The sequence below is a fragment of the Halorubellus litoreus genome (assembly GCF_037081675.1).
Classification (GTDB): domain Archaea; phylum Halobacteriota; class Halobacteria; order Halobacteriales; family Natrialbaceae; genus Halorubellus; species Halorubellus litoreus.
This window is the reverse complement of record NZ_JAZAQL010000003.1, coordinates 339,176-395,070: the sequence shown is the minus strand read 5'-3', so window position 1 is coordinate 395,070 and position 55,895 is coordinate 339,176. Positions and strand designations below refer to the sequence as shown.

At 71.2% G+C, this 55,895-nt stretch carries 55 protein-coding genes (2 of these 55 running past the window's edge); 21 read left to right on the top strand and 34 right to left on the bottom strand.

Features of this window, described 5'->3' with window-relative positions:
• Positions 1-809: the 3' portion of a hypothetical protein gene (locus VYJ16_RS16775; RefSeq protein ID WP_336351465.1), read on the top strand. It extends 400 nt beyond the left edge of the window; the window shows 809 of its 1,209 coding nt (coding positions 401-1,209); the start codon falls outside the window, past its left edge; its stop codon occupies positions 807-809.
• A gap of 86 nt (positions 810-895) precedes the next feature.
• Here the strand turns inward: VYJ16_RS16775 and VYJ16_RS16770 are convergent, their stop codons facing one another.
• From VYJ16_RS16770 to VYJ16_RS16745, 6 genes are all read right to left on the bottom strand, one after another.
• Positions 896-2,605 (bottom strand): hypothetical protein, encoded by a 1,710-nt coding sequence (locus VYJ16_RS16770; RefSeq protein WP_336351464.1) that lies wholly within the window; start codon positions 2,603-2,605, stop codon positions 896-898.
• Positions 2,602-3,405 carry an ABC transporter ATP-binding protein gene (locus tag VYJ16_RS16765; protein WP_336351463.1) on the bottom strand — a complete coding sequence of 268 codons (804 nt, stop codon included), beginning with the start codon at positions 3,403-3,405 and terminating at the stop codon, positions 2,602-2,604. The genes VYJ16_RS16770 and VYJ16_RS16765 overlap by 4 nt, the downstream gene beginning before the upstream one ends.
• A gap of 90 nt (positions 3,406-3,495) precedes the next feature.
• Positions 3,496-4,338 carry a DUF726 domain-containing protein gene (locus VYJ16_RS16760; protein ID WP_336351462.1) on the bottom strand — a complete coding sequence of 281 codons (843 nt, stop codon included), beginning with the start codon at positions 4,336-4,338 and terminating at the stop codon, positions 3,496-3,498.
• Between the two features lie 300 nt (positions 4,339-4,638).
• Positions 4,639-5,175, bottom strand: coding sequence for a P-loop nucleotide/nucleoside kinase family protein (locus tag VYJ16_RS16755; protein ID WP_336351663.1), 537 nt, complete (start codon positions 5,173-5,175; stop codon positions 4,639-4,641).
• 189 nt (positions 5,176-5,364) lie between these two features.
• The gene (locus VYJ16_RS16750; protein WP_336351461.1) at positions 5,365-6,012 is read right to left on the bottom strand and encodes a class I SAM-dependent methyltransferase; all 648 of its coding nucleotides are present in this window, start codon (positions 6,010-6,012) and stop codon (positions 5,365-5,367) included.
• Between the two features lie 122 nt (positions 6,013-6,134).
• Complete coding sequence (locus VYJ16_RS16745) at positions 6,135-6,428, bottom strand: PadR family transcriptional regulator (protein WP_336351460.1); 294 nt, start codon at positions 6,426-6,428, stop codon at positions 6,135-6,137.
• A gap of 317 nt (positions 6,429-6,745) precedes the next feature.
• Between VYJ16_RS16745 and VYJ16_RS16740 the strand changes: the two genes are divergently transcribed.
• From VYJ16_RS16740 to VYJ16_RS16705, 8 genes are all read left to right on the top strand, one after another.
• The gene (locus VYJ16_RS16740) at positions 6,746-10,297 is read left to right on the top strand and encodes a transglutaminase TgpA family protein (RefSeq protein WP_336351459.1); all 3,552 of its coding nucleotides are present in this window, start codon (positions 6,746-6,748) and stop codon (positions 10,295-10,297) included.
• Entirely contained in the window at positions 10,294-11,103 is an 810-nt protein-coding gene (locus VYJ16_RS16735) for a DUF7269 family protein (protein WP_336351458.1), read from the top strand. The genes VYJ16_RS16740 and VYJ16_RS16735 overlap by 4 nt, the downstream gene beginning before the upstream one ends.
• Entirely contained in the window at positions 11,100-12,509 is a 1,410-nt protein-coding gene (locus VYJ16_RS16730) for a DUF58 domain-containing protein (RefSeq protein ID WP_336351457.1), read from the top strand. The genes VYJ16_RS16735 and VYJ16_RS16730 overlap by 4 nt, the downstream gene beginning before the upstream one ends.
• Positions 12,510-14,078 carry a hypothetical protein gene (locus tag VYJ16_RS16725; RefSeq protein WP_336351456.1) on the top strand — a complete coding sequence of 523 codons (1,569 nt, stop codon included), beginning with the start codon at positions 12,510-12,512 and terminating at the stop codon, positions 14,076-14,078.
• Positions 14,079-14,246: 168 nt separating this feature from the next.
• On the top strand, positions 14,247-14,888 hold the full coding sequence (locus tag VYJ16_RS16720; protein ID WP_336351455.1) for a DUF7344 domain-containing protein: 642 nt from the start codon (positions 14,247-14,249) through the stop codon (positions 14,886-14,888).
• 97 nt (positions 14,889-14,985) lie between these two features.
• The gene (locus tag VYJ16_RS16715; protein WP_336351454.1) at positions 14,986-15,732 is read left to right on the top strand and encodes an ABC transporter ATP-binding protein; all 747 of its coding nucleotides are present in this window, start codon (positions 14,986-14,988) and stop codon (positions 15,730-15,732) included.
• Positions 15,729-17,162 carry a hypothetical protein gene (locus tag VYJ16_RS16710; protein WP_336351453.1) on the top strand — a complete coding sequence of 478 codons (1,434 nt, stop codon included), beginning with the start codon at positions 15,729-15,731 and terminating at the stop codon, positions 17,160-17,162. Before VYJ16_RS16715 ends, VYJ16_RS16710 begins: the two co-directional genes overlap by 4 nt.
• A 93-nt stretch (positions 17,163-17,255) precedes the next feature.
• Positions 17,256-18,494 carry an outer membrane protein assembly factor BamB family protein gene (locus VYJ16_RS16705; protein WP_336351452.1) on the top strand — a complete coding sequence of 413 codons (1,239 nt, stop codon included), beginning with the start codon at positions 17,256-17,258 and terminating at the stop codon, positions 18,492-18,494.
• Positions 18,495-18,528: 34 nt separating this feature from the next.
• On the opposite strand, the gene VYJ16_RS16700 is transcribed toward VYJ16_RS16705, so the two are convergent.
• Positions 18,529-18,753 carry a hypothetical protein gene (locus tag VYJ16_RS16700; protein WP_336351451.1) on the bottom strand — a complete coding sequence of 75 codons (225 nt, stop codon included), beginning with the start codon at positions 18,751-18,753 and terminating at the stop codon, positions 18,529-18,531.
• 172 nt (positions 18,754-18,925) lie between these two features.
• A complete protein-coding gene (locus VYJ16_RS16695) occupies positions 18,926-20,473 on the bottom strand; it encodes an MBL fold metallo-hydrolase (RefSeq protein ID WP_336351450.1) in 1,548 nt (515 codons plus the stop codon).
• 370 nt (positions 20,474-20,843) lie between these two features.
• On the opposite strand from VYJ16_RS16695, the gene VYJ16_RS16690 reads away from it, so the two are divergent.
• Positions 20,844-21,296, top strand: a complete 453-nt coding sequence (locus VYJ16_RS16690) for an Hsp20/alpha crystallin family protein (protein ID WP_336351449.1) — start codon at positions 20,844-20,846, stop codon at positions 21,294-21,296.
• 62 nt (positions 21,297-21,358) lie between these two features.
• On the top strand, positions 21,359-22,234 hold the full coding sequence (locus VYJ16_RS16685) for a universal stress protein (RefSeq protein WP_336351448.1): 876 nt from the start codon (positions 21,359-21,361) through the stop codon (positions 22,232-22,234).
• An 80-nt stretch (positions 22,235-22,314) separates the two neighbouring features.
• Here VYJ16_RS16685 and VYJ16_RS16680 read toward each other — a convergent pair whose 3' ends face one another.
• Positions 22,315-22,491 carry a DUF7501 family protein gene (locus VYJ16_RS16680; RefSeq protein ID WP_227133000.1) on the bottom strand — a complete coding sequence of 59 codons (177 nt, stop codon included), beginning with the start codon at positions 22,489-22,491 and terminating at the stop codon, positions 22,315-22,317.
• A gap of 249 nt (positions 22,492-22,740) precedes the next feature.
• Here VYJ16_RS16680 and VYJ16_RS16675 point away from each other — a divergent pair, with 249 nt between their 5' ends.
• Positions 22,741-23,763 (top strand): BGTF surface domain-containing protein, encoded by a 1,023-nt coding sequence (locus tag VYJ16_RS16675; protein ID WP_336351447.1) that lies wholly within the window; start codon positions 22,741-22,743, stop codon positions 23,761-23,763.
• Positions 23,764-23,802: 39 nt separating this feature from the next.
• On the opposite strand, the gene VYJ16_RS16670 is transcribed toward VYJ16_RS16675, so the two are convergent.
• Positions 23,803-24,462 carry a DsbA family oxidoreductase gene (locus VYJ16_RS16670; RefSeq protein WP_336351446.1) on the bottom strand — a complete coding sequence of 220 codons (660 nt, stop codon included), beginning with the start codon at positions 24,460-24,462 and terminating at the stop codon, positions 23,803-23,805.
• Positions 24,463-24,612: 150 nt separating this feature from the next.
• Here VYJ16_RS16670 and VYJ16_RS16665 point away from each other — a divergent pair, with 150 nt between their 5' ends.
• On the top strand, positions 24,613-26,844 hold the full coding sequence (locus VYJ16_RS16665; RefSeq protein WP_336351445.1) for a hybrid sensor histidine kinase/response regulator: 2,232 nt from the start codon (positions 24,613-24,615) through the stop codon (positions 26,842-26,844).
• 62 nt (positions 26,845-26,906) lie between these two features.
• Here VYJ16_RS16665 and VYJ16_RS16660 read toward each other — a convergent pair whose 3' ends face one another.
• On the bottom strand, positions 26,907-27,515 hold the full coding sequence (locus VYJ16_RS16660; RefSeq protein WP_336351444.1) for an ArsR/SmtB family transcription factor: 609 nt from the start codon (positions 27,513-27,515) through the stop codon (positions 26,907-26,909).
• Between the two features lie 46 nt (positions 27,516-27,561).
• Positions 27,562-29,007, bottom strand: a complete 1,446-nt coding sequence (locus VYJ16_RS16655) for a S8 family serine peptidase (RefSeq protein ID WP_336351443.1) — start codon at positions 29,005-29,007, stop codon at positions 27,562-27,564.
• Positions 29,008-29,201: 194 nt separating this feature from the next.
• Here VYJ16_RS16655 and VYJ16_RS16650 point away from each other — a divergent pair, with 194 nt between their 5' ends.
• The 4 genes from VYJ16_RS16650 to VYJ16_RS16635 all read left to right on the top strand — a co-directional run bounded on the left by VYJ16_RS16650 (position 29,202) and on the right by VYJ16_RS16635 (position 31,025).
• Positions 29,202-29,600: a universal stress protein gene (locus VYJ16_RS16650; RefSeq protein WP_336351442.1), complete on the top strand. Its 399-nt coding sequence runs from the start codon at positions 29,202-29,204 to the stop codon at positions 29,598-29,600.
• A gap of 104 nt (positions 29,601-29,704) precedes the next feature.
• Entirely contained in the window at positions 29,705-30,298 is a 594-nt protein-coding gene (locus tag VYJ16_RS16645; RefSeq protein ID WP_336351441.1) for a hypothetical protein, read from the top strand.
• Positions 30,299-30,480: 182 nt separating this feature from the next.
• Positions 30,481-30,714 (top strand): DUF2249 domain-containing protein, encoded by a 234-nt coding sequence (locus VYJ16_RS16640; RefSeq protein ID WP_336351440.1) that lies wholly within the window; start codon positions 30,481-30,483, stop codon positions 30,712-30,714.
• A 17-nt stretch (positions 30,715-30,731) separates the two neighbouring features.
• Entirely contained in the window at positions 30,732-31,025 is a 294-nt protein-coding gene (locus VYJ16_RS16635; protein WP_336351439.1) for a hypothetical protein, read from the top strand.
• A gap of 39 nt (positions 31,026-31,064) precedes the next feature.
• Here VYJ16_RS16635 and VYJ16_RS16630 read toward each other — a convergent pair whose 3' ends face one another.
• A complete protein-coding gene (locus VYJ16_RS16630; RefSeq protein WP_336351438.1) occupies positions 31,065-31,679 on the bottom strand; it encodes a GNAT family N-acetyltransferase in 615 nt (204 codons plus the stop codon).
• 132 nt (positions 31,680-31,811) lie between these two features.
• Positions 31,812-32,312 (bottom strand): hypothetical protein, encoded by a 501-nt coding sequence (locus VYJ16_RS16625; RefSeq protein ID WP_336351437.1) that lies wholly within the window; start codon positions 32,310-32,312, stop codon positions 31,812-31,814.
• Positions 32,313-32,528: 216 nt separating this feature from the next.
• On the opposite strand from VYJ16_RS16625, the gene mobA reads away from it, so the two are divergent.
• On the top strand, positions 32,529-33,224 hold the full coding sequence (mobA, locus tag VYJ16_RS16620; protein WP_336351436.1) for a molybdenum cofactor guanylyltransferase: 696 nt from the start codon (positions 32,529-32,531) through the stop codon (positions 33,222-33,224).
• Between the two features lie 5 nt (positions 33,225-33,229).
• On the opposite strand, the gene VYJ16_RS16615 is transcribed toward mobA, so the two are convergent.
• From VYJ16_RS16615 to VYJ16_RS16600, 4 genes are read right to left on the bottom strand one after another with little or no spacing between them, the layout of a single operon-like run.
• On the bottom strand, positions 33,230-33,418 hold the full coding sequence (locus tag VYJ16_RS16615) for a hypothetical protein (RefSeq protein WP_336351435.1): 189 nt from the start codon (positions 33,416-33,418) through the stop codon (positions 33,230-33,232).
• A 54-nt stretch (positions 33,419-33,472) separates the two neighbouring features.
• Positions 33,473-34,270: a GNAT family N-acetyltransferase gene (locus tag VYJ16_RS16610; RefSeq protein WP_336351434.1), complete on the bottom strand. Its 798-nt coding sequence runs from the start codon at positions 34,268-34,270 to the stop codon at positions 33,473-33,475.
• A 48-nt stretch (positions 34,271-34,318) separates the two neighbouring features.
• Positions 34,319-35,131 (bottom strand): ABC transporter permease, encoded by an 813-nt coding sequence (locus VYJ16_RS16605; protein ID WP_336351433.1) that lies wholly within the window; start codon positions 35,129-35,131, stop codon positions 34,319-34,321.
• On the bottom strand, positions 35,128-36,045 hold the full coding sequence (locus VYJ16_RS16600; protein WP_336351432.1) for an extracellular solute-binding protein: 918 nt from the start codon (positions 36,043-36,045) through the stop codon (positions 35,128-35,130). Before VYJ16_RS16600 ends, VYJ16_RS16605 begins: the two co-directional genes overlap by 4 nt.
• 51 nt (positions 36,046-36,096) lie before the next feature.
• On the opposite strand from VYJ16_RS16600, the gene VYJ16_RS16595 reads away from it, so the two are divergent.
• Positions 36,097-36,780 (top strand): TOBE domain-containing protein, encoded by a 684-nt coding sequence (locus VYJ16_RS16595; RefSeq protein ID WP_336351431.1) that lies wholly within the window; start codon positions 36,097-36,099, stop codon positions 36,778-36,780.
• Positions 36,781-36,795: 15 nt separating this feature from the next.
• Here the strand turns inward: VYJ16_RS16595 and VYJ16_RS16590 are convergent, their stop codons facing one another.
• A complete protein-coding gene (locus VYJ16_RS16590; RefSeq protein ID WP_336351430.1) occupies positions 36,796-38,118 on the bottom strand; it encodes a hypothetical protein in 1,323 nt (440 codons plus the stop codon).
• Positions 38,115-38,774, bottom strand: a complete 660-nt coding sequence (locus VYJ16_RS16585) for a hypothetical protein (protein ID WP_336351429.1) — start codon at positions 38,772-38,774, stop codon at positions 38,115-38,117. Before VYJ16_RS16585 ends, VYJ16_RS16590 begins: the two co-directional genes overlap by 4 nt.
• A 186-nt stretch (positions 38,775-38,960) precedes the next feature.
• Between VYJ16_RS16585 and moaA the strand changes: the two genes are divergently transcribed.
• On the top strand, positions 38,961-39,938 hold the full coding sequence (gene moaA / locus VYJ16_RS16580; protein WP_336351428.1) for a GTP 3',8-cyclase MoaA: 978 nt from the start codon (positions 38,961-38,963) through the stop codon (positions 39,936-39,938).
• Positions 39,939-40,008: 70 nt separating this feature from the next.
• Here moaA and VYJ16_RS16575 read toward each other — a convergent pair whose 3' ends face one another.
• Positions 40,009-40,935, bottom strand: coding sequence for an arylamine N-acetyltransferase family protein (locus tag VYJ16_RS16575; protein ID WP_336351427.1), 927 nt, complete (start codon positions 40,933-40,935; stop codon positions 40,009-40,011).
• Between the two features lie 137 nt (positions 40,936-41,072).
• On the opposite strand from VYJ16_RS16575, the gene VYJ16_RS16570 reads away from it, so the two are divergent.
• On the top strand, positions 41,073-41,603 hold the full coding sequence (locus VYJ16_RS16570; protein WP_336351426.1) for a 2'-5' RNA ligase family protein: 531 nt from the start codon (positions 41,073-41,075) through the stop codon (positions 41,601-41,603).
• 33 nt (positions 41,604-41,636) lie between these two features.
• On the opposite strand, the gene VYJ16_RS16565 is transcribed toward VYJ16_RS16570, so the two are convergent.
• The 13 genes from VYJ16_RS16565 to VYJ16_RS16505 all read right to left on the bottom strand — a co-directional run.
• Positions 41,637-42,467, bottom strand: a complete 831-nt coding sequence (locus VYJ16_RS16565; protein WP_336351425.1) for a molybdopterin synthase — start codon at positions 42,465-42,467, stop codon at positions 41,637-41,639.
• Between the two features lie 72 nt (positions 42,468-42,539).
• Entirely contained in the window at positions 42,540-43,223 is a 684-nt protein-coding gene (locus tag VYJ16_RS16560; RefSeq protein ID WP_336351424.1) for a helix-turn-helix domain-containing protein, read from the bottom strand.
• 126 nt (positions 43,224-43,349) lie between these two features.
• Positions 43,350-45,266, bottom strand: coding sequence for a molybdopterin biosynthesis protein (locus VYJ16_RS16555; protein WP_336351423.1), 1,917 nt, complete (start codon positions 45,264-45,266; stop codon positions 43,350-43,352).
• Positions 45,263-46,561, bottom strand: a complete 1,299-nt coding sequence (locus tag VYJ16_RS16550) for a molybdopterin molybdotransferase MoeA (protein WP_336351422.1) — start codon at positions 46,559-46,561, stop codon at positions 45,263-45,265. Before VYJ16_RS16550 ends, VYJ16_RS16555 begins: the two co-directional genes overlap by 4 nt.
• 81 nt (positions 46,562-46,642) lie before the next feature.
• On the bottom strand, positions 46,643-47,986 hold the full coding sequence (locus VYJ16_RS16545) for a P-loop NTPase (RefSeq protein WP_336351421.1): 1,344 nt from the start codon (positions 47,984-47,986) through the stop codon (positions 46,643-46,645).
• Position 47,987: 1 nt separating this feature from the next.
• Positions 47,988-48,827, bottom strand: a complete 840-nt coding sequence (locus VYJ16_RS16540) for a HEAT repeat domain-containing protein (RefSeq protein ID WP_336351420.1) — start codon at positions 48,825-48,827, stop codon at positions 47,988-47,990.
• Positions 48,824-49,762: a DUF8068 family protein gene (locus VYJ16_RS16535; RefSeq protein WP_336351419.1), complete on the bottom strand. Its 939-nt coding sequence runs from the start codon at positions 49,760-49,762 to the stop codon at positions 48,824-48,826. The genes VYJ16_RS16540 and VYJ16_RS16535 overlap by 4 nt, the downstream gene beginning before the upstream one ends.
• Positions 49,759-50,520, bottom strand: a complete 762-nt coding sequence (locus tag VYJ16_RS16530) for a molecular chaperone TorD family protein (protein WP_336351418.1) — start codon at positions 50,518-50,520, stop codon at positions 49,759-49,761. Before VYJ16_RS16530 ends, VYJ16_RS16535 begins: the two co-directional genes overlap by 4 nt.
• A gap of 2 nt (positions 50,521-50,522) precedes the next feature.
• Positions 50,523-51,362, bottom strand: coding sequence for an ethylbenzene dehydrogenase-related protein (locus VYJ16_RS16525; protein WP_336351417.1), 840 nt, complete (start codon positions 51,360-51,362; stop codon positions 50,523-50,525).
• Positions 51,352-52,407, bottom strand: a complete 1,056-nt coding sequence (gene narH, locus VYJ16_RS16520; protein WP_336351416.1) for a nitrate reductase subunit beta — start codon at positions 52,405-52,407, stop codon at positions 51,352-51,354. The genes VYJ16_RS16525 and narH overlap by 11 nt, the downstream gene beginning before the upstream one ends.
• Positions 52,407-55,571 carry a nitrate reductase subunit alpha gene (gene narG / locus VYJ16_RS16515; protein WP_336351415.1) on the bottom strand — a complete coding sequence of 1,055 codons (3,165 nt, stop codon included), beginning with the start codon at positions 55,569-55,571 and terminating at the stop codon, positions 52,407-52,409. Before narG ends, narH begins: the two co-directional genes overlap by 1 nt.
• Positions 55,568-55,765 carry a DUF8120 family protein gene (locus VYJ16_RS16510; RefSeq protein WP_336351414.1) on the bottom strand — a complete coding sequence of 66 codons (198 nt, stop codon included), beginning with the start codon at positions 55,763-55,765 and terminating at the stop codon, positions 55,568-55,570. Before VYJ16_RS16510 ends, narG begins: the two co-directional genes overlap by 4 nt.
• Positions 55,758-55,895, bottom strand: the final stretch of a protein-coding gene (locus VYJ16_RS16505) for a cytochrome b (RefSeq protein ID WP_336351413.1). 1,311 nt of this gene lie beyond the right edge of the window; 138 of the gene's 1,449 nt are visible here — the last part of the coding sequence; its start codon lies off the right edge, out of view; the stop codon is at positions 55,758-55,760. Before VYJ16_RS16505 ends, VYJ16_RS16510 begins: the two co-directional genes overlap by 8 nt.

Here is a 55,895-nt window from a genome sequence, read left to right as displayed (position 1 = left end):
GCGACGGGAAAGCCCACCTCGCGGGCCTCGACCGCGCGGCGAACGCGTTCGTGCCGGTCGCGGTCCTGTACCTGCTCGCGGGCTCGTACGCCACCGCGGTCGCGTGGGACGCCGCACCGACCATCGGCCTGCTCGCGAGCGTCGCACCGGTGTTCGACGGGTATCCGCCGCGTGCGACGCACCTCCTCGGTGCGGGGACCGCGACCCTCCTGGTGCTCGCGCTCGGCGCGCGCCTCTGGCCGCGGTTCCTCGTCGTCGACCCACCCAGGGACGCGTTCGTGCTCGCGCTCGCGACGGGCGCGCTCGGCCCGGTCGTGCTCGCGGCGACCGTCCCCGCTGGCGAGTTCCTCGTCGCGGGCGCGCTCCTCGAAGCGACCGCGATAGTCGCGTACGCGGTCGCCTACGGCTGGTGCTTCCGGCGGTCGGCACGTCGACGGATAGCGTTCTGGAGCGTGCTCCTCGGCGCGGTCGCGGGCGTCGTCGCGGTTGCGCTCGGGGCGTGGTTCGCGGTCGTCGACCTCGACGGCGCGCTCGTCGTCGCGCACCGCCGCGTCACGCTCCTCGGGTTCCTCGGCCTCACCGTGGTCGGCGCCACGTTCCAGTTCTATCCGCCGACCGTCGGCCGGTGGCGGTACTGCACCGAGCGCACCGCGAGCGTCGCCGTCGGTGCACTGGCAGTGGGTGTCGCGCTCCAGGCGGTCGGTGCTGGCTCGAGCCTCGGCGGTCTGGCGGCGCTGGGAGCAGTCGTCGGACTCGCGGGCGCACTCGGGTACGGGTACCTGCTCGCCGCGGCGTTCGCGACGCGCTGAACGACGTCGATGCGAGGAACGAGAGCGGACGCGAGGAGAAGACGGCTGCGGTGAGAAGGCGACTGCGGTTGCAGGGCGGGTGCGAGTCAGTCGAGCGTGACTCTGTCGAACCGGCGGATGGCGTACCACGCCGACGCGAACGGTGCAATGGCGAGCGGGACGAGGGCGGCGCGCGCGGCGAGTCCGACGGTGTCGGCGGTCACGGACCACCCGAACGGGAGCAGCCAGCTGGCGATGGCGGCGACGAACGGTTCGACCGCGGGCTCGTAGACGATGCCGGCGGCGGCGACGACGAGCACGAGGAACAGCGAGTACGCGAGGAACGCGAGGAGGCTCGGGACGACGGCTTTCGTCGAGCGCGTGATGTTCACGGCCTCGTAGCGCGGGAACAGCATCCCGATGCCGACGGCGAACAGGCTGCCGACGAGGACGCTCGCGGGCGTTCCGAGGGCGACGGCGGCGAGCACGTCGGCCTCCAGTGGGACGGCGAGTGCGAGTGCGACGACGAGCGCGGTCCCGACCGGGATGGTGACGATGGCGCCGGCGAGGACGTGCGCACCGATGAACTGGCGGCCGCCGACCCGGGAGAGGACGGTCGCGGGGAGCGCGGACCCCTGGTCGCCGAGTGGGTTGAGGGTGAAGACGACCGCGCCGGCCCACGCGACGAACAGGAGCGCGCCCGCTGGCGCGAACGCGGGGACCTCGCCGGTCTGGACGATGTCGGCGAGGAACCCGATCGCGAACAGGAGCGGGTACGCGACGTACAGCAACTTGAGGGGGGCGCGTGCGGCGCGCTTCCACGCGAGGACGGTGACGGCGGCGGTACCGCGGCCGACGACGCCGCCGAGTGCGTCCTCGACGCGGAGGAGGAGGCCGTCGTCGTGCCGGTCGGTGTTCGGGTCGACGTCGACGTCGTCGTCCTCGGTGCCGGCGAGGACGGGGTCGGCGAACCAGTGGCGGTCGGCGACGCGCGTCGTGACGAGGACGCTCGCGGCGGCGAACGCGGGGACGAGTGCGAGCGCGAGCGCGGCGCGGAGCGGGCTCGCGGCGACGGGACTGCCGAGGAGGAGGAGGTCGGCGAACCACGCGGTCGGCGCCTGCTGCATCGGCTCGAAGATGGTGACGACGACGTTCCCGAGGACGTCCGAGAGGATGAGCGCCATGTACGCGACGAACACGAGCACGATGAGCGGGCCCTTGTGGCGTGCGACGAACGGGATGCGCGTGACGACGTGCCTGATAGCGAGCCCGAGCGGGTACGCGAACGAGACGGCCGTTGCGCTCGCGGCGACGGCGGCCAGCGGTGCGGTCGCGAGCAGCGTGTACGTGCCGGCGCCGACGCTGTACCCGACGGCGAGCACGGAGAACAGGGGGAGGGCGTACGCGAGTGCGAGCACGAACTCGGAGACGAGGACGCCGAGAACGGCCTCCCGGGTGGGGACGACCGAGAGCACGCCGACGTCGTTCTCGAGGGTGCCTCGCGTCCCGACGGTTCGGACGACGATGATAACGGCGAAGAACAGCCACATGATGGCGAACGCGCCGCGGCCGACCTCGAGCATCGAGTACTCGAAGGGGAGGGCGCCGCCGAGGCCGACCTCGCGACCGAAGAAGTACGCGCCGTAGCCGCCCGCGCCGCCGAACACGACCAGGAGGACGGCGTACGCGAGTATCTGAGACGTCCGGTCGATGGACTTGCGGACGACCCGGCGGAGGTCGACGCGGCCGAGGGTGAGGCCGTGCCGGAGGGTGCGCATCCCGCTGTTTGAGCCCGTGGACTCGGTGGGCGTGCTCACGCCATCACCTCGTCCTCCGGTTCGACGGGTTCGTCGTCGTGGTCGTCGGTGATGCGGAGGAACGCGTCCTCGAGCGTGCTCTCGACGGTGGATTCGGCGCGGTGCTTGAGTTCGTCCGGGGAGCCTTCGGCGACGAGTTCGCCGTCGTGGAGGACGGCGACGCGGTCGGCGAGTTCGTCGACGACGCTGAGGATGTGCGTGGAGAGGAAGATGGTGACGTCGCGGTCGGCGAGTTCAGCGATGAGGTCCTTGACGGTGCGTGCGGCGCGCGGGTCGAGGCCGCTCGTGGGTTCGTCGAGGAAGATGACGTCGGGATCGTGGATGATGGCCTGGACGAGCCCGAGTTTCTGACGCATCCCCTTCGAGTAGCCTTCGACGCGCCGGTCGGCGGCGTCGGCGAGCCCGAACCGCTCCAGGTACTCGTCGATCTCGGCGTCGGCCTGCGAGCGCGGGATGTCGTGGAGAGAGGCGACGTACCGGAGGTTCTCGCGCGCGGTGAGTTCCTCGAAGACGGGCGGGCTCTCGGGGAGGTACCCGATGTGGTCGATGACGGCGTCGCGGTCGGTGATGGGTGACCCGGCGACGAACGCCTCGCCGGAGGTGGGTCGCGTGAGCGTCGTGAGCATCCGCATCGTCGTCGTCTTCCCGGACCCGTTCGGGCCGAGGAACCCGTAGACGACGCCGGCGGGGATGGCGAGGTCGAGGTCGGTGACGGCGTCGACGTCGCCGAATCGTTTCGTGAGGCCGCGCGTCTCGATGGCGAGCGAGCGGTCGGGGGCGTCGTGGGGACCTGGTGACATGCCCCGGACTACGACGGCGAGGTTCTTAAAAGATGACGAACAGTTTCCGGGCTGGAAGCTACTGCGTCCTGCCGCCGCCGGGTGGTTTCGTCACCAGTTCTGGACGACGACGTCCATGCAGCCGCCGTCTTCCTTCAGTTCGGGGTACGAGTAGTGGTCGGGGACGACGTCGGTGACGTCGAGTTCGGTCATGTTCGCGGGCGGGGTGCCGTCGACGCCGGATTCGCCGACGGCGGTGTTGAGTTCGCCGAGCGAGTACGCCCATTCGAGGACGCTGTCGTCGGTCTTGTAGCAGTTGAGGACGGATTCGGCGGCGTACTCGAGGCCGGGGCCGTACTCGCCGTCGACCGCGCAGGCTTCGTTGTCGGCGGCGCCGCCGACGAGGACGAGGTCGTCGACGACGTCGGGGTAGCCCCACGCGCGGAGGTTCTTCATCGCGGAGGCGACGACCTGCGCGCCGAGGGAGTGCGCGACGAGCTTGACGGGGCGGCCGTCGTTGGCCTGCCAGTCGAGCAGGAAGTTCGCGAGTTTCGGGCCGTTCTGGGCGGCGATCTCCTGGGCTTCGTACCAGCCCTGGTCGACGCCACCGCCTTTGTCGGCGTCCCACGTGTAGACGGCGGTTGTCTCTTCGGCGCTCTGTTCGGCGAGCGCTCGACCCATGGTGTAGCCGCCGTCGATGTCGTCGTCGTCGCTGTCGTCGCTGTTCCAGCCGTGGACGAACAGGTGGAGTTCGTCGCCGTCGTCGTACTTCGCCCAGTCGCCGCGGTAGTCGTAGCTGTACGTGCCTTCGACGAGTTCGACGCTGCCGTACCACGTGATGTCGAAGTGGTCGCGGGTCGAGACGCCCGGGAAGTCCTGTGGGGCGTCGAGCGTGTCGTTGCCGTCGCCGCCGGCGCTGGCGACGCCGGTGCCGGCGACTGCGAGTGCTCCCATCGATGCGGTGCGCGTTAACATGGTGCGTCGGCGCATACCAAGACCATCGGTAATGGCTATCGGATAAGTGGTTTGGAACCGCGGTGAACGCGCCTACCGTTCATCGCGCGCCGGAGGACAGGCCCGACCACCGGAGTACTCGGCGGACAGAGGACGAGAAGGAGGACGAGAGCCCCGCAATCGCGCGAGCGTGACGGTGCGGAACGGAAGGACGAGGCGGGCTACTGGATGGTCGAGTCGAATGGTATCACGGTGACGTCACCACCGCTCGGGTGACCCGGGGGAGACCGAACGGTACCCTCACGTGATGGTCGGGTCGGTCGCCTGCGCGCGGTCGATCGCGCGACGAACCTGCTCGCACGTCTCGTCGAGGCTCCCGGAGTTGTCGACCACGACGTGGTCGGTCTGGATGGGGTCGAACTTGTCGCGGTAGTGCTCGTAGATGGAGACGTCGGCGTCGCTCGCGTCCCCCTCGCGTTGGCGGATGCGTCGCTTGACGACGGCGTCGTCGGCTTCGACCTTCAGGACGACCGTTTCGACGCCGTGCTCGCGGGCGACGGCGTACGCGGGCGTCCGGAAGTCGCGTTCGCGGAACGTGCCGTCGAGGACGACGTGCTGGTCGTCGTCGAGAACGGCGTCAGCGCGCTCGACGACGGTTCGGTAGACGGTGTCGGTCTCCGCGTCGCTGTACTGGGGGTCCTCGAAGAGGTCCTTCCGGACGACGTCGGTACGGATGCGGACGGCGCCGAGGCGGTCGACGACCTCGCCGGCGACCGTGGTCTTCCCGGCCCCGGGGAGGCCACAGACTAGAACGAACATGGTGTCGGTGTCGGGGATGTTCGCGCTCGTGCGTCGGTCTGACCGGTCTGCGAGTGTGCCCGTGGCGCCCGTTCCGGAGTCATCTGACAGCGGACAGTCGCCGCTTGGTCACAATAAAGGTGTAGAATCGTTCGCGCTCGACGGCCAGTTTAGGACACGTTCGTGTATATTCGAGTCGAGTGGTCGGGTCCAGTGACGTCGTTCGCGTCAGTCGGTGGCAACGGCGACGCCGCGGACGAGCGGCGCGACCGGGGGGACGCCGTCGTGTCGTTCGACGGTGACGACGTCGAGACCGGGATGTGCGCGATAGGCGCCTTCCAGGTCGCGGTCGAGGTGGCAGCCCGCGGCGAGTCGCGTCCACACGGGGTCTATCGTGGTCTGGATGCGGCCCTGGAGGCCGTCGGCGGCGACGTGCTCGAAGAACCGGAACTGGCCGCCGGGCCGGAGGACGCGCGCGACCTCGTCCAGGGCGGCGTCGAGGTCCGGGATGGTGCAGCCGACGAGCGCGGACAGGACGACGTCGAAGCTGTCGTCGGGGTACGGGAGGGATTCGCCGACGGCGCAGGCGACGGTCGCGTCGAGTCCGTGCTCGTCGGCGGACTTGCGAGCGCGCGAGAGCATGTTCTTGTCTGGGTCGAGGAGGTGGACGTCGAGGGTGTCGCCGTTCCGGCGGGCGGCGTCGCGGGCGGCGACGAGGAACGGGACGGTCGCGCCGGTGCCGGCGCCGAGGTCGAGGACGCGGCCGGTGAGCCCGTTCGTGAGGTACCGCCGGTGTGGGGCGAGCACGGTCGCCTCCGCCAGTGCGGTCGCCGGGTCGTATATCGCGGCGAAGAAGGGGTTGTCGTGGGCCGCCATGAGTCCAGGTTCGTGCCATGGCGACATGAACGCGGTGCTTCTGCGAGCGCTGGTGCTGTCGTACTGGTGTTCGAAAAGTCAATCAAGTGCGGAGGGGACCGGGCTGGGACCGTTGGGCGGCGTCAGGCGGAGGCCGATTCGGTCTGTTCGACGTACTGGTCCTCCCAGTCGCGGCGGTCCTCGAGTTCGCGGCGGCCGCGTCGGGTGAGCGTGTAGTAGTTCGTGCGGCGGTCGAGTTCGCCCTTCTCGACGAGGCCCTTGTCGACGAGGGTGTCGAGGTTCGGGTAGAGCCGACCGTGGTGGATCTCCGATTCGTAGTACTTCTCGAGTTCTTCCTTGATCGCGAGGCCGTGTGGTTCGTCGAGGCCGGCGATGGTGTACAGCAGGTCCCTCTGGAATCCGGTCAGGTCGTGCATGTGGTAGTTTCTGGGGTCCAGTTGGTTTGAGTGTTTTGACCTGTCGCCGCCAGTTGGCCATGGTAATCAGCAATCTTTACCGGGTATACCCTTCTTATCAAAGGCCTGTTACGGTTGCGTTCGGGTTGTCCGTGGAACGCACCGACTCCGCGTTCTTGTTATCTGGATGTCACCACGGTTTCAGTGAACGACGGCCCGGACCGCAACGGGCGGGATGCGACGCGACGAGTCCGACACCACCGGCCCAGCCCAAGGGCTTATGCGCGCCCGTCCGATACGTCACACAAGTACTACGTCGGGCGATTGGGGAACCCACAATGACAGGGACGAGCGCGGACGCTGACGGCGCTGGACGACGAGTCGGACAGGTCGTCGTGGTCGTCGGGTGCGCACTGGCGCTCGTCCTCGCCGGCGCCATCGCGCCGTCCGTCGGGTCCCCGTTCGAGGACGGTCCGGCGGTGAACGCGTCGACCTTCGCGAACGGCGACGTTGCGAAGGCGCTTCAGAACGGGAGCGGAGGCTCGACGCCGGAGAACGCGAGCGATGCGGCCAGCGATGCGGCGAGTCAGGGGGCGTCGTCGCCGCCGAACGTCGTCGGCTCCCCGAAGAACTACCAGGTCGGTGGCGCGCAGTCGCTCGCGAACTTCAGTCGCCAGTCCGGCGGCATCCAGTTCGTCGTGCAGGCGCCGTCGAACTCGTACTATCGCGTCGGCGCGTACCAGTCGTTCGACGGGTTCGGGTGGTCGCGCGACGACGCGCGCACGTCGTTCTCGGGGGCGGTCCCGGGCACGACCCCGCCGGGAGACCGCATCACTGCGCGAGTGACGCTGAACACGTCGGCGTACGCGGTGCCGGTGCCGTGGAAGCCGACGAGCGTCGAGGGGCCGACGCCGCTATCGGTCCGCGACACCGGCGGTATCGTGCCGCGAGAGTCGCTGTCCGCGAACCAGTCGTTCACGGTGACGGCGGTGCGGCCGACGCGCGACGCGTCGGTGCTCTCGGACTCCGGCTACGATTATCCGTCCGCTATCGAACGCACGTACCTGGACGTGGACGACAACGTCTCGGACCGCGTCGTCGACCTCGCGGACGAGGTGACGGCGGACGCGACGAATCCGTACGCGGAGGCGAAGGCCATCGAGGCGTGGTTGGAGGCGAACAAGGACTACTCGTTGAACGCGACGACGGACCCGAGTCGGCCGGTGACGCGCCAGTTCCTCTTCGAGATGGACGCGGGGTACTGTCAGTACTTCGCGTCGAGCATGGCGGTGATGCTCCGGTCGCAGGGCATCCCGGCGCGGTACGTCGTCGGGTACGCGCCGGGGACCGAGATCGGCGAGGAGACGTACGCCGTGACGGGGTCGAAGGCGCACGCGTGGGTGGAGGCGTACTTCGAGGGCGTCGGGTGGGTTCGGTTCGATCCGACGCCGGCGGCGGGACGCGAGGCGGCGGATTCCGCGGTCGCGAACGAGTCCGCGGTCCGGGAGTCGTTCGCCGAGTCGGAGCTGAGCGAGTCGGTGAACGCGTCCTCGTTCGAGCCGTCGGGGAACGGATCGACTGCAGGCGGATCGGGCGGGAACGGAACGGACGGTGGGTCGACGAACGGCACCGATGGCTCGGATGGTGACGGGAGCGGTGGTGACGGTGACGGGTCGGGCGACGGGTCGCCCTCGGAGACGGATGGCCCGCGGTCGGTGAACGTCTCGCTGAATCGGTCCGCTGCGCCGGGTATCGACGTGACGGTGACGGTGACCCGGGACGGTGAGCCGGTGTCGTTCGCGACGGTGTTCTTCAACGGCGAGTACGTCGGGACGACGGATTACGACGGCGAGGTCGTCGGGACGGTGCCGTACGCGCGGAACCTGACGGTGCGCGTCGAGAACGTGAACGAATCGGTGCGCGCGGCGAGTGGCGGGGCGGCGACAGGAGCGAGGGACTCGGTCCCGGGACCGCCCAGCGGCGGGCGGGCGCAGTCGGTGCGGTTCGACGTGGATGCGGTTTCAGCGAGCGCGTTCGCGAGCGGTGTCGCCGGGAGCGACGTGGCGAGTTCGGCGAGGAGACCGGGTGACGACCCCGGGACGCCGGACAACGATACGGCGACGCGCGAGTTCTCGCTGTCGGCGGACATGACGTTCGCGTTGGCGGACGAACCGACGCTGGGGGCGACGGTGTGGATGCAGGTGAGTATCGAGGGACGGCCGGTGGCGGACGCGACGGTGCGTCGCGACGGCGAGCGCGTCGGGGTGACCAACGAGTCGGGGTGGGTGCGGCTCTCGTTGCCGGCGGACGCGAGCGAGGTGACGGTGGCGGCCGAGCGCGGCGCGGTGTCGGATTCGGCGGTCGTGGAGCTGGTGACGACGGCGTCGGTGACCGCTGCCGGCAGTGCGGTTCCGGGCGGTGACCTGCGCGTGACGGCGATCTACGACGGCGCGGCGCTGGGGAACGCGACGGTCCGCCTGGACGGCGAGCGCGTCGCGCGGACGGACGCGGCGGGGATGGCGACCGTGGCGGTGCCGACGGACGCGTCCGGGACGGTGACGGTCCGCGTGGAGCGCGGCGTCGTCTCGGGGGCGGCGACGAAGGACGTGGTGACGAACGCGACGCTGTCGTTCGAGGACCCGCTGTCGCCGGGCGAGGACGTCGTTGCGGCGGTGCGGGCGGCCGAGGAGTCGGTCGCGGGGGCGACGGTGCGCGTCGACGGGCGCGCGATGGGGGAGACGGACCGGTCGGGGCTCGTCGAACTGTCGGTGCCGGCGAACGCGACGGGGAACGTGACGGTGTCGGCGACCCTGGGGTCGCTGTCGACGACCGAGGACGTGGACCTGTTCGAGCCGAACGTGTCGACGACGCCCGCGTACCTGGTGGCGCTCCCGGGGACGCCGATGTCTGTGAACGTGACGGACGCTGGGGCGCCGGTGGCGGACGCGACGGTTCGCGTGGTCCGTGGCGCGAACGCGACGCTCGCGGACGCCGAGGGCGCGAACGCGACGACGACCGGCGCGGACGGGCGGGCGGAGGTGCGGCTCCCGATGGGGAACGCGGCGACGGTGCTGGCGTCGACGATGGGTGCGTCGGGAGCGGCGCGCCTCGACTGGTTGTTCCTGAACGCGTTCGGCGTGCTCGCGGTTGGCGTGCTCGCGGTCGTGGTCGTCGTCGGGTCGGTCTTCGAGCGGAGTCGCGCGGCGCGGGCGGTGCGTGCACTACGGCGGTACGCGAGCGCGGCGGTGGCTGCGGCGATGAACGCGCTGTTCGCGATAGCGGACCGCGTGGACGCGTTCGTCGCGTGGTTGCCGTCGCTCCCGGCGGTCGTTCGGGACGCAGTGGAGCGGCTGGTGGCGTCGCCGGCGCGGGCGCTCGCTGCGGCGTGGCGTCGCGTCGTCGCGTGGGTGACGGGCGTGCTCGCAGCGGTCGTCGCGGCGCTCCGCGGGTTGCGCGGTGACGCGACGCGGGATTCGGTCGGGTCGCCGGGTGCGGGCGGGGTGTCGAGAACTGGAGGAGCCGACGGGTCGACGCCGCGGTCGCTCGTCGAGGCGTGGCTGGTGCTGGTGTCGCTCGTGTCGCCGTCGCGGCTCAGCAAGCGAACGCCAGCGGAGATCGGTCGGTTGGCGCTGGAGCGTGGGCTGCCCGACGAGCCGGTGCGGACGTTGACGGACGCGTACGAGCGAGCGGTGTACGGGCCGTCGGGCGCGAGCGACGAGGACGTCGAGCGGGCGCGGTCGGCGGCCGAATCGCTCGAGTCGACGGCTGGCGTGGACGGCGGTGCTGTCGGCGACGCTGCTGTCGACGGCGACGGGACCGCCGGCGGGGATGGCACTGGTGGGGAGGATGCGGCCGATGACGGGTTCGGCGACGAGGGGGTGGGGGCGTGAGCCTCCGCAGTCCGTCGGTCCGCGAGGTCGTCGGCGCGGTCGGCGCGGTCGCGTTCGCGGTTGCGCTGGTGGCGGCGTTCGCGCCCGACCTCCTCCCGGCGTCGGTGACGGCTGCCGCGAACGAGGTCGAGTCGGCGGTCGAACCGTGGGTCGTCGTCCTCGTGTTGTCGCTCGTGGTGTTCGCGTACGCCGTCTATCGGTTCTGGCGGTCGGACGACGGGACCGTCGAGCGGCTGGTTCGCGACGACGACGATGCGACGGCCGACCTGGACGCGGTGACGGTGGACTTCGACCCGGAGCGGCCCGGGCGGGCGTTCGACTACGCGGTGGCGCGAACGGTCGCGCAACTGGAGGCGGACCCGAACGCGGACGCGTGGGAGGCCGACCGGGTCCGCGAGGACCTGGAGACCGCGGCGGTCGCGGTACGCGCTGCTCGTGGCGTCGCGCCGAACGCGGCGCGCGCCGAGGTGGAGTCGGGGACGTGGACCGACGACCGCGTCGCGGCGTCGTTCCTCGGTGGCCCGGAGGCGCCGGGGGTGTCGCTGTGGCGGCGGGTGTACGCGTGGCTGTATCCGGCGCGTGCGTTCCGCCGGCGCGTCGAGCGCGTCGTCGACGTCATCGAGCGGCAGGCGGAGGGTTCGGCGGTCGACGAGGCCGACCGGACGGACGAGGGCTCGGACCGTGGCGAGTCGCGGGCGGCGAGTGACGGCGACAACGAAGGGGGACGCGACGGAAGCAACGAGCGCGACGGCGACCGGGGTCGCGACGGCGCTCGTTCGACGGACGGGTCGGAGGTGGCGTCGTGAGCGAGAGTCGCCACGAGCCGCGGTGGCGGACGGCGGTGGCGCCGGCGGCGCTCCTGGTCGCGGTGGCGTTGTGGACGGGCGACCGCGTGCTGTTCGTCGCGGCGGCGCTCCCGCTCGGGTACCTGGCGTACGGGGCGCTGTCGTCGGTCCCGGACGTCTCGCGGGCGGTACGCGTCGAGCGGTCGCTGTCGTCGGACACGCCGTTCCCCGGCGAGCACGTGACGGTGACGGTCGCGGTGACGAACGAGAGCGACCGCGCGCTCCCGGACCTGAGGCTCGTGGACGACGTCCCCGGTGGCGTCGAGGCGGTGTCCGGGAGTCCGGAAGCGGTGTTCGGGTTGCGTCCGGGGGAGACCCACGAGGTGACGTACGAGCTGGTCGCGCAGCGGGGCGCGCACGAGTTCGGCGACGTGTCGCTTCGAGCCCGGAGCCTGAGCGCCGCGGCGGTGTCGAGCGCGGACGTGACGCCGTCTGGTGATTCGGGGATGTTCTGTCGCGTGCACGTCGAGGACGCGCCGGTTCGGGACCAGACGATGCAGTTCGTCGGGTCCATCCCGACGCAGACGGGTGGGGCGGGTATCGAGTTCCATTCGACGCGGAACTACCGGCGCGGCGACCCGATGAACCGCATCGACTGGCGGCGGCTCGCGAAGACCGGCGAGCTGACGACCATCGACTACCGCGTGCAGGAGGCCGCCAGGGTGATGGTCGTGGTGGACGCCCGCGAGTCGGTCGCGGTGTCCTGCGGGCCGGAGTACCCGAGTTCGCGCGAACTGTCGTCGTACGCGGCGGAGCTCCTCACTGGCGTGTTGCTCGACGAGGGCCACGAGGTCGGTATCGGCGTGTTCGGGCTCTCGTTGCCTGGGACGCGCGGCGCCGGGTCGCCGTCGGTCCTGGAGCCGTCGGGCGGGGATTCGTTCCGCGCGCACGTGTCGGCGGTGTGTTCGGCGGTCGCGGAGGGCGACCCGTCGGTCGCTGCGGCCGCGGCGTCGACTCGCGGGGGCGGGAGCGACCGACGGTCGTCGCCGAGCGAGTCGCCGGCTGCGGACGACGGGCGGGCGTCGGTGGCGGCGTCGGCGTCCCCGGACGGCGGGGTCGACGACGCGGACGCGGCGACGCGACGGCTGCGCGCGTACCTCGACCGCCACACGCAGGTGCTGTTCGTGACGCCGGCGCTCGACGAGTTCCCGGTGACGGTGGCGGAGACGCTCGCGGGGCACGGGCACGCGGTGACCGTGGTGTCGCCGGACGTGACGGACGGGGAGACGCTCGGTGGACGCGTGACGCGGGTGACGCGGACGGAGCGCGTGCGTCGCCTCCGGGAGACCGGCGCGCACGTCGTGGACTGGTCGCTCTCGGATCCGCTGCCGTTGGCGCTCGCACCGGCGTTCAGGGAGGTGCGGTAGATGGCGGGCGACGACCGCATGCCGAGTTCGGTCGCCGGGGCGGCGGGGTCGGGGCGTCGGCTGGTGACGGAGGCGGTGGCGGCGACGGCGGTGAGCGGCGCGGTCGTGCTCGGGACGACGGCGAGCGTCGTGCTGGCGGTCGGGTGGGCGCTCGGCGTCCTCGAGCTGGCGGTCGTCGGGCTGGCTGCGGGGGCGTCGCTCGCGGTGGCGTCGACGCTCTGTAACAGGGATTCGCCGCTGTGGATGGCGGCGGGGAGCGTCGGCGTCGCGGTCGGCGTCGTCGCGACGGCGTACGCGCTCTCGCGCCCGCTATCGGACCCGAGCGTGCCGTTGACCGTGGGGCCCGCCGTCTTCGCGGTCGGCGCGCTCGTCGCTGGTCTGGGGGCGACCGCGGCGATACCGGGGTCGCTCGGTGACGGGCAGTGGGCGCGGACGGTCGCGCAGGCCGCGGCGGCGACGGGCCTCCCGGGCGTGGTCGTCGTCGTCGCGGCCGTCGGCGCGGTCGGTGGTGGCGGCGAAGCGGTGGACGCGGTCGGGTCGGCGCTCGGGGAGGGCACGACGGCGCTCCTCGCGCCGCAGGGGCCGAACGCGAACGTCGGCGGGTTCCTCGCGCTCGCGGGCTCGGCGGCGCTCTCGGTCGCGGTGGCGCTCCGGACGCTCCCGGTCGTGAACCTCGTCGGGAGAGCGCAACGGGGTGCGGTCGCGCGGCGCGTCGGTCGTGCGCGCTCGTGGCTCGTTCGCGGTGGCGTCACCGCGCTGTTCCTCGCGGTGGTACTGACGGCGTGGCCGGCGGACGCGCTCCACGACGTGCTCGCGGACGTTGGCGTCGAGGGCGTGCTCGCCGCGGTCGTCGACGTCCCGTTCCTGCGTCGGGCGCTCGCGGTCCTGGCGCTGGGTGCGCTCTCGGCGTCGGCGGTCGCGGTCGGTGTGCGTCGCGTCGCGAACGTCGACGGCCGGGGCGTCCTCCGGCTCCTGGCGACGACGACGCCCGGCGGTGCCGTCCTGCTCGCGGTCGGCGTCCTCCGACCGGAGCTGGTGCTGTCCCGGCTTCGAATCGGGCCGATATCGGGGATGGTCGACGCCGGCGTCGAGATGCTGGGCGTGGAGGCGCTGGCGCTCGCGGTCCTCATCGCGCTCGTGCTGGGGACGACGACGGCGTTGAGTGCGTTGACGACGGCGGCCGGGTTCGGGTTCATCCCGAATCGGACGGCCGCGCCGAGCGTCGCCGCCGGTGGCGTGCTCCTCGTCGCGATCGCGGCGGGCGTCTGGGACGGCGAGTACGCGCTCGCGACGTTCGCGGCGGTCGTCGCCTCGATGGTCGTGTGGGACGTCGGGAACTACGGCGTCGACGTGACGGCGGAGTTGGACGGGACGACGTCGCGCGTCGTGGAGGTCCTGCACGCCGCGGGGAGTGCGACCGTCGGCGCTCTCCTGGTAGGCGGGGCGTTCGTCGCGCTGTGGGCGTCGAGCCGGCTCGCCGCCGGTGGCGGTATCGACGGCCCTGGCCTCCTGGGATTGGCGTTACTGGTGGTCGCGACGCTCGGGCTGATGAGCACGCTCCGCGGGTGACCGCCAGCACCGACGAGAAGGAATCCATTTACTAACGTTTTATTACCTATTGATACGTTCGACGTACGTTCAGAATATACCTGTATCAGCCACGTAATAAACACCCGTACTGCTAAACGCGAACAGTTGTGGTAGTAGTAGCCTAGCATGGTGTAGAGGAAGGTAACCGTGGCAACACAGCTGGAAGCGTCGACGAGGGGAACAGAGCCGGAGCCGGCACCACGCCTGAGTCCGAACGACATCCACAACGTCCTCCGGAACGAACGTCGCACGCTCGCGCTGGAGGAGCTACGGAGCGGCAACGCGCCCGTAACGTTGCGTTCGCTGAGCGAGACGATCGCGGAAGCCGAGACCGGCGAGTCGCCGCCGCCACGAGGCGCGCGAGACAGCGTGTACGCGTCGCTCCACCAGACGCACCTCCCGATGCTCGAACGACACGACATCGTCGAGTACGAGCGACAGGGCAAGGAGATACGGCTCGCAGAGCGCGCTCGCGACCTCGACCCGTACCTGAACGTGACGACCGCACGCGGCGGATCCTGGCAGTTCCGGTACATGGTCATCGGCGTCGTCGGCATCGCGACCGTCGGCCTCGCCGCCGCGAACGCGCCGTTACTGTCGGTCGTCGCCGGACCGATCTGGGCGACGGCGTTCCTCGCGCTCTTCGCCGCCGAGATCGTGCTCCAGTACGGCCAGCAGGAGCTCGGTCGACGCTCGAAGCAACGCGTCGTCCCGAACTGGCTCCCATCGTTCGCCAACCGGACGTCGGGTCGCGACGACCGCGAGAACGCCGCGCCGGCCGACGACTGAGGGGCCGCCCGAACGCTTTCCTCTTCTCCAGTCCGCACCGTCCCGGGTCCCTGCCCAACAACGATAAGAGCGCACCGCCCCACCTTCCGGCCAGTAGATGGTCGCCATCAGTACGTCGAACCTCAGGAAGACCTACGGTGACGTCACCGCGCTCGCGGACCTCTCGCTGTCGATCGACGAAGGCGAACTGTTCGGCGCGCTCGGCCCGAACGGCGCCGGGAAGACGACGACGATAAAGATACTCACCGGGCAGCTCCAGCCCGATAGCGGGACGGCGTCCGTCCTCGGCCACGACCCCGTCGCCGACCCCGTGGAGACGCGCCGCCACATCGGCATCCTCCCCGAGCAGGAGTCCCCGCCCTCGTTCCTCACGCCACGCGAGTACTTCGACTTCGTCGGGACGGTGCGGGCGATTCCGGACGACGTCGTCGACGAGCGCGTCGACGCGTGGACCGAGCGGTTGTCGTTCGCGGAGAAGCTCGACACGGTCTCGACGGACCTGTCTCGCGGCCAACAGCAGAAGGTGATGATCACGCAGGCGTTCCTCCACGAGCCCGAGGTGGTGTTCATCGACGAGCCGCTCGCGAACCTCGACCCGATCGTCCAGGAGCGCGTGAAGGACTTCCTCGTCGCGTACCGGGACGCGGGGAACACGATATTCATCTCGACGCATCACATCGAGGTCGCCGAGGAGGTGTGTAGTCGCGTGGGTATCGTCTCCGGCGGGGAGCTCATCGCGGAGCGCCGGCCGAGCGAGCTCGGCGCGAACGAGTCGTTGCTCGACACGTTCCTGGAGAACGTCGGCTCGTCGACTCCAGAGATCGAGGGCCTCGCGGGGCGATGACGCGGTCGCTGAACCGGCGGTTGTTCGTCGGGATGCTCCGCGAGGAGTGGCGGATGCACGCGAACCTCTTCGGTGGGGCGCGGTTCGCGGCGTTCCCGCTGTTCGTGCTGGCGCTCGGCGCGGGCGCCGTGTGGTTGCTGACGACGACGGCGGTCGCGACCGTCGGCACCCTGATTCTCGGCGTGCACGCGCTCGTGTTCGCGTTCGGGCTCCAGACGGGGACGACCGCGTTCCTCGGGCGGGACGCAGCCCGGAACCTGCTGGGAGACATGACGCTCCTGGTGTTCACGGCGCGGACGCTCCCGGTGTCCCAGCGTCGCCTGCTCGCGGTGTTCCTCCTGAAGGACGCGGTGTACTACTCGGGGCTGTTCATGCTCCCGATGGCGCTCTCGTTCGCGCCCGCGGTCGCCGCCGGCCAGCTCGCCGCGAGCGAGGTCGCGCTCCTCTGGGGGACCGCGACGACGACGTTCCTCCTCGGTGTGGCGGTGACGTTCGCGGGCATCTCGCTCGCGACGCGCGGCGTGTCCGGGCGCGTCGTCGCGCTCGCACTCGGCGTCGGGCTCGCCGCCGCGGTCGTCGCGGGCGTCGACCTCGTCGGGTACACGCCGTACGGCATCTACCGGGGCGCGACCGTCGTCGAGACGACGCTCGTCCTCGCCGCCATCCCGCTGCTCGCGGTGCTCGGTATCGCGGTGTACGACCCGAACTACTCGACGCCCGCGCGGACGGCGGGGGACGCGTACGGTCGCTGGCGCGACCGCTTGCCGTTCCGCGACGACGCCGTCACCGCGAAGACGCTCATCGACGTCTCCCGCTCGTCGGGCGGCCTGTTCAAGGTCGTGTTCTCGGGGAGCATCCTCCTCGCCGTCGGCGTCTTCCTCCTGGAGTTGGCGGGCGAGATCGCGTCCGTGGACCCGGCGCCGGGGGTCACGCTCGGCGCCATCCTCGGGTTGTCGGCGTTCACGACGTACAACTGGTTGACGCAGTTCGACGACCTCGACGAGTACCGGCTGTACCCGCTGGACGTCGGGGACGTCCTGACGGCGAAGCGCCGCGCGTTCCTGCTCGTGAGCGTGCCGACGGGCGTCGGGTTCTACGCGCTCGCGGTCGCGTGGCAGTCGCCGACGGTCTGGGACGCGCTCGCGGGCCTGGTCGTCCACGTCGGCCTCCAGGTGTACCTGTTCGGGGTGACGGTCTACCTCGCGGGGTTCTCGCCGAACGAGTTCCTGTTCGACACGGTGCTGTTCGCGGCGTTCACGCTCGCGGTCGCGGGGCCCGTGGTGCCGATCGTCGTCGCCGGGTTCGTCGTCAGCGCGGGGACGCCGGCGGTCCTCGCCGGCATCGCGGTCGGCGGCGTCGTGCTCGCGCTCGCTGGCGGCGTGCTGGTTCGGCGCGCGACGCCGAAGTGGGAGCGCGCGACGCGGACGTAGTCGCGGTCGGCTGATTCGGCCTGGGGGAACGACCCGTCGCGGAAGGTGTCGAACAGAAGATACTTACTGGGGTGCGTGCTGGCTCCGGACGACATGGAGCTTTCGCGTCGTCGACTCGTCGCGGCCGCGGGTGCGACCGCGGTCGGTGGCGTCGTCGTCGGGAACGCGCTCTGGGACAGTGACGTGCTCTGCCCGGAGCCGACCGCACCCACGTGGGACACCACAGGGACCGACGCGGCGGGGTCGGGGTTCCCGCACGGCTACTGGGGGCCGCCGGTCGTCGACGACGACGCGGTGTACGTGACCAGGGGGTACGGCATCGTCGCCGGCGGGTCCGGGAGCGTCGCGCGCGTCGACCGCGAGACGGCCGCGGTCGAGTGGGTCGTCGAGCGCGAGCCCGCCGGCGTCGGGATGCCCGCGGTCGCCGACGACGTCGTCTACCAACCGACGGGTCGGAACGAACTGCTCGCGCTCGCGGCGAGCGACGGCGACGTGCGCTGGCGCGTGGACGCAGACGGCTACGACTACGACTCCGGGGAGAGCTTCGCACTGGACCAGCCCGTCCCCACCGACGTCGGCGTCGTCGTGCAGGCGTTCGAGGGCGCGACCGCGTCCGGGTTCGACGGCGAGCACGCGGTCGCCGGCGTCGACGCGACGGACGGGACCGTGCGGTGGACGCACTCGCTGCCGGCGCGCGCTCGCGTCGTCGGCGTCGGCGACGGCGACGTCGTTGCGGTGAGCGAGGACGGGAGCGTCGGCCGACTGGACGGCCGCACCGGCGACGCGGAGTGGCGGCTGTCGCTCGCCGCCGGCGTCACCGACGCTGCCCGAACGGTCGACGACGGCGTCGTGACGGTGCTCCTCGACGGGCACGTCCTCGGCGGTATCGACGCCGAGGCCGGTGAACTCGCCTGGCGCGAGCGCATCGCCCCGGAGCGGGTCGAGGGACTGGACGAGGACGACCCGTCGGTCCGGAGCGTCGCCGTCGCGGACGACCTGGCGCTGGCCGCGACCGCAGGCGGCGACGTCGTCGCCGTCGACCGCGGGTCAGGCGAGGAGCGATTCCGGTACGACGCCGGCGCGCCCGTGCTCGCCGCCGACGCGAACGCGACCGGCGGCGTCGCCGGTGCGCTCGACGCCCGCGGGTTCGCGCACGTCCTCGACCTCGCCGACGGCGCGCGGACGGCGCGACTCGCGACCGCCGAGGAGAACTACGGCGACACCTGCGGGCACCGAGTACGCGAGGACTTCCTCCCGCGATGGTTCCTGACGCTCCGCGACGGGAGCGCGTACGTCGCCAGTCACGGCGTGCGGCGGTACGACCTCCCGTGACCGACCCCTGGAGCCGGTCGTGACCACCCTGGGTTTACGTCTCGTGTAAACCCCTCGTGGCGAACGCGTTTCTCCGACGCTCGCGCTCCGGTCGCCGGCGTGGCTCGGCGAGCAGGAGACGTTCGCCGGCGACGAGCGCGAACGCGCGCTCGCCGCGCTGGACGCCCTGGAACGCGACGCGTTCGAGGAGTAACCGGCTGGCAACGTCTAGCTGTCGCTCGGGGGTGTCAAGCTGCTGCCGGCGGACGCGGGCAGGCACCCGCGCCGGCCGGCGAGCATGGCATCGATGGAAGTGATGGTTTGCTTCGCACGCTCTCGCGTGGCGCCACCGACGGCTACGAGCAGGGATACCTTGGTGGTGCGTGACGGTGCAACGTTTGCCAGTCGACGGCCGGAGGAGGGCTGGCGCCCCCTCGCGAAGGGGGTGGCGGTCAGTCGTCGTCGACGAAGACGTGGACGTCGTCCGCGTCGTCGACGTCGACGCCCTCGGGGAGCACGAGGACCGTACGGTCGCCGAACTCCTCGACGGTCACCGGGACGCGGTCGTCGAGGACGCCGCGAGCGGCGAGCAGCGCCTCTATCTCCTCGAGTCGCGCGAGCACCGTCGACAGGTCCTCGCGTTCGGCCGCGTCGACCGCCGACGTCGCATCACCGGACGACGCCGACCCGAAGCGCTCCGCGAGTCGCGTGACGTCGATGCCTTCGGCGTGCAGGAGCACGTCGTCCGCTTCGACCGCTGGCAGCGACGCGTCGACGGCCGCCGCGTCGTCCGCGAGCGACGTGCCGCCGGTCGTCTCCGTGTTCCCGTACACGTACTGTTCGGCGCGCTCGCTCACCCACGGCGGCGCCTGCCACTCGCCGTCCGCGTACAGCGTCTGCTCGATGGCGTCCTGGTTCGCCCACACGAACGCCGCGTACTTGTCCTTGTACGCGTCGAGCGCCGGCCCGTTCTCGTGCCCGACCACGACGTGTAGCGGGTCGTAGCCCTCGACGACGTCGTCGACGACCGCCTCCGTCGGGTGCGCGCGCACCTCGAACGCGTCCGTCGTGCACGCCGCACCCGTGACCGGCTCGAGCGCACCGGTCGTCGCCTGGACGAGCGCAGCGTCCGCGTCCCCCTCGATAGCGTGGAACAGGCGTTTCGCGCCACCGTCGACCGGCGTCTCCGGGGCCGCGATCGTGACCGCACCCGAGTCGAGTACCGCCGCCGGCTGCGCGTACTCCGGCGTCAGTTCGACGCGCTCGGCCGGGAGCGACAGCGCGTCGTAGAGCTTCGCGGGCTGACCGACGAGCCGGATCGGGACGTCGAGCGAGAACCGGCTCGCGGCCGCGGCGAGCAAGCGCGCGAGGTGGACGCCGGTGAGGCTGCCCGCGGTCAGGAGCGTCGTGTCGTCGTCGAGAGCGCGAGCGAGCGTCGTCTCGAGGGTGTCGTGGAGTCGGCGTTCGTAGTCGTCGGCGGTCGCGACGTTCACGACCATCGCCTCGACGTCCACGGGCAGCGAGTCCGGGAGCGCCGGATACCCCGCGGTCTGCGTCCGCGTGAAGTCGCCGGTGACGAGGAGGTGTCTGGCGACGCCGTCGTCGCGGAACTGGACGACGAACCCCGCCGCACCCGGGGCGTGACCCGCCGGTATCGGGTGCACGCGGACGGCGTCGTCGCCGAGGAGCGTCCGCCAGCCCGTCACGGGTTCGAGCGCGTCGAGTGCCGCCGAGACGTCCCCCGTCGCCCTGTCGTTTCGTTCGTTCTCACTCAGCGAATCCTCGAGAACCGCCGCGGTCGGTGCCGACGCGAGCACCGGTGCACCGTCGACGACGTTCTCGCCGAGAGACCGGAAATGGTCGAGGTGAGCGTGGGTGACGAGCACGCCAGCCAGGTGTTCGTCGTCACCCATCAGCGCCGAAACGTCCACCCCATGCCCCGAGTCCACGAGTACGCACGCGGTCTGCTCGTCGAGCACGCCCTCGAACTTCAGGAGCACAGACTCGTTTCCGGTCCGATGGTTCGCGCGTTGAAATCGGACCTCCATGGTTTCGACCTTGAAAGCGAAGGCAATAGAGTTAACCCAAAGCGATGGTGATGCCTCGAAACCCTTCCGAGGGGCGATTACCGAACTGGTCATCGGAGCTATCGGCGTCCGTTCACCCAAATACGGGTAACTGGTCGCAACCGACGCGGTCGCGGATCGTCCCCGGAACGCGGTGGTTGTCGTTCGGTGACGCGTTGGTCGTGGATACCGACGGAAGGAAGCGGTTTCATCACACCAATCGATGGCTACACGGGTGGTCGAGCGTGAACCGTCCACGCCGTATTTTTCCACGTGGAACGTACGTCTTGCCGGTGATTCCACCATGAGTTCACAGAACAACCCATTCGAGGAGTTAGAGCGGCTGTTCGAGCGGATGAGTCGACAGTTCGAGGAGGCGTCGCGGTCGTGGCGAGGCGGCGCGCCGTTCGCGTCCTGGGAGGGAGCGGACGAGTCGATGGCGTTGGACCTCGTCGAGCACGACGACGAGTACGTCGTCACGGTCGACCTGCCGGGGTTCGAGCGCGAGGACGTGGACGTTCGCGTGACCGAGAGCACGCTGAAGATTGCGGCCGAGCGCGAGCAGGCGGTCGACGAGGAGGACGGCGAGTTCATCCGGCACGAGCGCGGGCATCGGCGTGCGTCGCGCTCGGTGCGGCTCCCCGACGAGGTGGACGCGAACGCGGTGTCCGCGAAGATGCGGAACGGCGTGCTGACGGTGACGGTTCCGCGCATGGAGGTGGAGGATTCGACGCGTATCGAGATAGAGGAGGCCTGAGCGTCCCCGGGTTCGCTGGCGAATCCTCTTTGTCTCGGGGCGCGAACGTGGAGGAGAGAACCATGGTCGAGTCGATACTACTGGCGGTCGACGAGGACGCGGTCGAGCGGGACGTGGTCGCGCACACGAGAGCACTCGCCGAGCACCTGTCGGCGTCCGTCTACGTCCTGCACGTCGTCGACGTCACGGAGTTGGAGACGGCGCCGGAGAGCGAGGTGGCGCGCGAGGACGCGGCCGAGTTCGTCGCCGATGTCGCGTCGACGTTCGAGGAGGCGGGCGTCCCGGTCGAGACGGCGGTGCGGACGGCGAAGCCGTGGGAAGCGATCGTGGCGTGCGCGACGGACGTCGACGCCGACCTCGTGGTGATGGGGACGCACGGCCGGACGGGGATCGAGCACTTCGAGCTCGGGAGCGTCGCGGAGGCGGTCGTCCGGGATTCGACCGTGCCGGTGTTGACGGTGCCGGTCCACGAGAACGCCACGGTGTCGTTCCCGTACGAGCGCGTGCTCGTCGCGACCGACGGGAGTCCGGAGGCGCTCGCGGCGGCGCGCGTGGCGGTGTCTCTCGCGGCACGATGCGACGCTGACGTGCACGTCCTCTCGGTCGTGGAGACGGCGGCGCTCGGGTTGGACGTTCGGTCGGAGATACTCGAGGCAGAGCAGCGGGGGCCGGCCGCGGACGCCGTGACCGACGTCCACGCGCTCGCGTCGGAGGCGGGGGTGGACGTGACGACGACGGTGACGGCTGGCGTTCCACGGGCGGAGATAGAGGCGTACGTGACGTCGAACGACGTCGACATGGTCGCGATGGGGACGCACGGACGGAGTGGGGTGGCGAAGTACCTCCTGGGGAACGTCGCCGAGCGGACGCTACGGACGTCGACGGTACCGGTGTTGACGGCGGGTGATGTCGACGGTACCGGTGTTGACGGCGGGTGACGGCGAGGCGGGTGGCGGTGAGGCCGAGGCCGGCGGGGACTGAGTCGGGTCGGTCGCGTGCGCTCTCGGGGTCGGTCCTGTCAGGCGCCGCCGAAGTCGTCGGTGAGGTGGAACTTCCAGGCGTCGTGACCGGACTTGCACTCGGGGTTGTCGGCGATGTGGTCGACGAAGGCGGCGCCGGGGTCCTCGAGGGTGTCGTCGCAGAACGGGCAGTTGTACTCCGTGGTCCAGTTGGCGGTGGGCGTTCCGACGGACATGTGATACGGATGGCGCGCATCCCCCTTCAAACCCGCCTAGTAAGTAATAGGAGACCTTGCATGTCCTAATATACCACTCGTATGTCGTTGCCGAGGCAGGTCGCGCGTTCAAAGCCGGATTTGAGGTTACGGGAGTCCTACATGTACGGCACTCGTGGTCTCGAGTGCAATGCGAACCCTGCCCTCCAGCGCACGACCTCGTGCGCGCCGGTACGGTCGCTGTATCGAACGCGAGCGGAGGTGGTCGACGTGAGTCGACACCCCGCCCGCGAAACCATCGCGTTCGCGGTCGCACTGGCGGCCATCGCCGCGCTCGGCGGCGTCGCCGCCGCGAACGTCGCCGCCGGTGCACCGGCCAGCGACGGCATCGGGAGCACCGCCGACGTCGGCGACGACGCGCCGCCGAACGCGACCATCGAGTACGACGGCGACCGACTCGTCGTCGAGCAGACCGGGAGCGCCGCCATCTCGGGGACGACGACGCTCGAGAACGGCTCGCAGGTGACGCTCCGGATCAAGTCCACCGACTCCGAGAACCCGTTCCTCCGGCAGGCGGTCGCGCGCGTCGGCGAGGACGGGTCGTTCGACGCCGAGGTCGACTTCGCGGAGATAGACCGCGGCACCGAGTTCGAGGTGTCCGTGCGGTACAACGGAACCGAGCTCGCCAGCGCGCCCGGTGTCGTCGGAGCGTGCGCGCCGTCGTGTGGGCCCGGTGACGCCGAGTTCGAGCAGAACGTCTACCAGAAGCCCGCCGGCGAACGCGTCGAGATCGTGGTTCGGTTGACCGACCGCGACAGTGCGACGCTCGTGTTCGGGTCCGAAGCGACGAACGTCCGCATCCCCGTCACGTTCACGGACGGGAACGACGACGGGGTCGTGACGCTGGTCCTCGAAACGACCGTCGACAGCGAGTCCGACGCGGGCGTGTCCGCATCGGCGGACGGGGACTCGGTCACGGTTCACCAGGACCTCGACCGCCCGGAGTCGCTGGACCCGGGCGAGTACCCGATGGCGCTCTACCTCGACGGCGCCAGTGCGGGGACCGAGGCGGACGTCGGCACGGTCATCCTCCGGGAGGCGTCCGACGCGCCGCCGACGACGCGCGGCGGGGACGCGGGAACGACCGCGGTCGGCACCATCTACGGGTCGGCGACGACGAGCACGCCCCCCGGTGACGGCAGTGGCGTCTCGGTGACGACGGTCGGTGCGCTCGCGGTCGGTGGCGTGCTGGCGATACTCGGTATCGTCGCGCTCGTCGGCGACTTCGACTGACGGACGTCGGTCCGAGCGCTGCTGGCGCCCGTGGCGCCGTCAGGCGTCGTGGGTGCCTTCGACGAGTCGTTCGATGTGCTCGGGCGGGACGGCGCCGCGTGCGGCGTAGCCGTCGTACGCGAACGTCGGCACGCCCGTGACGCCCGCCTGCTGGGCGGCGCGGAACTGCTCCTCGAGTTCGGCGCGGAGCGCGTCGTCGTCGAGCGCGGCCCGGATCTCGTCGGGGTCGACGCCGGCGTCCGCGGCGAGGTCGACGAGCACGCTCTCGTCGCCGATGTCGCGGCCGTCCTGCCAGAGCGCGTCCAGGAGCGCCTCGTCGAACGCGGGCCACGTCTCGTAGTCGTCGTGGCCTTTCACGTAGTACGACGCGACCTGCGCGTCGAGCGAGTCGACGTCCGTCGCGAGGTCGAGGTCCATCTCGACGTCGTACTTCTCCTGGAGCCGTCGGACGTTCTCCTTCGCTTGCTCGAAGTAGTCGTCGTCCTTCCCGGTGTCGACGGAGTGGTCTATCTCGCCGTCGGGGCCGCGCTGGCCGCTCCGGAGGTCGAACGGCCGCCAGTCGATCTCGAGCGACTCGTCGCGCGTCGCCTGGTACTGGCGGAGGCTCTCCCGACCCAGGTAACAGAACGGGCAGACGTAGTCCGAGTACACGGTCACGACGGTCGAGGCGGGCGCCTCGTCGACGGAGGGGTCTGTCATGCGAGAGCGTTCGCGGCGAGGACTGATAACGACCGGGACGCCGGGGACGACTCGTGCACGACCGGCGGCCGCGGCCGCGACGGCGGGTCGTGCTCGACCGTCGAACCGACCGCGCTAGGCATTTGTGTCCGCAGGTCGTTGTAGCGACGAATGCACGAGGAGTGGAGCGCGACACCGAGAGTGGTGCTCGTGACGGACGCCGCATCGTCGGTGGACGCGTCGGCGTTCGACGCTGTCGGCGCCTCGGTTCGGACGATGGTGGTGACCGAGGGAGGTCTCGGGTCGGTGCCGGCGGACGCGTCGGTCGTCGTGACGCCGTACGAGTTGGCGGGGACCGACGGCGTGGCGGTCGTCGAATCGGTGACCGGCGACGTGCCGGTGGTCGTGTACGCGCGGGACGGCGACGAGCACGTCGCGAGCGAGGCGGTGCGGGCGGGCGCCGACGACTACGTTCCGGTGCCCGAGGACGCGCCCGCGGACCGCGTTCCGGACGAGGTCCGCGACCGCGCACTCGCCGTCGCCGTCACCGACGGTGGCTCGAACGCGGACGACACGGGCGGCGCGGGCGACGCAGGCGCCGCGGGCGACGCGGGTAACGCGCGCAACGCGGGCGACGCTGGCGACGCGGAGGCCGAGTCGGTTCCGTCGACGCCAGGGTCTCTCGAGAGCCGCGAGCGCGCGCTCCAGCAAGCGTACGAGGTGGTCGCGGACGCGGACCGGCCGTTCGGCGAGAAGGTCGAGGACCTCCTCGGTATCGTCCGTGAAGCCGTCGGGACGTCGTACGCGACGTTGTCGTACGTCGACAGCGGCGAGTACACGTTCGAGTACGTGGACGCGCCCGGGAAGGACGACGTCGCGGCCGGGGACACCGTGCCGTTGGAGACGACGAACTGCGACGAGGTGGTGTCGACCCGGGAGACGCTCGTCCTCGAGGACGTCGAGCGGGACGCACCGCACCTCGCCGAGCGCGCGGGGAACGCCGACTGGGGTATCTCGTGTTACCTCGGCGCACCCGTGACGGTCGACGGCGACGCGTACGGGACGTTCTGTTTCTACGACAAGGAGGCGCGCTCGGAGGCGTTCTCGGAGTGGCAGGTGACGTTCGTCGAGCTGTTCAGCGACTGGGTGAGTCACGAGCTGGAGCGCGAGCGGTACGTCGACCGCCTCGCGGCGTTGAACGACCTGCATTCGGTAGTGCGGACGTTGACGGACGCGGTGATGCACCGGTCCGACCGGTTGAAGATCGAGCGGACGGCGGTCGACCGGCTCGCCGACACGGGGTCGTACGCGCTGGCGTGGGTGGACGCGCTCGAAGGCGCGGCGGTCGACGAGCTGCGGACGGTAGCGTTCGCGGACGCGGACGCCGACGGGTCGGTGCTGGCGGCGGACGCCGGACTGGCGTTGCCGGTCGACGGCGCGCACGACCACGAGGAAGGCGTCGACCTGGCTGTGGCGGCCTCCGAGGGGCACGAGGTGCGGACGCGGGACGTCGTCGCTGGTGACGGTCGAGTGGGCGTGCTCGCGGCCCGAGGCCTGGAGCGGTGGGCGGCGGTGCCGGTGGCGTTCGACGACGAGTCCTTCGGCGTGCTGAACGTCGCGACGTACCGCCGCGAGGGGTTCTCGGGACGTGAACTCGCGGTGCTCGGGCAGGTCGGGGAGATACTCGGGCTCGCCATCGCGACCGTCGAACGCGGCGCGGTCGTCGAACAGGAGCGCGAGCGACTGGAGTTCGTGAACCGGTTCATCCGCCACAACCTCCTGAACAGCCTGAACGTCGTCGAAGCTCGCACGGAGATTCTCGACGCGCACGTCGACGACGCCGGGCGGTCGCACCTGGAGACGATACAGGGTCGAACCGCGGACATGGTGGAGCTCATCGAGACGCTGCGAGCGCTCATGCAGGCGTTCGTCGTGGACGAGACCCGGGAGACCGAGCCCGTGGACCTGCGAGCGGTCGTCGAGGCGGAGGTCGAGGGGGCGCGCGAGGCGTTCGCGAACGCCGAGTTCTCGTTGTCGGTGCCCGAGGAGCACGTGACGGTGCACGCGGACCGGTTGCTCGGCGAGGTGTTCGAGAACCTGCTCGCGAACGCCGTCCAGCACAACGACCGGACGTCGCCGTCGGTGTCCGTCGAGATGGTCGCGGACGAGGCGACGGCGACGGTTCGCGTCGCCGACGACGGCCCCGGTATCCCCGAGGCCGTCCTACCGTCGGTGTTCGAGAAGGGCGAGCGCGGGTTCGATAGTCCGGGCACGGGCTTCGGGCTGTACCTCGTCCGCGAGATAGTGGACGCGTACGACGGGAGCGTGTCCGTGCAGAACGACGACGACGGGGCGACGTTCGCGGTGACGCTCCCGCGCGACCCGCCAGGCGACGCCGAGTGAGCGTCGGGCGGGGCGCACGTCGGGTCGCGGACTGCGAGCGAGAGAACTCCGCGCGCTCGCGGTCAGCGGCGTGCGACGACGAGCGCGGCGACGAGGACGAGCGTGCCGAGGAAGAACGCGAGCCCGGGTTCGACGACGTCGAGGAGGAGGTTCGCGAGCGTGCCGTCGGGGGCGACGCCGTCGACGGCGCTCGCGGGTTCCGCGGCGCGGCCGCTGAGTCGCGTGCCGCGCGCGAGCCGTTCCACGCCGAACTGGACGAGGAGGCTGGCGGCGGCGAGGAGGCCGACGCCGCCGACGATCCGCGTCATGGAGCGTTCGACGGCGGGCGCGAACTCCTCGTTCCCGACGAGCACGATCGGGTCGCTCGCGGGGCCGTAGACCGCCATCTCGTTGCCTTTCTCCGAGTAGCGGGTGTCGACGCGTTCGACGAGGTCGGCGTCCTGTAGCTCCGAGAGGTGGTAGTGAACGGTCTGGACGCTCTCGTCGAGGTCGTCGGCGAGCGCGCTCGCGGTCCCCGGTTCGTCGAAGAGCGCGCGGAAGACGCGACGGCGGGTGTCGGCGGCGAGCGCGTCGAGGACGACGTCGGATTCGCCGTCGACGACGTCGAGGACGAGCGGGCGCTCGTCGCTGTCGGCGACCTCCCCCTGGACGCGTTCGATGAGGCTCCCCATGGCTATCTCGACGTTCTGGCGGCGCGAAGTTAACCGTGGTCGTAGCTCAAAGCCGCGCTTGAGTGGTTCGAGCGCCAGCGTAAGCGAAGAGTACCAGGGCGTTCGCGAGAACGGGGAGTGCTGCGGGATCGGTCGATTTCGACGACGAGCGACCGTGCGCGTCGGGTCCGCGGTCCGCTCGGCTCCGGAGCGCGGGGCTGGTGGTTCCGGATTCGGCGGTGGCGTTCCGTGCGTCGGCGAGCGCGGCGGCGACGGCGCGTTCGGGTCGGAGGAGGCCGCCGCCGGTGCGGGCGTCGACGCCCTCGACGCCGACGTCGCGCGCGGTCCCCTCGAGGGAGGATTCGACGGCCGCTGGCGTGGCGTTCGGGCGGACGGCGCGGACGAGCGCGGCGACGCCACCGGCGCGCGCGGCGGCGACCGACGACCCGCGGAAGCCGTCGTCGGCGCGAGCGTCCGCGACGACGTCGACGCCGGGGCGGCCCGCGAGCGTCGGGCCGCTGGAGCTGTACGCCGCGAGTCGCCCCTGGACGGGATTCCACGCGCCGACCGCGAGGACGCCGTCGGCGGTCGCCGGCGCGACGAGGCTCCCGCGGACGGTGGCGTGCTGGAGCGCGTTCGTCGCGCTCGTCACGCGAACGGTCGTCCCGGTGGGTCGGTCGGGACCGCGGACGACGAGGAAGTGCGTACCGGGTTCGACGCGGACGTTCAGGCGCGCGTTCGGCTCCCCGTCCGCGTCGTAGGGGACTGACCGCGCGACGAGTCGCGGTCCGGTCTCGGTGACGCGGTAGAGTTCGAGCGCGTACGACTCACTGGGGCCGGCGTTCGTCCAGGAGAGCCACGCGCGGACGACGCGGTCCTCGCCGCGGAGGTAGTTCCGGACGCCGTCCTCGACGACGAGCGCGCCGTTCCGGACGCGGTCGTACGTCGCGCGGTACGTGCCGCGGGCAGTGTTTCCGGCGGCGGCGACGACGACGACGCCGCGGGCGACCGCTCGCGACGTGACGTTCTCGACGACGGACTCGCCCGTCCCCGGTTTGCCGTGGAACGCCGCGGGGACGACGACGACGTCGACGTCCCGTCGGACCGCCCACGCCATCGCGCGCCCGTACCCGCTCTCGCCGTCGAACCCGGCGAGGTAGAGGCTCGCGTTCGGTGCGACCGCCGCGACCTGGCGCGCCGAGCGCGTGCCGTGGACGTCGCCCGCGTTCGGGCCGACGGTCGTCCCGGAGCCGAACGCGCGAGCGGCGACGACGGCGTCTGCGTACGCGGCCGCGTCGGTGTCGAACCCGGTCGGGTCGAGGACGGCGACGTCGACGCCGTCGCCGGTGACGCCGTCCGCGTGCACCGCGACGACGTCCTCGTCCGGCTGATTCGTGGCGGGTTCGGCGGCGGCCTGCTCGCCGCCCGGGAGTGCGACGGCGACGAGACTCGCGACGAGCGCGAGCACGACGACGGAGACGACGAGAACGGTTCGTGCCGAGACGCTCGACATCGTCGGGGGGTCGACCGCTTCCGGCATACGTCTTCGGGTGCGGGGCGTCGCCCACGTCCGGCATACGTCTTCGGGTGCGGACCGTCAATATTCGGGTGCAGGCCGCCCATATTCGGGTGCAGGCCGCTCATATTCGGGTACGGGCCGCCCATATCGGGGGAACGCATAAGCCACCGGTGGGCGAAGCGACGCGTATGTACCACGTTCTCATTCCGGTCGACCAGAGCGAGGAGCGAGCGACGGCGCAGGCAGAGGCGGTCGCGGACCTGCCAGCGGCGGACAGCGAAGTGTCGGTGACGGTCCTGCACATCTTCCAGGAGAACCCGTCGGGGGCGTCCGTGAACCAGGTCGGGTCGGTGCGGCGCGCGACCGAGGTCCTGGAGGAAGCGGGCGTGGAGTACAACCTCGACGAGGAGTCCGGAACGCCGTCGGACGAGATCGTCGAGCGGGCGAACGAGCTGGACGTCGACTGTATCTGTGTCGCGGGTCGGAAGCGCTCGCCGACCGGGAAGGCGTTGTTCGGGAGCGTCTCCCAGGACGTCATCCTGGACAGCGACCGGCCGGTCCTGTTCGCGCACATGGACGACAGGTAGCTCCATCGGGAGCGGCCGTCGCCGAGCGTGGCGGTCGGCGAGCCGACAGACCTTTTGTGTTCCGTGTGAGGAACTGTGCAAGTAACGATGCTGGAGGGTCTCGAATGAGGCGACGGAAGCTCATGGCCGCGGTCGGGTCCACGGCGACCGTCGCCGCGACCGCGGGCTGTCTGACCGGCGGGAACGACGACGAGGACACGACCGCGGCCGGCGACGACAGCGGTGCAGCGACGAACGCGTCGAACGCCGACGGGTCGACGACCGCAAGCGACGGTGACGGTGCGGGAGCGGACGAGGAGGGCGATGGTGCGACGACGAGCGAGGACGCGTCGAGCGGTGACGGGAGCGATGGGAGCGCGAACGTGGACTTCGAGGCGACCGTGGAGCGCGTCGAGACGTGCTCTGCGACGTGCCGGACGCTCACGTACGCCCTGGAGAACCGCGGAACTGACGTAGCGCCGGACGTCGTCGTCCGCATCCGCGTGTTCACTGGCGGGAAGAAGGTCTGGGACGAGGAGCAGGCGGTCGGGAGTATCGAGGCGGGCAGCACGTTGTCGGGTATCGGTCGCGACATCGACGTCGGACTCCTCGGTGGACAGAAGATCAAGAGCAACGACGGCGAGGTCGTCATCAAGCTCACGCCACGGGCGGCCGGCGTCTCGGAGACGTTCACGTTCGAACGCACGCTCGACGTCTGAGTGCCGCCGACGGGGGACAGGGCACGGTCGACCGACCGGGGCCGCCGCAGGCACGGTCGACCGACTGGGGCCGTCGCAGGCACGGTCGCCCGACGGGGGGCGCGCGAGCACGGTCGGCCGATCACGTCGACGAACGTGTTCGGGGGAACGACGACGGACGCGGCTCGACGACGCTAGCGTGCATGACTGGAACCGAGATCGACGTTCGTGAGGTACCACCGCAGGAGCGACATCCGATGATCCACGAGGCGTTCGAGAACGTGGCGAGCGGCGAGTCGGTGACGGTGGTGAACGACCACGACCCGAAGCCGTTGTTCTACGAGTTCGACGCCGAGGTGGAGTCGTTCGACGCGGACGGCTACGAGGTGGAGCGCGTCGGCGCGAACGAGTTCCGGGCGACGTTCCCGAAGGAGTGACGGCTGGAGACGGACGCGTGGTCGACGAGGTCGACGGGGTGGACGGCGTGGACGAGGCCCAGGAGCGCGTCGACGCGTACGGCGACGCGGTCGTGGCCACGGTCGTGGCGGACGCGGAGCGGGAACTGGCCGCGTGTCGGGGGATGGACGGTGAGGGACCGGCCCTCGACCCGGTGGAGCGCGCGGTCCTGGAGCGGTTGGCGTCGCGGATCGCCGAACGGACGCTCCCGGACGTCAGTGCGACGGCCGACGCGGGCGTTCCGGACGCGATGGTCGCTGCGACCGTCGCGGCGTTGTTCCCCGAGCGATAGCGCGGTTCCCGGGCACCGTCACCTCGTTTTCTGCTGCGGTCAGTTCGGCGCTTCGAGGTCGCGGTCCGCGGGTGGTTTGCGGACGTGGAGGACGATGGGGTGGTCGGTGTCGACGCGCATCTCGACCTCCATCGGCGTCTCGTCGGTCGGTTCGAACCCCAGCGATTCGTAGACGTGGATGGCGGTGGGGTTGTCCCGGGAGACGTCGAGCGCGACGCCGTCGCAGCCGTCGCTGGCGGCGTGCGCGAGGACGTGCTTCGTGAGTTCGGTGCCGAGGCCGCGGCCGTGATGGTCGGGGTCGACGTAGACGAGCATCTCGGGGACGGCGGCGTCCCGCGGGGCGTACGCGGCGTGCCCGACGACGTCGCCGTCGAGCGTGGCGACGACGTTCCGGCCGCGCGCCGCGAGGCTGTCGAGCCACTCGCGGATGCGTACCTCGTGGACTGGTGGGATGCCCATCGAGCGGTGTTCGGCGGGGTAGTCGCGGTACATCGCGACGAGGTCGTCGAGGAGACCGGCGGCGGCGTCGTCAGCTGCGAGCTGGACGAGGTACGGACGGCCGTCGCTGTCGCGGAACCGCGGACATCGTGGTGGGCAGGCGCTGGTGCCCTCGCAATCACCGTGCCACCACGCGCTGCACGCGTTCGAAGCCATGACTGCACGGGAATACGACGTTCAGGTCCCTGAAAGGGTCGTGTGATTCTCTCGCAGTGAGAACGAGTGGCAGTGGTAGCCCGAACTCGTTCGGTCCCGCTCCGGCGAGTCGTGCTCGCGTGACGACGTCGGTTACGCGCAGACGCTGGACCCGTTCTGGAAGTCGCCGTCGTCGACGGCGACCGTGACGGACTGGTCGGGTTTGCTGCAGCGCGTCGCGTCGACGTGGACGACGCGTTCACTGTCCGCGAGTTCGACGACGTAGACGATGGTCGGTTCGCTGTCGTACCCGTCGAGTTCGACGGTCGCGTTCCCGCCGGCGGGGACGAGCGCGCTCCCGTTCGCACCGTAGGGGCTAGCAACTGTGACGTTCCGGTAGTCCGCGTCGTTCTGCCAGAAGACGGCCTCGAAGCGGACGCGTTCGCGTCGGTCATCGGTGGTGGCCAGGAAGTCGACCGAGGAGGGCTGGTCGACGTCCTGAACGGCGTAGGCGGTGACGCGATACGTCCGGTTCTGGTCGTGGTTCTCGACGGTGACCGTCGGTGGACCGCCGAGCGGGGGGAGGGCGAGCGAGACGACGATGGCGGCGAGCACGAGCGTCGCGACGACGTGGCGCGGGCTCGGACGTTCCATGGCCGTTCCGCCTCCGCCGATTGGTAAATGTTTTCTGATACGTTCGAGGGTGGGTGGTCGTCGTCTGTCGACTCTGGTGAGTCGATGAGCGCGTGGAGCGACGGCGTTACCGGCGTGGTGCTCGATGGGCGCGTGGAGCGACGGCGTTACCGGCGTGGTGCTCGATGGGCGCGTGGAGCGACGGCGTTACGGGTGTGGTGGTCGAAGCGCGGACAGATGGCGGACTCGAACGAGGGGGACGCGTCCGGCGACGACGACACCGCCGAGCGTCGCGGCTCCCGACCAGTAGCAGGCGTGGTGCTCGCGGGTGGCCGGTCGACGCGGTTCGAGGGCGGCGACAAGGCGCTCGCGACCGTCGACGGGGAGCCGATGCTGGCGCGCGTCGTCGACGCCCTCGACGCCGCGTGCGCGTCGGTCGTCGTGAACTGCCGCGGGGACCAGCGCGACGCGTTCGCGGCCGCCCTCGACGATAACGGCGTCGACGTCGACGTCCGGTTCGCGCTCGACGAGCGCCCGGACGAGGGCCCCGTGGCGGGACTGGCGAGCGCGCTCGCTTGCGTGGACGCGCCGGTGGTCGTCGTGGCGGCGTGCGACCTCCCGTGGCTCGACCCGGCGCTCGTCCGGTGGCTCGCTGGAGCGCTCGACGGGCACGAATCCGGCCACGCCGAATCCGCGGCCGAGGACGCGGTCGACGCGGTCGTCCCGGTCGTCGACGGCTACCCGAAACCGACGTGCGCGGCGTACAGGACCGACGCGCTCGCCGCTGCGGTCGACGCGACGCTCGCCGCCGGGTCGCGCCGGTTCCGCGACGTCCTCGACGCGCTCGCGGCCCACGAGGTCGACGTTCGCGACCACGGGTTCTCGACGCGGTCGCTCTCGGACGTCGACTCGCGAGCGGACCTGGAGCGCTGACCGCGTCAGTCCTCGGCGTCCTCGGTCTCGCGCTCGCGGACGGCGTCGGCGCCGCATTCGGGGCAGGTCTCGTGGTCGGCGTGCAGTCGAGTCCCGCAGGCGCGACACGCGAACTCGGCGGTCTCCTCGGCCGTCGACTCGACGGTTCGTTTGAACTGCTCGACGCTCCGCCCGAGTTCACTGAAGAGTCCCATCTCCATCGTCAGTCGAGCGCCAGTCGGAAAAGCCCCCGCCGTCTCCCCGCGTCGTCAGTCGTCGAGCCAGATGGCGAGCTGGACCTCGTCCACGAGCTCGTCGTCGATGCGGTAGTGGCCGTCCCGCGTCGATTCGGTCGTCCAGCCGTTCGCCTCGAGGAAGGCGACGGCGGCGTCGTTCGTCGCGGGAAGGTTCTGGTAGACCTTCTCGACGCCCGCGGAGCGCGCCCAGTCGAGGCCGCGTTCCATGAGCGTCGACCCGAGGCCGCCGCCGCGGTACGCGTCGAGGACGCCGACGGTGAGCTCGGCGGTGTGAGACATGTTCGGCGCCTGGACGACCTCGACGTGCAGCCAGCCGACGGCGTCGTCGTCGACGGTGGCGACGAAGAACACGCGGTCCTCGCTCTCGTTGTGCCGGAGGAGGACCTCGTCGCGCGTCACGTCGGCGGCGAGTCGTCGCGCGACGACGTACGCTTCGTCGCTCGCGATGGTCTCGATGACGCCGAGGATGCCCGCGATGTCCTCCTGTTGGGCGGGGCGGACGGTCGCTTCGACGTCGTCGAGTTCGACGGTGGTGGCGTCGGCGTCGATCGGGATGGCGACGCGGAGCTTCCCGTCGCGCACCTCGAGGTGTCCGTCGCGTTCGAGGATGCTGACGTGGTGGTCGAACTCCTCGCTCGACATCGGCACGGACGGTTTGAGTTCGGCGCCGGAGCGCGCTGGCTTCGAGTTGCTGCTGGGCTGCACGAGCAGCGCCTGCCGGGCGTCCTCGGGGTCGACCGCGCCGTTGCGTTCGACGTACTCGTAGATCTGGCGTCGCCTGTCGTGGTCGAACTCGTGCGAGCGAGCCATGGTCGAACCCACCGCGTCCGCCCTGTTAGTTCTTGGCAGGCTACCGGGTTACCGCCAGGGGTCGGCGCCGAGGAGGTGGAGGGCGACGACGACCGCGAGCGAGACGGCGAGCAGGAGGGCGGCGAGCGGGAGTGCGGCGTCGAGACCGCTGCCGACGAACGCGCGCCAGATCTGGACGGGGACGGTGCGCGGGTAGTACGCGACGAGCATGGTGGCGCCGAACTCGCCCATCGAGCGGGCGAACGTGAGCGTGACGCCGGCGAGAACGCCCGGCCAGGCGAGCGGGAGGACGACGCGGCGGAACGTCGCGAGTTCGTCGTGCCCGAGGCTGCGCGCGGCGTCCTCGAGGGCGGGGTCGACGCGGTCGAACGCGGCGGTGGCGGTGACGACGACGAACGGGGAGGCGACGAACGTCTGTGCGGCGACGATGCCGAGGTACGAGCGCGTGAACTGGACGCCGAACGCGGTGGTAGTGGGGGCGAGCCCGTTCGGGCCGAAGACGCTGACGAGGAGGATGCCGGCGACGACGGGCGGGAGGACGAGCGGGAGGACGACGATGCCAGTGACGGCGGTGGCGAGGCGGCCGCCGGTCCGGGAGAGCCAGTACGCGAGCGGGACGCCGAAGACGGTGGCTATCGTGGTGGCGGCGGTCGCAGTGGCGAGCGAGTTCCCGACGGCGCGCAGCGTCGCGGGGTCGCCGAGGCGCGCGAGCAGTTCGCCGGGTGGCGTTGCGATGGCGAGTGCGAGCACGGGGATTGCGTAGAGCGCGAGGAGCGCGACGCCGAGGCCGGCGGCGACGAGCGGCCAGTCGACGCCGGGACGCCGCCGCGGCGTCGCCAGCGCCGACTCGTCTGCGGTCATCGGCCGGCGAGCGCGTCGGGCGCGTCCCGCGTGAACCGCGGGAACGCGCTCGGGACCTCGAACCCGTGCGCGTCGAGGTAGTCGCCTGCGACGAGCGTCTCGAAGACGCCGCGTGCGACGTCGTCGTCGGGGGAGCGAAGCGTCGCGCCGTACTCGACGACGCTCCCGCGGACGACGCCGCCGTCGGGGAGGTCGTACGACGCCTCGGCGTAGGCGTCGGCCCGGTCGGGGTCGGAGAGGTCCACGGCGGCGGGGAGGTCGACGGCGTCGTAGCCGCGGTCGGCGGCCATGCTCTCGTAGACGACGGCGGCGTCGATGGCGCCGGTCTCGAACCCGGAGAGGAGCGCGGTCTCGGGGTAGACCTGGTCGCGCGAGAGGACGGCGTCGCGGAGGCCGGGGCGGTCGTGGCGGGCGGCCAGGAGGTCGAGGAGGAAGACGGTCCGGTACCCGAGCGGGTCGAGGTCGGGGTCGGTGCGACCGAGTGCGGCGTCGTCGTCGAGGACGGGGTCGTACCAGTGGGCGTCCTCGCGGTCGCTGGCGTCCGCGACGGCGCGCCCGCCGGAGGTGTCGGCGGTGGCGACGGCGAGCGCGTTCGACGCGAACGAGGCGTGCCAGTGGTCGTCGAGGAGCCGGTCGAAGAGCGCGACGTCGGCGAGCGCGAGCACGTCCGGGTCGCGCGTGCCGTCGGCGACGAGGCGCGCGGCGGCCGCGGACCCGCGGGCTTCGACGGCGACGGGTGCGTCGACGGCGTCGCGGAGCCCCTGATCGAGTGCGCGCTGGAGGCTCCCGGCGGCGAGCACGCGCACCGGGTCGCTCCGCGTCGAGAGGGCGCTGCAGCCGGCGAGCGCGACGCTACCTACAGTCGCGGCGGTCGCACCTGCGGCTGCGAGGAACGAGCGACGTGACCGGCGCATAGCGAGCGTTGTGTCGAAAAGGACATAACGGTTTCGCCGCAAGCGTTCGGCATGGACGCCGGCTTCGAAGCGCACCTGCGGGTCGGGGACGCGACCGTCGACGAACGCGACGTCGCGCTGCTCTCGGCGGTCGACCGCGAGGGGTCGCTGTCCGCGGCGGCGGACGCCCTCGGACGGTCGTACTCGCGAGCGCACAAGCGACTCGGCGCGCTGGAGGACGAACTCGGCGCGCTCGTCGAGCGCGAGCGCGGTGGCGCGAGCGGCGGCGGGAGTCGACTCACGGACGACGCTCGCGCGCTCCTCGCGCGGTTCGCCAGGGTCCGCGCCGCGTTCGCGGACACCGCCGGGACCGAGGTGGCGGTCCTCACCGGCGAGGTCCGCGAGCGCGACGGCGAACTCGCGACGGTCGCGACCGACGTCGGCGACGTCCGCGCGCTCCTGTTCGAGGACGCCGACGACGTCCAGGTGGCGGTGCGCGCGGACGCGGTCACGCTCCACGACCCCGACGACGCACCGGCCGCGGACGCCTCTAGCGCCCGCAACCGGTTCGCGGGTACCGTCGCGGGCGTCGACCGCCGAGAGTCCGTCGCGCTCGTCGACGTCGCGATAGGTGATGGCGACGTGACGCTCCCCGTGCTCGTGACGGTCGACTCGCTGGAGCGCCTGACGCTCGAACCCGGTCGTGAGGTGGTGGCGACGTTCAAAGCGACGGCGACGCGCGCGACGCCGCACTGACCGGCGAGCGGACGGTCAGTTCGCGTCGAGCGCGTCGAGCGCCGTACCGACGGCGACCGGCGTCGCCTCCGCGATGGCCCCCTGGACGACGTACTGCTCGTACGCGTCGTCGACGTCGTGCGAGTAGAGTTCGCCGGATTGCTGGGCGAGTCGTTCGTCCGCGAACCGGACGCTGCTGGCGGCGTACCGGAGGGCGGCGCGCGCGAGGACGGGGGCGTCGCTCCGACGGGGCGCGGCGCGGAGCGCCTCGTGGGCGGTCGCGTACGCGTCGCGAACCGCGTCCGCGCCGGTCACCTCGTAGCGCGTCCCGGAGGCGACGCGCTCGCGGACCGCCCGATAGGCACGGACTGCAGCGAGTTGCCTGATCGCGTCGAGCACTCCGGACGCCGGGCCGTGGCGCGACCTGGCTGGGTCACCGGCGGTCGCTTCGAAGTGGAGTTCGTAGAGGAGGCGTTCGGTCCTCGTGTCATCGATGTCGGCGCCGGTGACGGTCATCGCGGCGTCCTCGCTCGGGAGGTCGGCGACCGCCGACTCGATTTCCTCGCGGAGTCGCTGGCGTGCGTCCACGATGGTCGGTCGGAGCGACGCGGCGTCGTCGGGCTGGCGGTCGCGGAACCGGTCCGCAATCATCCTCGCGTCCGCGAGCGACGCGGTCGCGCGCTCGACGTGCTCGCCGAACTCGGCGACGCGGAGGACGCGAACGTCGCCGTGAGAGACGTCCTCGGAGACGGACCCGGCCTCGTCGAGCAGTCGCTCGCGGCTGGCGTGGACGACGACCGCGGGCGCGGGGTCGGTGCCGACGTATTCCATCGCGTGCTGCGCGTCGGCGGCGCGTTCCGCGACGTCGGTCGCCTCGTCCTCGAGCGCGGCGACGGTGAGGCCGTCCTCGATGGCGTCCCAGCCCACGGACGCGTACCGGGCGTGAGCGCGCGCCGCGCGGAGCGACTCGAGGGTCTCGCGGGGCGTGGGCGCTCTGAGCGCCTCGTCGAGGCGGTTTCGGGCCTCCGTGACCGCGTCCGCGAGGTGCTCGCGGACGTGCCCGTTCGGGACGCGTCGTGCACCCAGGGGAGTTGGGACGTCCTCCAGCGCGTCGTTCGCTCGAATCTGTGCGTCCCGGCGGTGCGAGCGCGGAACCGACGTCGGGTACGTCGCACCGACCGCGACGACCGGGTGGTCGTCGACGTCCGGGAGCTCGGAAGCGTGGAAGGTCACTCGGTCGGAGCCGTCGTTCGAGAGCGTCGAACACCCGGCGAGCGCCGCGACCGCGCCCGTGGCGGTCGTCGCACCGAGCGCCGAGAGGAACCCACGGCGAGAGTCGTCGCCGTCGCTCCCAGTCACGCCGAATCCCCCTCCGTCGTCGTCCCGTCGTCGTGCCCGGGTGGCTCGCCGCCCGCGACCGGTTCGTGGTCGCCGGGACAGCCGCCGGTGCCGGTGCTCGACCCCATGCTTGTCACGTCATCGTGACTGAGCGCGTCCGGGAGGCGGAGGAATCGCGCTTCGGTCACCTTGGCGTCCGCCTCGCAGGGGACGTCGTACGCGAGACCGACGCGCGAGTACTCGAGGTCGATGTCGGTACTCGTCCACGACGCCCCGCAGAGTTCGAGCCGGTAACACGAGGGGACCTCGCGCTGGTCGACGTAGACGGTCTCGGCGTCGAAGTCCGTGTCGGCGACGAACTCGCGGACCGCGTCGACACCATCGATGTCCGCGTATTCCAGGTCGTCCGCGCGGGACTGCGAATCCACGACGTGCGGGCCCGGATACCGTCGGGCCTCGCGCCGGGACTGGTCGCCGCGGGACCGCCAGACCGCCGCGAGGTCTGTGTCGACGCGGAGGTACGCGTACGGCGGGGGGTCGCCGCCACCGCCGTCGGCGGGATTCGCGGGGGATTCGTCGTGCGATTCGGACGAGCCGGTGCCGCTACAGCCCGCGAGCGCGACGCTCGCGGTCGCGGCCGTCGCTGCGGAGAGGAGGGCGCGTCTGGAGGGCGACATCGTCCGTATCGTAGCCGCTCCCCGACCCATAAGTTTCGTGACTCGTCCCAGCGTCTGCAACACGAGGGATGCCCGCACGTCGCCGGCGGGGTCCCCGGAACCCGGAGCGAACGTGTTCGGGTGGATTCCCGCTTCGACAGGGGTGGACGCGACGTTTATCCGCGTCGGCCCGCAACTCGAACGTAGATGCTTTCGGACGCGTTCGGCCGCGAGGTCTCGGGCGTACGAGTGTCCTTGACCGACCGGTGTAACTTCGACTGCGTCTACTGCCACAACGAGGGCCTCGGCGACACGCGCGGCCCGCAGGAGCCCCAGGACGACGAGATGACCGCGGACGAGGTCGTGCGGTTCCTCGACGTCGCCGCCGAGTACGACGTGGGGAAGGTGAAGTTCACGGGCGGGGAGCCGATGCTCCGCGAGGACCTGGAGGAGATCGTCCGCCGCACGCCGGATTCGATGGAGATCTCGGTGACGACGAACGGGACGTTCCTCCCTGGGCGCGCCGAGGCGCTCGCGGACGCTGGCGTGGTGCGCGTGAACGTCAGTCAGGACGCGGTCGACCCGGAGGCGTTCGCGGAGATAACGCAATCCGGAGCGTACGACCGCGTCGTCGAAGGGGTCGATGCGGCGCTCGACGCTGGCCTCGCGCCCGTGAAGTTGAACATGGTCGTGTTCGAGGGGACTGCTGGATACGTCCCAGAGATGGTCGACCGCGTCGCCGAACGCGACGGCCTCCAGCTCCAGCTCATCGAGTACATGCCGGAGATCGCGGGGAACCCCGAGTGGGCGATAGACATCGAGCGCGTCCACGGGTGGCTCGCCGAGCAAGCCGACCGCGTCGAGCACCGCGAGATGCACGACCGACGGCGGTACTTCGTCGACGGCGGGATGGTCGAGATCGTCGACCCCGTCGGGAACGAGACCTTCTGTGCGAACTGTCACCGGGTTCGGGTCACGCACGACGGCAAACTGAAGGGCTGCCTGAACCGCGGCGACGACCACCGGTCGATGGGCGAGATGACCCGAGACGAGATCCGCGAGACGTTCGAGGAGACGGTCGCGAACCGCGTCCCGTACTACGGCGAGTACCTCGTCGAGGACGACGACGGCGAGTGGGTCGTCAACGAGAAGTACCTTCCTGCGCCGACGGCGGGCGACGACTGACCGCGCTCCTGGCACGGGATGGTTCGATGCCTCGGTTTGGTTCGACGTGTCGACCCGCGAGCGGTCGCTGTCAGGTGTCGAGCGTGATGCCGAACGTCGATTCGAGGACGACGTCCCAGTCGGTGGGTGGGACGGGGCGTTCCCTGGTTCGTTTCTCGATGCGGGTTCGGTCGTCGCGGCCGACGGCGTCGGGGCCGGGGCTGGTGCCGTCGTCGGCGTCGTGGAACGTGACGAGCGTGTGCGTGTCCGCGTCGAGCTTCCGGTAGCCGTCCGGGGTGGCGATGGAGAGCGTCGGCCCGGCCGTGAAGGGGGAATCGGGCGAGGTCTGGAGGTAGTCGTTGGTGGCGTCGAAGTACGAGAGCGTGCGCGGCGTGGTGTCGAAGACGTATCTGGTCTGCCAGTCGCGCTCGTGTGGTTCGCGGTACTGGGTCTCGTAGTCGGCGTCGTCGCGGTCGCTCTCGACGACGCGCCACGTGACCCCGGCGTCGTCCGTGACCTCGGTGCCGTCGAGGGGCGTCGGTTGCCGCATCTGTGGGGTGCCCATGCCGACGTCGACGACGAACGGCCGGTGGAGGTGGACGACGTTCGCGTGATGGTTCGCTGGCGGGCGCGCGTCGCCGTCCCGGCCGACGACGCGTGCGGCGACGCGGTCGACGTCGTACCCGAGTTCGGCGAGGAGCGAGTGGAAGAGTCCGTTGAGTTCGAAGCAGTACCCGCCGCGCTCGCGCTCGACTATCTTCTCGAAGATGGCGTCGGTGTCGAGGACGACGCCGGTGGCGAGGGCGTCGACAGGATTCGCGTCGTCGCCCGATGTCGCGTCCGCGCGGTGGGGGTGTCCGACGATGGCGAGGTTCTCGAAGGGGACGTGCTGGACGTGCGCGGCCTGGAGGCGCGAGAGCGTCTCGTAGTCGGGCTCGGGGACGCTGTCGACGTCGACGCCGATGCGGTCGAGGTACGCGTCGACGTCGAGGCCGTCGAGCGAGTCGGACCCTGTCATTCGGTTTGGACGTTCGGTCGCGCGGTACTTGAGCGTGTGCCGAACCCGATTGCAGGGTACTTCCGTCACCGGGATCGCCAGACGGCGTCCGGGTTCGTGACGAAAAGGATTATGACGGTGTACCGAAACGTCGGGGTATGGCTACCATCGTCGGGATGCCGCTCCCGGAGCCGTACTCGAGCACCGTCCAGTCCGTTCGAGACGACCTCGTCGCCGAGTTCGACGTGGACCCGTACGCGAATCCCTTCCCGCACTTCTCGCTGTACGCGCTCGCCGACGACGTCGACGTCGACGCCGTCGAGCACGCGGTCGCCGAGGCGGCGAGCGCACACGACCCGTTCGACGTGCAGACGGACGGCGTCGGCGTGTTCCCCGGGAACCACGTGTGGTTGCCGGTGGCGCGCCGGCCGGAGCTGACGGCGCTCCACTGCGACGTCGTCGACGCCCTCGAGGAGTTCGAGACCGCGCCGGTCCCGTTCTACGAGCCGCGACGGTGGTTCCCGCACGTCGGATTCGCGCTCGGCCTCGACGACGAACGAGCCGCGAACGTCGTCGAGCACCTCCTCGACAGGGACTTCGAGTGGACCGTCGAGATGAACGAGATCACGGTGACGCGTCCGCCAGCGGACGGCGAACGCTACGAGGAGGTCGCCTCGATCGGCCTCTGAGCCGACCTGGATGCGGCAACTGGACGCGACCGGTCAGGGCCCTTCGTGCCGCCAGAACGCGTCGTCGACCGTGACCTCCTTCTTGAACAGTGGGACCTCGTCCTTGAGCCGGTCGATGCCGTCCTCGACGGCGCGGAACGCTTCGCGGCGGTGGCCGGCGAGGACGACGACGAACACGATGTCCTCGCCGGCGTCGACGACGCCCGTGCGGTGGTGGAGGCGGACGTCGAGGACGCCGTCGCGAGCTTCGATGTCCTCGCGGATGGCGGCGAGGCGCTGGTCGGCGACGCCGTCGTACTTCTCGAACTCGAGGTGCGTGGTCTCGACGTCGTCGGCGTCGTCCTTCGCGCGGACGCGACCGGTGAACGTGGCGATGGCACCGGCGCGGTCGGCGCGCGGCGAGGACTTGACGTCGGCGACGAGCGACCCGAGGGTGTGGTACGGTTCGAGCGCGTCGACGGCGTCGACGGCGGCGTCGACGTCCAGAGCGTCGGGCGACCGAGCGCGTTCGAGGACGGGGTCGGCGACGTCGCGGTCGCCGAGCGCGAACTTCGGGAGCCTGCTGTCGCTGTAGCCCTCGACGACGACGTAGTCGTGCCGCGGCGCGAGCCGGTCGAGGACGTCGGCGAGCGTCGCGTCCGCGCCGGTCGCGAACCAGTCGCCGTCGTCCACGAGACCGTACGTCTCGCTCGCGCCGGCGGCGCGATGCCGAGCGGTGTCCTTGCCGTCGGTGTCGACGTCCGGGGCGTGCGTCAGGTGCTTGACGGTGCCGACGCGCCCGCGGTCCGCGAGGCGCTCGGTGAGCGCTTCGACGACCGTCGTCTTCCCGGAGTCGGACGCGCCGACGACGCTCACGACCTGCATGGTCGAGGGTAGCGCCCGGGGGGTCGTAAGCCTGTGGTCGTCGGGATTGCAATGTGGGTCATGGCGTCGAGGTCAGTCGTCGAGGAGGTCGCCGAGGACCTTGCGTTGCGCGGCGGCGAGGTGTTCGGCGAACGTCGACGGCGAGATGTCGAGCGCGTCGGCGACGTCGCCGCCGCTCGCGCCCCGCGGGCGGTCGAAGTACCCGAGGTGGTACGCGGTCTCGAGGACCTCGGTCTGCCGGTCGGTGAGTCGCGAACGGTCGACGAACGCGAGGTCGTCGGCGTTCGCGCGCCCGGACTGCCAGAGGCGGCGGACGGTGACGCCGCCGTGCCGGTCCCGGAGTGCTTCGACGACGTCGCGGACTGCGTCGACGTCGGTCGCGTGGAACGTGACGTGCAACTGGCCGTCGTCGGCGTGCGCGTCGACGACGGGGATGCCGTGGGATTCGACGACCTGGCAGACGCAGGGGGTCTCGCGGTCGGCGTCGAACCGGTAGACGTCCCCGGTGTCGGTCTCGAAGAGCCGGCGGCAGTCGACTGCGGGCGCGTCCTCGCTGCGGGCGTCCTGGAGTTCGAACTCGCCGACGGTGCTGCCGTCGACCCCGCCGTCCTTCGAGCGGGAGACGCGGCACGCGCGCCCGCCGGTCTCCGCGGACGCGTCGGCGACGGGACAGCCCCGCGGGTCGGCCACGACGAGTTCGGTGCGGATGGCGCCGGGTTCGGTGTCACCGGCGGCGGTGGGAGCGCTGCTGGTCATGTTCGACGCTTGGCGGTCCAGGGTGAAGACCCGCGGTCTCGCTCTCAGCGGACGACGACGAAGGCGAACATGTTCGTCGCTGGTTCTGGCTCGATGGTCCTCCCCGCCTCGCTGGACGCAGCGGCGTCAGTCCCCGTCGGGGAGGACGCGTTCGAGGTCGCGGACGCCCGGTTTGTCGAGGCGGTCAGCGTTCGCGGCGACGGCGACGCGGTCGACGCCGAGTTCGACGAAGTCGAGGTCGAGTGCGACCGCGGTCTCCCGGAGGCCGAGGCCGACGTCGACGACGCCGTCGGCGACGCGGCGCGCGGGGCTCTCGTGGCCGCGGGTTTCGAGCGCGTACCCCGATATCCCGTCGACCAGGTCCTCGCGGGACGCGTCGCGGTCGGCGGCGAGCGCGTCGAGCGCGTCGTCCAGGCGTGCGCGCACCCCGGATTCGGCGTCGCGGTTCGCGAACGAGAGGTCGGCGTCGACGAGCGCGTCGAGGCCGTCGACGCCGTCGGGGTTCCCGGCGGGGACGACGAGCCCCCAGTCGCGACGCCACGACCCGAGGACGCTGGCGGTGTCGTCGCCGTCATCGGCGAGCGCATCGTCGGCGTCGGGGCCGGCGAGTGCGGCGGCGTCGGCGACGCCGTCCCGGCGCGACCGACGGCCGCTGGCGCTGCCGGCGGCGAGGTAGCGCGGTGACGCGACGTCGTCGAGGGCGCGCGAGAGCGAGGGGTCGTCCTCGCCGACGACGAGCACGCGCGGCGGCCGCACGGACGGCGAGAACAGTTCGACGGTGACGGGGTCGCCGGCGTCGACGTAGTTCGTGTCGGGGTCGACGGGGACGACGCCGTCCGCGGCGGTGAGCGTCGTCGTCGCACCGCTGCCCTTGTCCACCGGATAGGCGAGCGTCGCGCCGTCGCCGTCCTCGACGAGCCCGACCGGAATCAGTCGGAGGCGGCCCTCCTCGCTGCGTTCGCGCGTCGCCATCGTCGCGTCGACGGTCGCGGTCCGCGTCGGCGGTCGCGCCGCGGCCGCCCGGATTCGGGGTGCGACGAACGTCCGGAAGATCGAGAGCGCGCTCACGGGGTAGCCGGGGAGCCCGACGTACGCGGTACCGTCGATGGTCCCCACCAGGGTCGGCTTCCCGGGTTTGACCGCGACGCCGTGAAGCAAGCGTTCGCCGCGCTCTTCGACGACGCGGTAGACGACGTCCATCGCGCTCGCCGAGGTCGACCCCGACGTGAGGACGAGGTCGCACTCGCTGGCGGCGGTCTCGATGGTCGCAGCCATCTCCGCCTCGTCGTCGCCGACGTGCTCGTAGACGACGGGGTCGCCGCCCGCGTCGCGGACGCCGGCGGCGATGGCGTGCGTGTTCACGTCGTGTATGTCGCCGGCGCCGTGATCGAGGTCGTCGCCGGGCGGCACGAGTTCGTCGCCCGTGGACACCACCGCGACCCGCGGTCGGCCTCGCACCGGGACCGCGTCGACGCCGAGCGCCGAGAGCAACCCGATCTCGCGGGGCGTGACGAGCGTCCCCGGGCCGAGCGCGCGCTGGCCGGCGGCGATGTCCGCGCCCGCGGCCATGACGTGCGTGCCGGGGGCGACCGCGGTCCGAATCTCGACCACGCGGTCGCGCTCTCCACTGCCGGCAGCGTCGCCGCCGTCGGCGTCGGTCTCGCGCTCGCTGGTGTCCTCGACCATCACCACCGCGTCCGCAGTAGTGGGGACGACCGCGCCGGTCGATATCTCCACGCAGTCGCCGGGTTCGAGGGCGACGTCCGGGCGGTCGCCGGCGTGGACCTCGCCGATTACGTCGAGTTCGACCGGGTCGGTCTCGCTGGCGCCGAACGTGTCGGCGGCGCGCACCGCGTATCCGTCCATGGCGGCGCGGTCGAACCCGGGGACGTCGATGCCGGCGTCGACGCGCTCGGCGAGCACGCGGCCGCGAGCGTCGTCGAGCGCGACCGTCTCCGCGCCGGGGTCGAGGTCGAGACCGGCGAGGGTCTCCCGGAGGACGTCGGGCGTGGCGAGGTCGCGGAACTCCTTGTGGTCGCTCATGGCCGATACTCCCAGTCTTCGACGGCGACGGTCGCACCCGCGTCGAGTCCTTCGACGGACTCGGGTATCGTCAGCCAGCCGTCGGCGTCGGTGACGCTCGACAACACGCTCGCGCCCGAGGCCCGAACCGGAGCGGCGACGGGGGCGTCGTCGGGCGATTCCGCGCCCGAGTCGAGGTCAGGGTCCTGGAGTGCGACGCGGACGAACTGGCGGACGCCGGGTTCGCTCGCGACCTTCCGGTCGAGCGTCGCGGTCGTCGTCGGCTGCGGTACGCTGGGGAGGTGGCCGGCGCGCTTGAGCGCGGGCCGGAGGAGCGAGACGGCGGTCACGATACACGACACGGGGTAGCCGGGGAGCATCAGGATTGGGGTGTCGTCGACCACGCCGAACCCCGCCGGATGCCCGGGCTTGATCGCGAGGCCGTGGTGGACGACCACGCCCGCATCCGCGACGACGTCGGCGATACGGTCGCGGTCGCCGACCGACGAGCCGCCCGTGGTGACGACGAGGTCGCTCTCGGCGACGCCGCGCTCGACGGCCGCGCGGAGGCGCGCGTCGTCGTCCGGAACGACGTCGCGGTAGTTCGCCGTCCCGCCCCAGGCGTCGACGTACCGCGAGACGGTGAGCGCGTTCGTCTCGACGACCTCGCCGGGTTCGGGCGCGCGGCCGGCGGTCACGTCCGCGGGGACGAGCTCGTCGCCCGTCGGAATCACGTCGACGACGGGGGACTCGTAGACCTCGACCGTGGCGCGGCCGACCGACCTGAGCAGCCCGAGGTCCGACGGGCGGAGCCGGTGGCCGTCCGCGAACAGGTCGGCGTCGCCGGGGACGTCCTCGCCGACCGGCGAGACGTTCTCGCCCGCGGTGACGCTCCCGCGTATCTCGACCTCGTCCTCGAACCGCTCGGTGCGTTCGACCATCACGACCGCGTCCGCGCCCTCGGGGAGTTCGCTCCCGGTGTGGACCGGGACGGCGGTCCGCGCGTCGACCGTCGCCTCGACCGAGCCGTCGCCGTCGGTTGCGTCGCCGTCCTCGGGGCCGCTGACGTGGAGGACGTTCGGCGAGCGGTCGCTCGCGCCGAACGTCGACTCGGCGACGACCGCGTAGCCGTCCATCGCCGCGCGGTCGTAGTGCGGGACCGGGCGGGCGGGCGTCACGGGGGCCGCGAGGACGCGGCCGTCGGCGTCCGTTACGGGGACGGACTCGGTGCGGTCGAGCGGTGCGACCGCGTCGAGGAGCGACTCGCGCGCCGCGTCGAGTCGCGTGCGGTCGCGGAAGCCGCGCCCGTCCGTCATACTGACTCCCTCGGGTTCGTCGCGGTCATCGACACTCCCTCTCGCGCTCGGCAATCATGCGTGCCCGTTGTCCCGCGACGCTCATGGATGCTTCGTGCGAGCGAGCCACGTCTCGGGGTTCTTGCGCATCACCTCGAACGCATCGAGTGCGTTCGCGTCGACGAGCGAGAGCAGGTAGTCTCGGACCGGCGTCGGGTCGCGGTCGCTCACGAGGAAGAACGCCTCGCCCGCGTCGAGCGAGGTGAAGCGCTCGCGGACCGCGTCCTTGCGGTCCTCGGGGGCGAGGCCGCGGACGTCGACGGCGTGCTCGGGGAAGTCCTCGCCCCAGACGTCGTCGTACGCCGAATCGACGGCGTCGGCGAGCGCGAGCGCGTCCTCGGGGAGCGCGTCGCGGTCCGGTTCCGGGTTCGACTGCATCTCCGGCGTGAATGGCAGTTCGGCGAGCACGGGCACATCGAGGGCGTCGAGCGGGTCGTCGCCGCCGAAGAGGTCGTGGGCGTGCCCGCACTCGTCGCAGACGAACTCGCCCATGTTCGAGACGACGCCGAGCGCGGGCACGTCGTTCTCCTCGAAGAGTTCGAGGGCGCGCGCGGTGTCGGAGACCGCGGCGTGGAACGGCGTGGTGACGAGGACGACGCCGTCGATGGGGACGTCCTGGAGCGTCGTCAGCACCACGTCGCCGGTGCCGGGCGGCAGGTCGACGACGACGGTGTCGGGGTCGCCCCACGCGGTCTCCTCGAACAGGTCGCTGAGCGCGTCGTGCGCCATCGCACCGCGCCACGCGAGCGGGCCGCCCTCCGAGAGCAGGCCGACGCTCATCGCTTCCAGGCCGTCGACGTCCACCGGAACCGGGTTGCCGTCGTCGTCGGAGTACACGGGCCCGGTCGCTGCCAGTATCTCGGGGACGTTCGGCCCGTAGATGTCCGCGTCGAACAGCCCCACGGATTCGCCGGTGGCGGCGAGCGCGCACGCGAGCGACGTCGCAACGGTCGTCTTCCCGACGCCGCCCTTCGCGCTCGCCACCGCGATGACGCGGTCCGCCGACCGCATTCCGACGTCGCGGTCCGCGACGTCCGGCGAGGGGTCTATCTGCTCGACGCGCGCCCCCCGGATGCCGTCGACGTCGCGTGCGGCCTGCACCATCGCCTGCGTCGCGCGCTGGGCGGCGTCCGGCGGGAACTCGCGGAGGTCCGCCTCGACGGTGACGCGCCCGTCGGCGACCCGGAGGTTCTCGACGATGCCCGCGTCGAGCACCGACTGGTCGGTCTCCGGGTCGCGGACGCGTTCGAGCGCGTCCTCGACGTCGTGGGTCGACGCATCGCTCGCGCCGGCACCGTCGGCGTCGTGCGTCGAGGCGGTGGTCTCGGTACTGTCGCCGCCCGATGGCGGGTCGTGGTCGTCGACTGGCGTGTCTCGCTCGTGCATGCTAGAGGTCTGGTCGTCGGTTGAGGGTGCTCTCGCCGGGCAGGTCGGCGCTCCGGTCCTCGGTCCCGCCCGTGAACTGTCTGCGGAACTTCCCGGGGTCGGCGTCGAGCGCTCGCGCGGCGGTACTGCGGACGACCTGGGGTTCGGTCTCGTCGCCTGCGATGGCGTCGAGGCGGTCGCGGGCGCGGTCGTCGTCGACGCCGGCGAGCAGGTGCGCGCTCCACTCGCGGAGGCGCTCGCTCTCGCTCTCGGTCGCGTCGAGGAGGTCGGGGAGCAGGGCTTCCCCGCGGTGCTTGTACAGCGAGACGAGTGCGTTCCGGACGACGGCGTGGTGGTCGTCGTCGAGCGCGCGCTCGATGCGGACCTCGTGCGCACCGCGGTCGATGCGGTCGAGCGCGACGACGGCCTCGGCGCGCACCCACGGGTCGGGGTCGTCGAGCGCGGCGCTCGCCGCCTCGGCGGCGCGGTCGCCGCCGAGCTGCCCGAGCGATTCGACGGCGAACTGGCGGACGTCCGCGTCGTCGTCCGCGAGCCCGTCGGCTGCGAGCGCGTCGACGACGCCCGGCGTCCGGGACTCCTCGCCGAGCGCGAGCGCGGCGCGGCGGCGTTCGACCGCATCGCCCTCCCGGAGGTCTCGGACCTTCTCGGTGGCGTCCGCGCCGACGAGCGGCGCGACGTCGGTCGCGGCGAGCTCGCGCGGCGTCGCCTCCCCGATGGTCACGTCCCGGTCCACCTCGATGTCCTCGAGGCCCGCGGGCTCCTCGCCGAACCCCGGGCTCTCCTCGGGGTGGACGCGCGGGTCCGTCGGGCCGTCGGTCGCCTCCTCGGGGTCGCGCGTCATGCCGACACCTCCGTCGCTGCGTCGGTGGCGTCGGCGGGTTCGGCCTGTCCGAGCGAGTCGGCGTCGCTGGCGACGAGGAGCGCGCCGAGGACCACCGCTGCTGCGGCGGCGGGCGTCGCCGGAACCCCGGCGGCCGCGAGCACGAGAGCGCCGGCGGCGAGTGCGAGGGCTCCGCGGCGAACCCCGGCGACGGTCGCGGCGACGACGCCGCCGGCGGCGGTGGCGACCAGCACGTGGGGACCGCCGACGACGCCGAACCCGACGAGGAGCGCGCTCCCCGCGACGTAGGGCGCGGCCGCGGTCGCCCAGAGGACGGCGGCCCCGACGCCGATACCGGCGCCGAGCGCGACGCGGTCACCTCGGAGGCGGACGACGAGCAGCGAGAGCGCGGCGAGCGCGGCGACGCTCCCGGCCTCGCGGAGCCCAGCGGGGAGGACGCCCGTGGTGCTGCCGAGCGAGAGTGCGACGGCCGCGACGAGCACGGCGGCGACGACGCGGACGCGGGCCTCGCGGTACGTCGAGGGGACGCCGAGTGCGCCGGCGAGCGCGAGCGCGCCACCGGCCGGGACCGCGAGGGTCGCAGGGAGCGCCGCGCCGTCCGCGACCGTCCCGAGGGCGCCGAACGCGGCCGCGAACAGACAGCCGACGCGGACCGACGCGGCGTCGTGGTCGAGGCCGACGGCTGCGAGCGCGACCGCGACGGCGAACGCGCCCAGCACCGCGACGCCACGGAGGACCCCCGGTCCGACCGCGAGCGGGTCGAACGGGACGTTGTGGAGCACGCGCAGCGCGGTGACCGCGGCGGTCGCGAGCAGCGCACCGGCGGCCGCGAGCAAACGCCGGTCCCGTCGCGACGCGACGACAGCGCGGACGCCCCCAGAGCGCGTTCGCGATTGCGGGTCCGAGGTCACCTCCGGCGAGGACTCCGCGCTCACGCGCCCTCACCTCCCGCTTCGTCCGCCGTCGTCCGCCCGGCGCCGACGTCGAGCCGGTCGTCGAGGTCGTCGACGTCCGCCGAACTGAACGCGTCGAGGAACCGCGCGAGCCGACCGTAGATGCTCGTCCCCGGCTCGTCGTCGAGCGCCTCGCGGAGTCCGGAGACGAGCACGCTGAGGTGGCGGTCGTGGAAGTCCAGGCGCGCGCGCCGGGCGCCCTCGACGTCGACGGCCGCGTCGACTGTCGGTGCCGCGGCGGCGACCCGGCAGAGGTAGCCCGCGAACTCGAGTTCCAGCCGGACGTGGTCGTGGTGCCGGCGCTCGTCCTGGTCGACCTCCACGCCGAAGTACTCGTAGGCGCGAGCGAGGTCGAGGTTCACGTCGTTCCACGACACCTCCGACCGGTACGCGGACTCGTAGAGGGACACGGGCGGGCCCTCGCTGTGGACGGTGCCGTCGGTGCCGTCGACGACCTCCGAGTACCCGACGACGAACAGGTCGTTGTACCGCGCCGCGAGCGTGTCCCGGTCGTCGTCGACGGTGAGGTCCGGCGGGGCCACGTCGAGGCCGGTGCGGTCGACGAGCGCCGCGAACTCGTCGTCGAGCGACCCGTCCGCGAGCGCCGCGTACAGGTCCTCGTCGGGTTCGGTGAACGTCCGCGCGGCGAGCGCGTACACCGCGCCGCGAGCGCCCGTCTCGGTGTCGACAGCGTCGGCGAGTGCGTCCGCCTCGGCGTCGGCCTCGTGGTTCGTCGCCACGGTCAGTCACCTCGCGTTCGCCGGACGCCCTCGACCGTCACGAGCGTCGTGAACACGATAGCGACCCCCGCGACAGACCAGAGGATGGCCTCGTACGGCGGCCCGCCGGTGTCCGGACCGAGCGCGAGGTAGTACCACTCGCTCGTGGACTTCTGGCCGGAGCGTTCCATGTTCGAGCCGTTCCAGACCGCGAGCGCGACGTCGACGTCGCGGTCCGTCGGGATGGTCGTCGCGTTCGTCTGGTCGGCCGCGAGCGGCCGCGAGAACACGACGTGCCAGCGGCCGTCCGCGTGGGTCGCGTTCGCCCGCACGCTCGACTGCTCGAACTCGGTCGTCGACCCGGGGCCGCCCGCGAGCAACTCCTCGGTGTCGCCCGTGGCCGTCCAGTACCAGACGTTCACCGGGTTGCTCGAAGAGCCCATCGCGAGCGGCGGCCGCGAACTGTGGTTCACGGGTACCTGGACGGCGACGGCGTCCGCGAACTCGCGGACAGCGTCGGTGTCGCCGTCCGCGGTCGCGTCCCGCCACGACACCCGGACGTAGAGCCGGTCGTCGGTGCGTGCGACCGAGAACTTCGCCTGCTCGACGGTCACGTTGCTCGCCTGCGGGACCCCAGCGCCCGCGCTGCTCAGCGGTATCGACGCCGCCGGGACCTCGCCCCACGCGTCGCCCGTCGGCTCCTGGAGGTCGCCCGCCTCGGTCTGGTAGGTGACGGGGACCTCGTACGCCGGCCGTGCGTCGACGAGCATCGGCGCGAGCGCCGCCGATCCGACGAGCACGAGCGCGAGGACGGCGGCGAGCGTGCGCTCGCTCGGCGCGCCGGGGAGCGCGTCAGTCCTCATCGTCGAACACCTCCAGGCGGTACTGGTCGTCGTTGTTCACGGTCGAGAGGATGTCCATGAGTTCCGACTCCTCGCCGCGGCGGACGCGGTCGCGCTCGCGGTTGATGGTGTTCAGCGCCTCGTTGACCTTCGGCCCGAACAGCTCCTCGAGGTAGTTCCGCGGGATGCGCTCGGCGTCGAGCGTCTCCCCGCTCTCTGACGTCTGCGGGGGCGCGAACGGCGGGATGTAGTACACGTTCGGCTCGGTGCGGTACTCGGGGTGCAGGCGCACCGCGACCTCGTACTCGTTCACGAGCTTGTGGATGGGGCCGTCCTCGTCGTCGAGGAAGCCGACGTGCCGGAGCTGGGGCGGACAGTCAGCCGCACAGCTCGGCGGCTTCACCTCGCCGTCGGGCCCCTCGCCCTCGATGCGCGGATAACAGAAGATGCACTTCTCGCTCGTCTTCTGCTCGGCGTTGTAGAACACCTTCTTGTACGGGCAGCCCTCGACGCAGTACCGGTAGCCGCGACAGCGGTCCTGGTCGACGAGGACGATGCCGTCCTCCTCGCGCTTGTATATCGCCGAGCGCGGACACGCTTCGACGCAACTCGGGTGCGTGCAGTGATTGCAGATGCGCGGGAGGTAGAAGTAGTACGAGTTCGGGTACTCGCCGGCGCCCTCGTCCTCGTCCCAGTTCGGCCCCCAGTCCGCGTTCTCCATCGGCCGCAGGGGCTCGTCGCTGCCCTCGTACATGATTGCCTCGTGGTTGAAGTCCCACGCGCGACCGTAGTCCTCGCGCTCCGGGAGGTCGCCGGGCGACCGCTTCTTGCCGTCTTCCTGCCAGCCGCCGCCCATGTCCTCCCAGTCGCGGGGGTATCCGGAGCCGGGCTTGGTCTCGACGTTGTTCCAGTACATGTACTCGCGGCCGCCGGACTCCGTCCAGTTCGTCTTGCACGCGATCGTGCACGTCTGGCAGCCGATGCACTTGTTCAGGTCCATCACCATCGCGACCTGATGGTCGATGCCCTCCGCGACGTCGACGGTCGAATCGTCGGATTTGCTCATCAATCGTCACCTCCGAGGAGTTTCCGGACCTCCGCAAGTGGCCCGTCGGCGTCCGACTCGTCGTCGAGCGAGCGGTCCGCGAGCGCGTCCTCGCCGAGCGACGACGCGTCCTTGTTCACGACGTCCGCCGCGCTCCTGGTGTTCGACCCGCTCGCGACCTTCTCGACCTCGACGCGGACGTCGCTGTTCACGCCGGTCGGCCCCCAGTAGTTCGGGAAGAAGTACAGGTGCTCGCCCGTGTCCTCCGGGTACTGCACCAGTTGGGTGGGCTTCATGTACATCGGGACGAGCGAGTTGAAGTTCTTCCTGTCCGGGTACTGGAAGCGCTCCCAGCTGAAGTAGTGCCGCGCGGTGCCGCGTTCGCCGCTCGGGTAGATCTTCGCCTGCACCTCGACGCTGTCGAGGTCGTTGTAGACGCGGACGGTGTCGCCGTCCTCGATGCCGCGCTCCTCGGCGTCCTCCGGGTTCAGGTACACGGTGGGTTCGCCGCGCTGGAGGCGCAGCATCTTCGAGTTGTCCCGCCACGTCGAGTGGATCGACCAGCGGCTGTGGGGCGTGTTGTACCCGAGCGGGTACTCGGACTTCTCCTGCAATACCGGGGCGTCCTTGTGCGTCGGGAGCGCCTCGCCGAGTTCCAGGAACCAGTCGTGGTCGATGTAGTACTGCTGGCGGCCCGTGAACGTCGGCCACGGCTCCTTGTCCTGCACGTAGTCCTGCCAGGGCGTGTACGCCTCGCCGTCCTCGATGTCGCTCGTCCAGTGGTCGCCCGCGGTCAGGAGCCGCCGGGGCTGCTCCTCGACGTCGTCGAACGTCAACTGCTCGTCGCTGCCCTCGGGATTGCTCTCCTCGCTGTGTTCGAGGATGAACTCGGCAGCGGCCTTGTCCTCGGCGAGCGCGCCGGGTTCCTCGTCGAGCCAGTCGCGAACGTAGTCGTCGTGGACCGACTGCAGGTCGATCTCGCGGTCGAACTTCCGGTCGTCGACCGGGTCGACGCCGCGTTCCTCGGCGACCGCCTGTATCTTCGCGGCGAGCTCGCGGAAGATCTGCCAGTCCGTCTTCGACTCGCCGAGCGGTTCGACCGCGGGCGTGAACGGATGGACGTAGGTGTGCATGTCCGTCACGCTCAGGTCGTGCTTCTCGTAGTGACTCGCCGCCGGGAGCACGATGTCGCTGTTGAGCGCGGTGGAGTCCATCCGGAAGTTGACGTCGACGACGAGGTCGAGTTTCGGCCAGAGTTCCTCCTCGACGGCGACGTTCCCCTTCGCCTGGTTGAAGTAGTTCCCGCGCCAGCAGAACATGATTCGCGGGTCGGGCCGCGACCCGTCCTCGCGCTCGCTCGGGTAGAGCGGCATCCAGTCCTTCTCGATGGCCTCCTCTATCTTCGCCGCGGTCTCCGGGTCGGTGTTCTCGAGGATGCCGGCGTGATAGTACGTCCATAGCGTCGTCGGGACGCCGCGGACGCTCCCGGTCGGGAACGAGAGCGTCTTCCAGCCGTGGAACGTCCAGATCTTCTCCTGGCCGACGTAGTGGTCGAGCCCGGTGCCCTGCCGGCCGAGATTCCCGGTGAGCGTGACGAGGAGCTGGATGGCGCGGTTCCCGAGGTCGTTGTGGTACCAGTCGTTCACGCCCTTCCCGTGGATGATCTTCGCGCGGTCGACCTCGGCGAACTCGCGGGCGATCTCCTGGTGGGTCTCGCGACCGACGCCCGTGATCTCGTTGACGGTGTCGGGGTCGTAGTTCGCGAGTTCGTCCTGGAGGTTCAGCCAGACGGTCCGGGTCGACACCGTCCCGCCGTCGGCGGTGTCGACGTCGCGCTCGACCGATAGCTGCGGGTCGAAGTCGAGTTCGATGCTCGCGTCCGGGTCCTTCTTGCCGTCGCGTTCGCCGAGACTTCCGGGCGCGGTGCGGAGGTCGCCGTCGGCGTCCTGCATGACGAACACCTGGTCGGGGCGGTCCGCGTCCACCTCCAGGCCCGCGACCTCGCTCGCGCGCAGGAACTTCCCGGTGTCCTCGCGCACGAGGAGGGGCATGTCGGTCTGCTCCTTCAGGTGCGGTTCATCGTAGAGGTCCTCGTCGACGATGGTCCTGGCCATCCCCATCGCGAGCGCGGTGTCGGTGCCGGGCTCGGGCCCGATCCACTCGTCGCAGTGGATGGCGGTCTGACTGTAGTCCGTGAAGATGCCGACGCGCTTCGCGCCGTCGTACCCGGCTTCGAGGAAGTACTTCGCGTCCGGGATGCGCGTGACGTTCACGTTCGACCCCCACGCGATGATGTAGTCGGCGTTGTACCAGTCCGCGCTCTCGGCGTTGTCGGTCTGGGTCCCCCACGTGATGGGTTGGCCCGGCGGGAGGTCGCTGTACCAGTCGTAGAACGAGTGACTGACGCCACCGAGGAGGTTCACGAGTCGACTCCCGGACGCGAAGCTCACGGGACTCATCGCGGGGATGGGCGTGAACCCGCTGATTGCGTCGTACTCCTCGTCCTGGACGGTGTCGACGACCTCCTCCGCTATCTCCGTGAGCGCCTCGTCCCACGACACCCGCTTCCACTTCCCTTCGCCGCGCTCGCCGACGCGCCGGAGCGGGTGCGTGACGCGCTGGTCTGCGTTCACGTAGTCCGAGAAGCACGCGCCCTTCTGGCAGCCCCGCGGGTTCGGGTCCGGGAGGCTCTCGTCGAACCGCGGGTAGTCGCCAGCCTGCTCTTCGCGCCACACCTGGCCGTTCCTGGTGTAGACCTGCCACGAGCAGCTCCCCGTGCAGTTCACGGAGTGCGTCGACCGGGCTTTCGAATCCCAGTCCCACTCCTCGCGGTAGAGGTCCTCCCAGTCCCGATACGGATACGACCCGATGGGGTCGTCGACGACCTCCAGTCCGGTCATCTCCGCGAGGTCGTCCGCGACCCCGAGGCCGGACGCACCGACCACAGACGCGACGCCGAGGCCCTTCAGGAAGTCGCGTCGGACGAGGCCGAGGCCGTCGCTCGCCGCGTCGTCGGGCACCGCGTCGTCGGTCGTGTCGCGCACGCCGCCATCCGTGCTGGTTGCGTCGCCGGTGCGGTGGTCGTCGCTGGGTCGGTCGTTCTCGCTTTCGTTACGCTGGTCGTCGCTGGGTCGGTCGTTCTCGCTTTCGTTGCGCTGGTCGTCGCTGTGTTCGTGGTCGGTCATTGTTCGTTGACGAGTACGGTCGCTAGTCCGAGCGCGACGCCGAGCGTCGCGTACGCGATACCTGCGAGCGTGCTGCCGCCGGTCTCCAGGCCGAGCGCGACGAGCGCGACGCCCGCGAGCTTCGTGATGCGGTCGAGCCAGCGGTACCGGCGCGCCGAGAGCGCGACGGTGCGGTCGGCGGTCGCGTCAGTCATCGTCCACCTCCGCGTCCTCGGCCGCGTCTGCGTCGGTCCCTCCGTCATCTCCTTCGTCGCTTTCGTCGTCCCGGAACCCGCCGAGGGTCGCGTAGACGACCGTTCCGGCGGTCGCGGGGACGAGGACGAG

Coding starts and splice junctions, on each gene's coding strand:
- VYJ16_RS16670 (WP_336351446.1), bottom strand. CDS start 24,462: ATGACAGACCCCTCCGTCGACGAGGCGCCCGCCTCGACCGTCGTGACC.
- moaA (WP_336351428.1), top strand. CDS start 38,961: ATGCTTTCGGACGCGTTCGGCCGCGAGGTCTCGGGCGTACGAGTGTCC.
- VYJ16_RS16740 (WP_336351459.1), top strand. CDS start 6,746: ATGACAGGGACGAGCGCGGACGCTGACGGCGCTGGACGACGAGTCGGA.
- VYJ16_RS16570 (WP_336351426.1), top strand. CDS start 41,073: ATGGCTACCATCGTCGGGATGCCGCTCCCGGAGCCGTACTCGAGCACC.
- VYJ16_RS16640 (WP_336351440.1), top strand. CDS start 30,481: ATGACTGGAACCGAGATCGACGTTCGTGAGGTACCACCGCAGGAGCGA.
- mobA (WP_336351436.1), top strand. CDS start 32,529: ATGGCGGACTCGAACGAGGGGGACGCGTCCGGCGACGACGACACCGCC.
- VYJ16_RS16705 (WP_336351452.1), top strand. CDS start 17,256: ATGGAGCTTTCGCGTCGTCGACTCGTCGCGGCCGCGGGTGCGACCGCG.
- VYJ16_RS16610 (WP_336351434.1), bottom strand. CDS start 34,270: ATGGCTCGCTCGCACGAGTTCGACCACGACAGGCGACGCCAGATCTAC.
- VYJ16_RS16540 (WP_336351420.1), bottom strand. CDS start 48,827: ATGACGCGCGACCCCGAGGAGGCGACCGACGGCCCGACGGACCCGCGC.
- VYJ16_RS16685 (WP_336351448.1), top strand. CDS start 21,359: ATGGTCGAGTCGATACTACTGGCGGTCGACGAGGACGCGGTCGAGCGG.
- VYJ16_RS16645 (WP_336351441.1), top strand. CDS start 29,705: ATGAGGCGACGGAAGCTCATGGCCGCGGTCGGGTCCACGGCGACCGTC.
- narG (WP_336351415.1), bottom strand. CDS start 55,571: ATGACCGACCACGAACACAGCGACGACCAGCGCAACGAAAGCGAGAAC.
- VYJ16_RS16750 (WP_336351461.1), bottom strand. CDS start 6,012: ATGGCGGCCCACGACAACCCCTTCTTCGCCGCGATATACGACCCGGCG.
- VYJ16_RS16595 (WP_336351431.1), top strand. CDS start 36,097: ATGGACGCCGGCTTCGAAGCGCACCTGCGGGTCGGGGACGCGACCGTC.
- VYJ16_RS16585 (WP_336351429.1), bottom strand. CDS start 38,774: ATGTCGCCCTCCAGACGCGCCCTCCTCTCCGCAGCGACGGCCGCGACC.
- VYJ16_RS16550 (WP_336351422.1), bottom strand. CDS start 46,561: ATGACGGACGGGCGCGGCTTCCGCGACCGCACGCGACTCGACGCGGCG.
- VYJ16_RS16745 (WP_336351460.1), bottom strand. CDS start 6,428: ATGCACGACCTGACCGGATTCCAGAGGGACCTGCTGTACACCATCGCC.
- VYJ16_RS16525 (WP_336351417.1), bottom strand. CDS start 51,362: ATGAGGACTGACGCGCTCCCCGGCGCGCCGAGCGAGCGCACGCTCGCC.
- VYJ16_RS16510 (WP_336351414.1), bottom strand. CDS start 55,765: ATGACTGACGCGACCGCCGACCGCACCGTCGCGCTCTCGGCGCGCCGG.
- VYJ16_RS16715 (WP_336351454.1), top strand. CDS start 14,986: ATGGTCGCCATCAGTACGTCGAACCTCAGGAAGACCTACGGTGACGTC.
- VYJ16_RS16680 (WP_227133000.1), bottom strand. CDS start 22,491: ATGTCCGTCGGAACGCCCACCGCCAACTGGACCACGGAGTACAACTGC.
- VYJ16_RS16650 (WP_336351442.1), top strand. CDS start 29,202: ATGTACCACGTTCTCATTCCGGTCGACCAGAGCGAGGAGCGAGCGACG.
- VYJ16_RS16710 (WP_336351453.1), top strand. CDS start 15,729: ATGACGCGGTCGCTGAACCGGCGGTTGTTCGTCGGGATGCTCCGCGAG.
- VYJ16_RS16545 (WP_336351421.1), bottom strand. CDS start 47,986: ATGCACGAGCGAGACACGCCAGTCGACGACCACGACCCGCCATCGGGC.
- VYJ16_RS16765 (WP_336351463.1), bottom strand. CDS start 3,405: ATGTCACCAGGTCCCCACGACGCCCCCGACCGCTCGCTCGCCATCGAG.
- VYJ16_RS16625 (WP_336351437.1), bottom strand. CDS start 32,312: ATGGAACGTCCGAGCCCGCGCCACGTCGTCGCGACGCTCGTGCTCGCC.
- VYJ16_RS16665 (WP_336351445.1), top strand. CDS start 24,613: ATGCACGAGGAGTGGAGCGCGACACCGAGAGTGGTGCTCGTGACGGAC.
- narH (WP_336351416.1), bottom strand. CDS start 52,407: ATGAGCAAATCCGACGATTCGACCGTCGACGTCGCGGAGGGCATCGAC.
- VYJ16_RS16605 (WP_336351433.1), bottom strand. CDS start 35,131: ATGACCGCAGACGAGTCGGCGCTGGCGACGCCGCGGCGGCGTCCCGGC.
- VYJ16_RS16565 (WP_336351425.1), bottom strand. CDS start 42,467: ATGCAGGTCGTGAGCGTCGTCGGCGCGTCCGACTCCGGGAAGACGACG.
- VYJ16_RS16555 (WP_336351423.1), bottom strand. CDS start 45,266: ATGAGCGACCACAAGGAGTTCCGCGACCTCGCCACGCCCGACGTCCTC.
- VYJ16_RS16760 (WP_336351462.1), bottom strand. CDS start 4,338: ATGGGAGCACTCGCAGTCGCCGGCACCGGCGTCGCCAGCGCCGGCGGC.
- VYJ16_RS16615 (WP_336351435.1), bottom strand. CDS start 33,418: ATGGGACTCTTCAGTGAACTCGGGCGGAGCGTCGAGCAGTTCAAACGA.
- VYJ16_RS16725 (WP_336351456.1), top strand. CDS start 12,510: ATGGCGGGCGACGACCGCATGCCGAGTTCGGTCGCCGGGGCGGCGGGG.
- VYJ16_RS16660 (WP_336351444.1), bottom strand. CDS start 27,515: ATGGGGAGCCTCATCGAACGCGTCCAGGGGGAGGTCGCCGACAGCGAC.
- VYJ16_RS16630 (WP_336351438.1), bottom strand. CDS start 31,679: ATGGCTTCGAACGCGTGCAGCGCGTGGTGGCACGGTGATTGCGAGGGC.
- VYJ16_RS16690 (WP_336351449.1), top strand. CDS start 20,844: ATGAGTTCACAGAACAACCCATTCGAGGAGTTAGAGCGGCTGTTCGAG.
- VYJ16_RS16560 (WP_336351424.1), bottom strand. CDS start 43,223: ATGACCAGCAGCGCTCCCACCGCCGCCGGTGACACCGAACCCGGCGCC.
- VYJ16_RS16600 (WP_336351432.1), bottom strand. CDS start 36,045: ATGCGCCGGTCACGTCGCTCGTTCCTCGCAGCCGCAGGTGCGACCGCC.
- VYJ16_RS16655 (WP_336351443.1), bottom strand. CDS start 29,007: ATGTCGAGCGTCTCGGCACGAACCGTTCTCGTCGTCTCCGTCGTCGTG.
- VYJ16_RS16575 (WP_336351427.1), bottom strand. CDS start 40,935: ATGACAGGGTCCGACTCGCTCGACGGCCTCGACGTCGACGCGTACCTC.